At 40.7% G+C, this 57,213-nt stretch carries 61 protein-coding genes (2 of these 61 cut by a window edge); 34 read left to right on the top strand and 27 right to left on the bottom strand.

The window, feature by feature from the left end:
- Positions 1-141, bottom strand: the 5' portion of a protein-coding gene (gene sufC, locus SOI82_RS06275; protein ID WP_320666604.1) for a Fe-S cluster assembly ATPase SufC. 654 nt of this gene lie to the left of the window's left edge; the window shows 141 of its 795 coding nt (coding positions 1-141); its start codon is at positions 139-141; its stop codon lies off the left edge, out of view.
- Positions 142-204: 63 nt separating this feature from the next.
- Positions 205-1,647, bottom strand: coding sequence for a Fe-S cluster assembly protein SufB (gene sufB / locus SOI82_RS06270; RefSeq protein WP_320666603.1), 1,443 nt, complete (start codon positions 1,645-1,647; stop codon positions 205-207).
- A 442-nt stretch (positions 1,648-2,089) separates the two neighbouring features.
- On the opposite strand from sufB, the gene sufR reads away from it, so the two are divergent.
- From sufR to SOI82_RS06245, 5 genes are all read left to right on the top strand, one after another.
- Positions 2,090-2,746 carry an iron-sulfur cluster biosynthesis transcriptional regulator SufR gene (sufR, locus tag SOI82_RS06265; RefSeq protein ID WP_320666602.1) on the top strand — a complete coding sequence of 219 codons (657 nt, stop codon included), beginning with the start codon at positions 2,090-2,092 and terminating at the stop codon, positions 2,744-2,746.
- Entirely contained in the window at positions 2,736-3,110 is a 375-nt protein-coding gene (locus SOI82_RS06260; protein WP_320666601.1) for a hypothetical protein, read from the top strand. Before sufR ends, SOI82_RS06260 begins: the two co-directional genes overlap by 11 nt.
- A 285-nt stretch (positions 3,111-3,395) precedes the next feature.
- Positions 3,396-4,520, top strand: a complete 1,125-nt coding sequence (locus SOI82_RS06255) for a DUF4912 domain-containing protein (protein WP_320666600.1) — start codon at positions 3,396-3,398, stop codon at positions 4,518-4,520.
- Positions 4,521-4,772: 252 nt separating this feature from the next.
- A complete protein-coding gene (locus tag SOI82_RS06250; protein WP_320666599.1) occupies positions 4,773-6,434 on the top strand; it encodes an alpha-D-glucose phosphate-specific phosphoglucomutase in 1,662 nt (553 codons plus the stop codon).
- A 139-nt stretch (positions 6,435-6,573) separates the two neighbouring features.
- Entirely contained in the window at positions 6,574-8,778 is a 2,205-nt protein-coding gene (locus SOI82_RS06245; protein ID WP_320666598.1) for an AAA family ATPase, read from the top strand.
- 4 nt (positions 8,779-8,782) lie between these two features.
- Here SOI82_RS06245 and SOI82_RS06240 read toward each other — a convergent pair whose 3' ends face one another.
- The gene (locus tag SOI82_RS06240) at positions 8,783-9,418 is read right to left on the bottom strand and encodes a 4'-phosphopantetheinyl transferase superfamily protein (protein WP_320666597.1); all 636 of its coding nucleotides are present in this window, start codon (positions 9,416-9,418) and stop codon (positions 8,783-8,785) included.
- A gap of 32 nt (positions 9,419-9,450) precedes the next feature.
- On the opposite strand from SOI82_RS06240, the gene bcp reads away from it, so the two are divergent.
- Positions 9,451-9,918, top strand: coding sequence for a thioredoxin-dependent thiol peroxidase (gene bcp, locus SOI82_RS06235; protein WP_320668362.1), 468 nt, complete (start codon positions 9,451-9,453; stop codon positions 9,916-9,918).
- On the opposite strand, the gene SOI82_RS06230 is transcribed toward bcp, so the two are convergent.
- Together SOI82_RS06230 and SOI82_RS06225 are read right to left on the bottom strand one after the other, a co-directional pair.
- A complete protein-coding gene (locus SOI82_RS06230) occupies positions 9,893-10,657 on the bottom strand; it encodes a type III pantothenate kinase (RefSeq protein ID WP_320666596.1) in 765 nt (254 codons plus the stop codon). The genes bcp and SOI82_RS06230 overlap by 26 nt on opposite strands.
- Positions 10,615-11,400, bottom strand: a complete 786-nt coding sequence (locus tag SOI82_RS06225; RefSeq protein WP_414153490.1) for a phosphoadenylyl-sulfate reductase — start codon at positions 11,398-11,400, stop codon at positions 10,615-10,617. Before SOI82_RS06225 ends, SOI82_RS06230 begins: the two co-directional genes overlap by 43 nt.
- 72 nt (positions 11,401-11,472) lie before the next feature.
- On the opposite strand from SOI82_RS06225, the gene SOI82_RS06220 reads away from it, so the two are divergent.
- The 6 genes from SOI82_RS06220 (at position 11,473) to SOI82_RS06195 (ending at position 19,516) form a co-directional block, all read left to right on the top strand.
- Positions 11,473-12,642, top strand: a complete 1,170-nt coding sequence (locus SOI82_RS06220) for an NAD(P)/FAD-dependent oxidoreductase (protein ID WP_320666595.1) — start codon at positions 11,473-11,475, stop codon at positions 12,640-12,642.
- Positions 12,639-14,339, top strand: a complete 1,701-nt coding sequence (gene hflX / locus SOI82_RS06215; protein WP_320666594.1) for a GTPase HflX — start codon at positions 12,639-12,641, stop codon at positions 14,337-14,339. Before SOI82_RS06220 ends, hflX begins: the two co-directional genes overlap by 4 nt.
- The gene (locus SOI82_RS06210) at positions 14,332-16,152 is read left to right on the top strand and encodes an SLC13 family permease (RefSeq protein WP_320666593.1); all 1,821 of its coding nucleotides are present in this window, start codon (positions 14,332-14,334) and stop codon (positions 16,150-16,152) included. Before hflX ends, SOI82_RS06210 begins: the two co-directional genes overlap by 8 nt.
- Positions 16,153-16,239: 87 nt before the next feature.
- Positions 16,240-17,643: a TrkH family potassium uptake protein gene (locus tag SOI82_RS06205; protein ID WP_320666592.1), complete on the top strand. Its 1,404-nt coding sequence runs from the start codon at positions 16,240-16,242 to the stop codon at positions 17,641-17,643.
- Between the two features lie 23 nt (positions 17,644-17,666).
- The gene (locus SOI82_RS06200) at positions 17,667-18,371 is read left to right on the top strand and encodes a TrkA family potassium uptake protein (RefSeq protein ID WP_320666591.1); all 705 of its coding nucleotides are present in this window, start codon (positions 17,667-17,669) and stop codon (positions 18,369-18,371) included.
- 5 nt (positions 18,372-18,376) lie between these two features.
- A complete protein-coding gene (locus SOI82_RS06195) occupies positions 18,377-19,516 on the top strand; it encodes an anhydro-N-acetylmuramic acid kinase (protein ID WP_320666590.1) in 1,140 nt (379 codons plus the stop codon).
- Positions 19,517-19,556: 40 nt separating this feature from the next.
- Here SOI82_RS06195 and SOI82_RS06190 read toward each other — a convergent pair whose 3' ends face one another.
- Positions 19,557-19,856, bottom strand: coding sequence for a ribbon-helix-helix domain-containing protein (locus SOI82_RS06190; RefSeq protein ID WP_320666589.1), 300 nt, complete (start codon positions 19,854-19,856; stop codon positions 19,557-19,559).
- Positions 19,857-20,052: 196 nt separating this feature from the next.
- Between SOI82_RS06190 and SOI82_RS06185 the strand changes: the two genes are divergently transcribed.
- Both SOI82_RS06185 and SOI82_RS06180 read left to right on the top strand, forming a co-directional pair.
- Positions 20,053-20,415 (top strand): hypothetical protein, encoded by a 363-nt coding sequence (locus SOI82_RS06185; protein WP_320668360.1) that lies wholly within the window; start codon positions 20,053-20,055, stop codon positions 20,413-20,415.
- A gap of 34 nt (positions 20,416-20,449) precedes the next feature.
- A complete protein-coding gene (locus SOI82_RS06180; RefSeq protein ID WP_320666588.1) occupies positions 20,450-20,680 on the top strand; it encodes a hypothetical protein in 231 nt (76 codons plus the stop codon).
- Here SOI82_RS06180 and SOI82_RS06175 read toward each other — a convergent pair.
- Positions 20,658-20,855, bottom strand: a complete 198-nt coding sequence (locus SOI82_RS06175) for a hypothetical protein (protein WP_320666587.1) — start codon at positions 20,853-20,855, stop codon at positions 20,658-20,660. The genes SOI82_RS06180 and SOI82_RS06175 overlap by 23 nt on opposite strands.
- An 82-nt stretch (positions 20,856-20,937) precedes the next feature.
- Here SOI82_RS06175 and SOI82_RS06170 point away from each other — a divergent pair, with 82 nt between their 5' ends.
- Positions 20,938-22,662, top strand: coding sequence for an ATP-binding cassette domain-containing protein (locus SOI82_RS06170; protein ID WP_320666586.1), 1,725 nt, complete (start codon positions 20,938-20,940; stop codon positions 22,660-22,662).
- A gap of 321 nt (positions 22,663-22,983) precedes the next feature.
- Here SOI82_RS06170 and SOI82_RS06165 read toward each other — a convergent pair whose 3' ends face one another.
- Entirely contained in the window at positions 22,984-24,174 is a 1,191-nt protein-coding gene (locus SOI82_RS06165) for a trypsin-like peptidase domain-containing protein (protein WP_320666585.1), read from the bottom strand.
- Positions 24,175-24,518: 344 nt separating this feature from the next.
- Between SOI82_RS06165 and SOI82_RS06160 the strand changes: the two genes are divergently transcribed.
- The 6 genes from SOI82_RS06160 to xseB all read left to right on the top strand — a co-directional run bounded on the left by SOI82_RS06160 (position 24,519) and on the right by xseB (position 27,329).
- Positions 24,519-24,770, top strand: coding sequence for a DUF2973 domain-containing protein (locus SOI82_RS06160; protein ID WP_320666584.1), 252 nt, complete (start codon positions 24,519-24,521; stop codon positions 24,768-24,770).
- Between the two features lie 55 nt (positions 24,771-24,825).
- Positions 24,826-25,209, top strand: coding sequence for a hypothetical protein (locus SOI82_RS06155; protein ID WP_320666583.1), 384 nt, complete (start codon positions 24,826-24,828; stop codon positions 25,207-25,209).
- 203 nt (positions 25,210-25,412) lie between these two features.
- A complete protein-coding gene (locus SOI82_RS06150) occupies positions 25,413-25,559 on the top strand; it encodes a high light inducible protein (RefSeq protein WP_320666582.1) in 147 nt (48 codons plus the stop codon).
- A gap of 129 nt (positions 25,560-25,688) precedes the next feature.
- Positions 25,689-25,865, top strand: coding sequence for a hypothetical protein (locus SOI82_RS06145; RefSeq protein ID WP_320666581.1), 177 nt, complete (start codon positions 25,689-25,691; stop codon positions 25,863-25,865).
- Positions 25,855-26,997, top strand: a complete 1,143-nt coding sequence (gene xseA, locus SOI82_RS06140; RefSeq protein ID WP_320666580.1) for an exodeoxyribonuclease VII large subunit — start codon at positions 25,855-25,857, stop codon at positions 26,995-26,997. The genes SOI82_RS06145 and xseA overlap by 11 nt, the downstream gene beginning before the upstream one ends.
- An 11-nt stretch (positions 26,998-27,008) precedes the next feature.
- Positions 27,009-27,329 carry an exodeoxyribonuclease VII small subunit gene (xseB, locus tag SOI82_RS06135; RefSeq protein WP_320666579.1) on the top strand — a complete coding sequence of 107 codons (321 nt, stop codon included), beginning with the start codon at positions 27,009-27,011 and terminating at the stop codon, positions 27,327-27,329.
- 30 nt (positions 27,330-27,359) lie between these two features.
- On the opposite strand, the gene SOI82_RS06130 is transcribed toward xseB, so the two are convergent.
- From SOI82_RS06130 to SOI82_RS06105, 6 genes are all read right to left on the bottom strand, one after another.
- Positions 27,360-27,716 carry a hypothetical protein gene (locus tag SOI82_RS06130; protein WP_320666578.1) on the bottom strand — a complete coding sequence of 119 codons (357 nt, stop codon included), beginning with the start codon at positions 27,714-27,716 and terminating at the stop codon, positions 27,360-27,362.
- A 48-nt stretch (positions 27,717-27,764) separates the two neighbouring features.
- Positions 27,765-28,697 carry a YihY/virulence factor BrkB family protein gene (locus tag SOI82_RS06125; protein ID WP_320666577.1) on the bottom strand — a complete coding sequence of 311 codons (933 nt, stop codon included), beginning with the start codon at positions 28,695-28,697 and terminating at the stop codon, positions 27,765-27,767.
- 123 nt (positions 28,698-28,820) lie between these two features.
- Positions 28,821-29,663 (bottom strand): inositol monophosphatase family protein, encoded by an 843-nt coding sequence (locus SOI82_RS06120; RefSeq protein ID WP_320666576.1) that lies wholly within the window; start codon positions 29,661-29,663, stop codon positions 28,821-28,823.
- 2 nt (positions 29,664-29,665) lie between these two features.
- Complete coding sequence (locus tag SOI82_RS06115) at positions 29,666-31,357, bottom strand: TolC family protein (protein ID WP_320666575.1); 1,692 nt, start codon at positions 31,355-31,357, stop codon at positions 29,666-29,668.
- A gap of 39 nt (positions 31,358-31,396) precedes the next feature.
- The gene (locus SOI82_RS06110) at positions 31,397-32,779 is read right to left on the bottom strand and encodes a TIGR03279 family radical SAM protein (protein ID WP_320666574.1); all 1,383 of its coding nucleotides are present in this window, start codon (positions 32,777-32,779) and stop codon (positions 31,397-31,399) included.
- Positions 32,780-32,800: 21 nt separating this feature from the next.
- Positions 32,801-33,664, bottom strand: coding sequence for an undecaprenyl-diphosphate phosphatase (locus tag SOI82_RS06105; protein WP_320666573.1), 864 nt, complete (start codon positions 33,662-33,664; stop codon positions 32,801-32,803).
- 200 nt (positions 33,665-33,864) lie between these two features.
- Between SOI82_RS06105 and SOI82_RS06100 the strand changes: the two genes are divergently transcribed.
- Positions 33,865-34,569 carry a DUF3120 domain-containing protein gene (locus SOI82_RS06100; protein ID WP_320666572.1) on the top strand — a complete coding sequence of 235 codons (705 nt, stop codon included), beginning with the start codon at positions 33,865-33,867 and terminating at the stop codon, positions 34,567-34,569.
- 168 nt (positions 34,570-34,737) lie between these two features.
- Positions 34,738-36,396 carry an L-aspartate oxidase gene (gene nadB, locus SOI82_RS06095; protein ID WP_320666571.1) on the top strand — a complete coding sequence of 553 codons (1,659 nt, stop codon included), beginning with the start codon at positions 34,738-34,740 and terminating at the stop codon, positions 36,394-36,396.
- Positions 36,397-36,399: 3 nt separating this feature from the next.
- On the opposite strand, the gene SOI82_RS06090 is transcribed toward nadB, so the two are convergent.
- Entirely contained in the window at positions 36,400-37,344 is a 945-nt protein-coding gene (locus tag SOI82_RS06090) for a vitamin K epoxide reductase family protein (RefSeq protein WP_320666570.1), read from the bottom strand.
- Positions 37,345-37,453: 109 nt separating this feature from the next.
- On the opposite strand from SOI82_RS06090, the gene rimO reads away from it, so the two are divergent.
- Positions 37,454-38,872, top strand: coding sequence for a 30S ribosomal protein S12 methylthiotransferase RimO (gene rimO, locus SOI82_RS06085; protein ID WP_320666569.1), 1,419 nt, complete (start codon positions 37,454-37,456; stop codon positions 38,870-38,872).
- A gap of 302 nt (positions 38,873-39,174) precedes the next feature.
- Here the strand turns inward: rimO and SOI82_RS06080 are convergent, their stop codons facing one another.
- The 4 genes from SOI82_RS06080 to SOI82_RS06065 all read right to left on the bottom strand — a co-directional run bounded on the left by SOI82_RS06080 (position 39,175) and on the right by SOI82_RS06065 (position 42,732).
- Positions 39,175-39,579: a DUF4346 domain-containing protein gene (locus tag SOI82_RS06080; RefSeq protein WP_320666568.1), complete on the bottom strand. Its 405-nt coding sequence runs from the start codon at positions 39,577-39,579 to the stop codon at positions 39,175-39,177.
- 240 nt (positions 39,580-39,819) lie between these two features.
- Positions 39,820-41,004, bottom strand: coding sequence for a GNAT family N-acetyltransferase (locus tag SOI82_RS06075; RefSeq protein WP_320666567.1), 1,185 nt, complete (start codon positions 41,002-41,004; stop codon positions 39,820-39,822).
- A gap of 119 nt (positions 41,005-41,123) precedes the next feature.
- The gene (locus SOI82_RS06070; RefSeq protein ID WP_320666566.1) at positions 41,124-41,804 is read right to left on the bottom strand and encodes a RibD family protein; all 681 of its coding nucleotides are present in this window, start codon (positions 41,802-41,804) and stop codon (positions 41,124-41,126) included.
- Between the two features lie 7 nt (positions 41,805-41,811).
- Positions 41,812-42,732: a 6-carboxytetrahydropterin synthase gene (locus SOI82_RS06065; protein WP_320666565.1), complete on the bottom strand. Its 921-nt coding sequence runs from the start codon at positions 42,730-42,732 to the stop codon at positions 41,812-41,814.
- A 52-nt stretch (positions 42,733-42,784) separates the two neighbouring features.
- Here SOI82_RS06065 and SOI82_RS06060 point away from each other — a divergent pair, with 52 nt between their 5' ends.
- Positions 42,785-43,381: a shikimate kinase gene (locus tag SOI82_RS06060; RefSeq protein ID WP_320666564.1), complete on the top strand. Its 597-nt coding sequence runs from the start codon at positions 42,785-42,787 to the stop codon at positions 43,379-43,381.
- Here SOI82_RS06060 and SOI82_RS06055 read toward each other — a convergent pair.
- Together SOI82_RS06055 and SOI82_RS06050 are read right to left on the bottom strand one after the other, a co-directional pair.
- Positions 43,335-43,598 carry a chlororespiratory reduction protein 7 gene (locus SOI82_RS06055; RefSeq protein ID WP_320666563.1) on the bottom strand — a complete coding sequence of 88 codons (264 nt, stop codon included), beginning with the start codon at positions 43,596-43,598 and terminating at the stop codon, positions 43,335-43,337. The genes SOI82_RS06060 and SOI82_RS06055 overlap by 47 nt on opposite strands.
- 159 nt (positions 43,599-43,757) lie before the next feature.
- Positions 43,758-44,468, bottom strand: a complete 711-nt coding sequence (locus tag SOI82_RS06050) for a glutathione S-transferase family protein (RefSeq protein ID WP_320666562.1) — start codon at positions 44,466-44,468, stop codon at positions 43,758-43,760.
- A 59-nt stretch (positions 44,469-44,527) separates the two neighbouring features.
- Between SOI82_RS06050 and SOI82_RS06045 the strand changes: the two genes are divergently transcribed.
- The 4 genes from SOI82_RS06045 to SOI82_RS06030 are packed head-to-tail and all read left to right on the top strand — an operon-like array spanning position 44,528 to position 47,624.
- Positions 44,528-44,734 (top strand): DUF751 family protein, encoded by a 207-nt coding sequence (locus SOI82_RS06045; RefSeq protein ID WP_320666561.1) that lies wholly within the window; start codon positions 44,528-44,530, stop codon positions 44,732-44,734.
- A 2-nt stretch (positions 44,735-44,736) separates the two neighbouring features.
- Positions 44,737-45,135, top strand: a complete 399-nt coding sequence (rbfA, locus tag SOI82_RS06040) for a 30S ribosome-binding factor RbfA (protein WP_320666560.1) — start codon at positions 44,737-44,739, stop codon at positions 45,133-45,135.
- Positions 45,132-46,784, top strand: a complete 1,653-nt coding sequence (locus SOI82_RS06035) for a glycoside hydrolase family 3 N-terminal domain-containing protein (RefSeq protein WP_320666559.1) — start codon at positions 45,132-45,134, stop codon at positions 46,782-46,784. The genes rbfA and SOI82_RS06035 overlap by 4 nt, the downstream gene beginning before the upstream one ends.
- 39 nt (positions 46,785-46,823) lie before the next feature.
- Positions 46,824-47,624, top strand: coding sequence for a uroporphyrinogen-III synthase (locus SOI82_RS06030; protein WP_320666558.1), 801 nt, complete (start codon positions 46,824-46,826; stop codon positions 47,622-47,624).
- Between the two features lie 114 nt (positions 47,625-47,738).
- On the opposite strand, the gene SOI82_RS06025 is transcribed toward SOI82_RS06030, so the two are convergent.
- Both SOI82_RS06025 and zds read right to left on the bottom strand, forming a co-directional pair.
- On the bottom strand, positions 47,739-48,209 hold the full coding sequence (locus tag SOI82_RS06025; protein WP_320666557.1) for an SRPBCC family protein: 471 nt from the start codon (positions 48,207-48,209) through the stop codon (positions 47,739-47,741).
- 1 nt (position 48,210) lies between these two features.
- Positions 48,211-49,671: a 9,9'-di-cis-zeta-carotene desaturase gene (zds, locus tag SOI82_RS06020; RefSeq protein ID WP_320666556.1), complete on the bottom strand. Its 1,461-nt coding sequence runs from the start codon at positions 49,669-49,671 to the stop codon at positions 48,211-48,213.
- 106 nt (positions 49,672-49,777) lie between these two features.
- On the opposite strand from zds, the gene SOI82_RS06015 reads away from it, so the two are divergent.
- Genes SOI82_RS06015 through SOI82_RS06005 form a run of 3 tightly spaced genes read left to right on the top strand, consistent with a single transcriptional unit; the run spans position 49,778 to position 51,860 of the window.
- On the top strand, positions 49,778-50,170 hold the full coding sequence (locus SOI82_RS06015; protein WP_320668359.1) for an iron-sulfur cluster assembly accessory protein: 393 nt from the start codon (positions 49,778-49,780) through the stop codon (positions 50,168-50,170).
- Positions 50,171-50,230: 60 nt separating this feature from the next.
- Positions 50,231-50,650 (top strand): hypothetical protein, encoded by a 420-nt coding sequence (locus SOI82_RS06010; RefSeq protein ID WP_320666555.1) that lies wholly within the window; start codon positions 50,231-50,233, stop codon positions 50,648-50,650.
- Between the two features lies 1 nt (position 50,651).
- Positions 50,652-51,860 (top strand): lipid-A-disaccharide synthase-related protein, encoded by a 1,209-nt coding sequence (locus SOI82_RS06005; RefSeq protein ID WP_320666554.1) that lies wholly within the window; start codon positions 50,652-50,654, stop codon positions 51,858-51,860.
- A 135-nt stretch (positions 51,861-51,995) separates the two neighbouring features.
- On the opposite strand, the gene SOI82_RS06000 is transcribed toward SOI82_RS06005, so the two are convergent.
- Complete coding sequence (locus SOI82_RS06000) at positions 51,996-52,940, bottom strand: TIGR01777 family oxidoreductase (protein ID WP_320666553.1); 945 nt, start codon at positions 52,938-52,940, stop codon at positions 51,996-51,998.
- A 158-nt stretch (positions 52,941-53,098) separates the two neighbouring features.
- Here SOI82_RS06000 and ndhO point away from each other — a divergent pair, with 158 nt between their 5' ends.
- Complete coding sequence (gene ndhO / locus SOI82_RS05995) at positions 53,099-53,344, top strand: NAD(P)H-quinone oxidoreductase subunit O (RefSeq protein ID WP_320668358.1); 246 nt, start codon at positions 53,099-53,101, stop codon at positions 53,342-53,344.
- A gap of 31 nt (positions 53,345-53,375) precedes the next feature.
- On the opposite strand, the gene SOI82_RS05990 is transcribed toward ndhO, so the two are convergent.
- From SOI82_RS05990 to SOI82_RS05980, 3 genes are all read right to left on the bottom strand, one after another.
- On the bottom strand, positions 53,376-54,071 hold the full coding sequence (locus SOI82_RS05990) for a J domain-containing protein (RefSeq protein WP_320666552.1): 696 nt from the start codon (positions 54,069-54,071) through the stop codon (positions 53,376-53,378).
- A 58-nt stretch (positions 54,072-54,129) separates the two neighbouring features.
- Positions 54,130-55,065, bottom strand: a complete 936-nt coding sequence (gene cysK / locus SOI82_RS05985) for a cysteine synthase A (RefSeq protein ID WP_320666551.1) — start codon at positions 55,063-55,065, stop codon at positions 54,130-54,132.
- Between the two features lie 255 nt (positions 55,066-55,320).
- Positions 55,321-56,814, bottom strand: a complete 1,494-nt coding sequence (locus SOI82_RS05980; protein WP_320666550.1) for an iron uptake porin — start codon at positions 56,812-56,814, stop codon at positions 55,321-55,323.
- Between the two features lie 359 nt (positions 56,815-57,173).
- On the opposite strand from SOI82_RS05980, the gene SOI82_RS05975 reads away from it, so the two are divergent.
- On the top strand, positions 57,174-57,213 hold the 5' portion of the coding sequence (locus tag SOI82_RS05975; RefSeq protein WP_320666549.1) for a 4-amino-4-deoxy-L-arabinose transferase. The gene runs 1,568 nt beyond the window's last position; the window shows 40 of its 1,608 coding nt (coding positions 1-40); its start codon is at positions 57,174-57,176; the stop codon falls past the right edge of the window.

Below are 57,213 nucleotides of genomic sequence, written 5' to 3'. Positions count from 1 at the left end.
CCCGCTCCCATTTCGTCCCATTATGGCGTGAATTTCACCAGCATGAATTTTTAGGTTGACTCCTTTTAGGATTGGCTGATCTTCTACATTTGCATGCAGATCAGAAATTTCAAGAATTAGCTTGGCGTCTTTGCGTTTCACTTAAGGGGAAAAAATCTAGGAGAAATAGAACAAATGTTGAGGAATTAATTGGATCTATACAGATCAACCAACAGAACCCTCCAGCTTTAAGGCCAGAAGTTTGTCAGCTTCGGCAGCAAATTCCATGGGAAGTTGATTGAAGACATCTCTACAAAAACCGCTAACCATCATTGAAATTGCTTCTTCAAAACCAATACCTCTACTCTGTAGGTAGAACAATTGATCCTCTGAGATTCTGCATGTACTTGCCTCATGTTCAATATTGGCTAGTGGTTGTTGAGATCGAATGTATGGATACGTGTTTGCGGCCGCTTTATCGCCAATTAACATGGAATCGCATTGACTATAATTTTTCGCGCCACTAGCTTTTGGACCAATTTGAACTAATCCACGATAACTATTACTAGAGTGACCAGCACTTATTCCTTTACTCACAATAGTTGATTTAGTATTTGCACCTACATGAATCATCTTGGTTCCAGTATCGGCCTTTTGCAGATTGTTGGTTAAGGCTACAGAATAAAACTCTCCAATTGAACCTTCACCTTGAAGAATACAGCTTGGATATTTCCATGTAATTGCTGACCCTGTTTCTACTTGAGACCAACTAATTTTGCTATTTCTTCCTCTACAGTGACCTCGCTTGGTTACGAAATTATAAATTCCACCAACTCCTTTTTCATTGCCTGAGTACCAATTTTGAACTGTTGAATATTTAATGGAAGCGTTGTCCAATGTGATTAACTCCACTACGGCAGCATGTAGAGTATTTGTATCAAACATAGGCGCAGTACAGCCTTCCAAATAACTTACCGAGGAATGTTCTTCTGCAATGATTAATGTGCGCTCAAATTGACCTGTGTCGCCTGAATTTATCCTAAAATAAGAAGATAACTCCATTGGACAATTAACACCTTTAGGAATAAATACAAAAGAACCATCACTAAATACCGCTGAGTTTAGCGCTGCAAAGTAATTATCATTGCTTGGCACTACGGTTCCTATATAAGATTTAATTAAGTCTGGGTATTCATTAACTGCTTCACTGATTGAGCAAAAAATAACTCCATGCTCTGCAAGCTTTTCTTTATAAGTTGTTGCTATAGAGACACTATCAAATACAGCATCTACGGCAACATTAGATAAACGTTTTTGCTCGCTTAAGGGAATCCCTAGTTTATCGAAAGTTTCTAACAGTTTTGGATCAACTTCGTCAAGACTTGTTTTCTTCTTATTATTTTTAGGAGCAGCGTAATAAATTATCTCTTGATAATTAATAGGCTTGTACCCTAGATCTGCCCAGTTTGGCTCTTCCATTTTAAGCCAGTTCTTATATGCCTTTAGACGAAAATCAAGAAGAAATTGAGGCTCTTGCTTTTTCTTTGATATTAGGCGAATAACATTTTCATCTAACCCTTTAGATATTTTTTCTGTTTCTATATCAGTAATAAATCCATACTTATATGGTTGTGAAATGATTTCATCAACTTGGTTTGGACTTTTCATGATATTAACCAATTAAATTTCAATCGAGAGATTTTGGCGGTGTTTAGGAGCTCTAGATATAGTCTTACAATCACTATCTCCAAAGGGATGGTCATGATCGCTTTTGCTTAGTGTCAGCTTTGAAATTCGTTTCAAGGTCAGAATTTTAGGAGTGGAACATTTTTTGTGAATTAACTTCTGGCATAGACGTCTAGAAAAAGGACATCCTTGCATGAATAAACAGTATGAAGCTTGTACTGCTATCCAATACGAAACAGGTTCGTTTCGTATTGGATAGCCTAGTCCACAGCCTCTACATGCTTAGGGCTTTTAACGTTGCTTGTTTAAGATTGAGGAACAAGTTCGTATTGGTCTGTCTCATAAATCAGATGTAAATTCAGTTGGCGCCTAAGATTCAATTTATTTAGCAGGTTTTCATGGTTTTGCAGGCTCATTACATCTCATGACCGCAGAAGCCCAAAGGAGTACTCGTGAAGGCACTTTATCCTTGCTTTTGAGGCAGGGGAAAGCAAGTGCAGGCAATTTGGCTGAATGTCTAGGGATTTCTGTTCAGGCTATGCGGCGTCATCTGCGCAGCCTTGAAAGTGATGGTTTTGTGGAATTTACTGCGATTTCAGAGGGCCCTGGACGACCTTCTAATTTATGGAAACTAACAGCACAAGGAGATAATTGCTTTAAAAATGGCAATGGTAGTGAGCTATTTGCACTTGATTTATTGGCCTCAATCGAAGCCAAAACTTCTAAGGAAGGCATGACAGAAATACTCTATGAACAGGCAATAGATAGAGCAGTTAAATATCGAGATAAGATTGGCTATGGACCCTTAAAAGATCGCTTAAAGAAATTGATTGAATTACGTCAGCAAGAGGGATATTTGGCTGATTTACATTTATCTAATGATGGATCTAGCTGGTTTCTGAATGCATTTCATTGCTCTGTAAGAACTATTGCAGAACAATACCCTATTGTTTGTGATCAAGAATTACATATGATTCGCAATATTTTTCCTGATTGTGACGTTCAACGTGTGCAGTGGAGACTAGAAAGTGGTCAGTCTTGTGGATTTCAAGTGACTTCTTTGCAACCTGATGCTGAATAAAAAAATTTTGGCTGATAGTCCATTGAGTTTGGAAGAAATAAGGAAAATAGATGCAACAGATCTTCCAATGCGTGAACGCCATTATTTGCGTTTGCTTGCTCATTGTCTTGCATGCTTCAAAGCAATGGCTCATGAGTCCTCACGAGGTGCTCTTCCTTCAGAGCAGGAAAGATTGCATTGGCTTTTGGCTCAGCCAGTCTTGGTTGATGAAAGTGCTTTTGCTAATGACTTACTTGAGCAGTTTGAAGTTGCAGCTAGGATTTTGGAGCAATTAGCGAATGAATACAGGCTGTCTCCTTTGGAGCTAACACTTGATGAGTTAATTAATTCGAGTCTTCGAACTAGGCAGCATGGTCGCGATTGATTATTCCAAAATTACTTGCTACCAGTTTCAGCAAAGTGAAGGAAATTTGATTCGAGTTGCTGGTTTTCCTTCTTTCCCTGCGAGAATTTGGCTTAAAAAAGCTGATTTGCAGACTATGTGCTGAATACCCCCAGAAGCCTTTACTTCCAATCGATTAAGCCTGTTTTCTTAGATGGCCTAATCTCGTTGTGGAGTCAGTAGATGCTGACCACAGCCTCTATGAAGCAACGGAAATAAGAAATACATAAGATACTGATCCCGAACAAAAACGGAATTTTTGAAGTCGTGACCCAAGAGCAAGATTCCCTGGCACGCCAAACACTCCGTCAGCTTCGAAATAAGGCAAGTGATTTGGGAGTCCCGTTATATAGCCGCAAAAGTAAGGCTTTGCTTATTAAGCAGATAGCTGCCTATCAACGAAAACTTCAGGAGCAAGAGGAGAAAGCAGCTCAGCAATTTTGGCGGGTTCCTGATAAGTCTTCTAGAGGTAATGATTCCTCTCAATCCAAGTCAGGCATCACGACACGTGTTGTTTTTCTACCTAGAGATCCTGAATGGGCATATGTCTTTTGGGAGATATCAGACTCAGATCGCAAGAGGGCGCAATCTCATGGTGCGAGTAGATTATGCCTGCGCTTGTCCGATTTGACTGGTATTTGCGATGGCACAGCTCATCGTCAAACTCTGCAGGAAGTTCCTGTTGATAGCCATAGCACCGAGTGGTATTTACCGATTCCAATGAGTGATAGAGATTACCGAGTAGAACTTGGCTATCGTTCTGGTTCTCGTTGGATTTCTCTAGCATTTTCATCAGAGGCAAGAGTGCCTTCTCTGTATCCCAGTGACCAGATCCTTGACCAGTTTGTTCCTTTTAGTTTGGAAGCTCCTGTAATTAGTTTTGCAAATGACACTAAATCTTCTAATTCTTTATTAGCTAATGACGAAAGAGATAGAGGATTACATGAACGTCTCTATCAAACTGCTACAACCAATTTTCAAAATAGTCGAGTTGGCTCTGAGCAATTCCAAGGTTTTATGAGTGGCCAGAATCAAGGTCTTAATGATTCAGGGGTAGGTTTGTGGGCTAGTGGGCGCAATGAGTCAGGTTTAGGAGGTGTTAAACCCAGAAACAATAAGCGTTCATTTTGGCTAGTTGCTGATGCTGAACTTGTTGTTTATGGCTCCACTGACCCATCAGCAACAGTGACGATAGGAGGTGAAGTTGTTCAACTTTCAAGTTCAGGTACTTTTAGATTACAGGTTCCTTTTCGTGACGGTAATCAGGAATATTTGATTGAAGCAAAAGATTCAAGTGGACAGCAAATGAGAAATATAACTATGAAATTCGAACGAACTACCCCTGAGGATAACACTAATCCAAATGATACGAATCAAGATGAGTGGTTTTGATTCAATACCTAATTATCTATAAATAAATGTTGCGTTTATTTATAGCTATAACGCCAGTTTTAGGGGTAATTTTTTTGCCATTAATTATTCCATTCGTGATTTCTTGGTTTGGTATTGCTCCTGGAATTTTAACTGCTTTGGTTCTATCGACACTTTGGTTCATTATCATGTTGCGTACATCAGAGATGCCTCATTGAAACTTCGTATCTATTCTATTTTCTATGTATAACTACCTCTAAAAAAAATTAACTAATGCAGAGCCTAGCTTTCCCTTCGAATAACAGTGTATACAATGTGCCCATCAGCACGTCATTCACGGATCAGAAACCGGGTACTTCTGGTTTGCGAAAGAGTAGTAAACAATTTGAAGTTCCTAATTATTTGGAAAGCTTTATAGAGGCCATTTTTCAAACTCTTCCAGGAGTTGAAGGTGGAGTATTAGTGCTAGGTGGAGATGGTCGTTATGGGAATACTAGAGCTATCGATGTAATCCTTCGCATGGGAGCAGCTCATGGATTGAGTAAGGTGATCACAACTGTTGACGGGATACTTTCTACACCAGCCGCTTCCCACCTGATCAGAAAAAATAATGCAATTGGAGGCATTATTCTTTCCGCTAGTCATAATTCAGGTGGGCCAGATGGTGATTTTGGGGTAAAGGTTAATGGTGCTAATGGTGGTCCTACGCCTGAGTCGTTGACGGATAATATTTACAAATGCAGTAAGTCTTTGCAGGAATATAAGATTCTTGATCATTCTCCAATATCTCTTGATTCGATAGGAAAGTATTCGATTTCTGCCATGGAAGTAGATGTAGTTGATGGGATTGAAGACTATATATCTTTAATGCAAAAACTCTTTGATTTTGATCGAATTAAGTCTTTTATAAGTCAAGATTTTTTGATTGCTTTTGATGCACTTAATGCGGTTACAGGACCCTATGCAAAGCGTTTGCTAGAAGAACTGCTTCATGCTCCTATAGGAACTGTTAGAAATGGCGTACCGTTATCAGATTTTGGAGGTTGCCATCCTGATCCTAATCTGACTTATGCAAAAGAATTGGCGAACTTGTTGCTTAATGGAAATGAATACTCTTTTGGTGCTGCTTGTGATGGTGATGGAGACAGAAATATGATTTTGGGTAGAGGATGCTTTGTTAACCCCAGTGATAGTTTGGCAGTACTAACTGCTAATGCTAATTCTGCTCCTGCTTACGCTGGAAGTTTGGCTGGGGTAGCACGTTCAATGCCTACTAGTGCAGCTGTTGATGTAGTAGCTCAAGACTTAGGAATAAGTTGCTTTGAAACTCCAACAGGGTGGAAATTTTTCGGAAATTTGCTGGATTCTGGCCAAATCACACTATGTGGTGAGGAAAGTTTTGGAACTGGTAGTAACCATGTTCGTGAAAAAGATGGACTTTGGGCAGTTCTTTTCTGGTTGCAAATACTTTCAGATAAGCAATGCTCAGTTGCTGAGTTAATGTCATTACATTGGAAAAGATATGGACGTCATTATTATTCTCGACACGACTATGAATCAATCTCTAGTGATGTTGCTTATGAACTCTATCAACGGCTGGAGTTGAATCTTCATAAATTGATTGGCAAACCCTTTTCTAATACTGTCGTTAGTCATGCAGATAATTTTAGCTACAAGGATCCAGTCGACTCCTCGGTAACTGAGGGACAAGGGTTGAGGATACTTTTGAACGATGGCAGCAGAGTTATACTTCGACTTTCAGGAACTGGTACACAAGGAGCAACCTTGAGAGTGTATTTAGAGCGATATGTTTCACCTGATGGGAATCTTAAGCAAAACCCTCAAAATGCACTTTCTGATTTAATAAGAGAAATCGATTCTTTGGCAGAAATTACTAAACGTACAGGTATGAATAAACCAACTGTGATTACTTGATATTGAAAATTTTAGAGATAAGTGCATTGGATGGTTTGTATCTGTTAATGATGATTATTTGATAAGGCTAGTATCGATGTTTAGATTTTTTCTTTATGAATATCTATTTTAGAGAGAATAAAATGCAATTTTAATAATATTGGCAAAAGATCTTTTCAATTATCAGGGTGACCAGGTACTTCAGCGGCATGCACCCCTGGCCGAACGTTTGCGTCCTAAAAGCTTAGATGAATTTCTTGGCCAGAAAGCGATCTTGGCTGAAGGGCGTCTTTTGCGCAGAGCCATAGCGGCTGATCGAGTGGGTAATTTGCTTTTACATGGGCCGCCTGGTGTTGGTAAAACTACTTTGGCCAAAATTATTGCAGTAAATACTCGTTCTCATTTCACTATTCTCAATGCTGTGTTATCCGGAGTAAAGGAATTGCGTTATGAGATTGATGCAGCCAAGCAGAGGCTAGAACGGCATAATCTTCGTACTATTCTTTTTATTGATGAGGTTCATCGTTTTAATAGTGCTCAGCAGGATGCTCTTTTACCTTGGGTAGAGAATGGTACGGTCACCCTGATAGGTGCAACTACAGAAAATCCATATTTTGAGGTTAATAAAGCATTAGTTAGTCGCTCTAGGTTATTTCGGCTACAACATCTTGAGACAGAGGATCTTCATAAGCTAATTGAACGTGCCTTAAGAGATAGAGATCATGGGTATGGCGATCGAAAAGTCACAATTACTGATGATGCTGCAAGTCATTTAGTAGATGTAGCTAATGGGGATGCACGTAGCTTGCTTAATGCTCTTGAATTGGCAGTAGAGAGCACGCCAAAAGATTTAAAAGGATGTATTCAAATCGATTTGTCTATTGCGGAGGAATCGATTCAAGAGCGGGCAGTTCTTTATGACAAACAAGGAGATGCTCATTTCGATACGATCTCTGCTTTTATTAAATCTTTGCGAGGTTCAGATCCTGATGCTGCCTTATTTTGGTTGGCTCGGATGGTTGAAGCTGGTGAAAATCCCAGGTTTATCTTTCGTAGAATGTTGATTGCAGCAGGAGAAGATATTGGTTTAGCAGATCCTCAAGCAATTGTTGTTGTTGAAGCTTGTGCAGCGGCTTTTGAAAGAATTGGTTTACCTGAAGGGCTTTATCCATTAGCAGAGGCAGCTCTGTATTTAGCTTCCACAACAAAAAGTAATAGTGTTCTGGGCTTTTTTGAAGCTCAAAAAACAGTTCGTGCTGCCCAACGCCAGGAAGTTCCAAGCCATCTTCGCGATGCTCATAGAGATAGAGATGCTTTTGGCGATGGTTTTGGCTATCGCTATCCTCATGCGTTTGCTGAACATTGGGTAGCACAACAATATTTACCGAAAGAACTTCAGGGAGAAGTGTTTTGGAAGCCCAGCAAAGAAGGATGGGAAGGGAAACGTCGAGAAGTAATGATGGAGCGAAGAGCTGTTCAATTAGCTGTAGCTCTTGAAGTTGATGAGGAAAATTCTTTATTAGTAAGCAGTGGACCTGAGACCCCGCAGTTAGAAAGATGGTTAAAGCGTCAACTCTCTCAGGAAGGGAATCGCCTGAAGCAACTTTTAGACAGATTGTGGGCGGGAGTTATTTGGCAGCGTAATGACCGTGTTTTGGTGATTGCCCGATCGATTTTGTGGGCACTGACGCCTCTTAGAGCTGTGCCAGAAGGCGGAGTGAGTGTGTTGGGTGGTGCTGCAAAAGATTTATCTCGATTATCTGCAGAATTGAATCTTTTGGACCCAATTCAACGACCACACTTAATGGAAAGTAATTGTAAATCGCTTTACAAATTACCTAGTGATTTGCACTTTGAATGGGTTGGAGGAAGGCTGCATAGTTCTGATGTGATAGAGGAATATTTTGATGATTTTTGGGAAGCGATTACAAGAAAATGTACCCATAATACGGGTTTAAGATTGTTAGTGAGTTATCCAATGATGGGACCAGCAGAGTCTCTTCGCGCTGTTCTTAATATTAGTGAAATGACTACTTTAGAAATAGACCTCTTTAAAAAATTAATTAATTTAGAGAAAGGATGGTTGACTTCACAGCAGAATCATTCCTTTATATTTTCAAAACTAGAAATCATGGGCTGGACTTTAGAAAGAGAGGAATGGGAGGAATCTTTGAAATTGAAGCTTGATGAAGTAATTGAATTGCGTTGGTTTTCAAAGGGGAGTAAATATAGGAATTTTTTGGGTAAGGAAATAGCAGAAAATGATATAAATCTTTTGCATGAAATTATGAAAAAGTTGAAAGGATGTGAGGTCCCTCAAAATGTAATTCATCAAAGAATAATTGGAAGATTATGTATATCTTGATTGATTAAGTCTGGCTGTATTCAGTACAAATAATTGGAGGGATTTTCTGGTATCTCTTCTCAAAGGCTACTGCCATATTCCATAACCTATGCTTAATAAAGTGTACTCCCAACTTATAACCTTTAGATTGATGAGTTGCCTCATGTGAAAGTTTGCAGAAATTCCATTCTGCTATATCTGCAGAAAGTCGCCCTCTTTGCCATTTGATAGCTGCTTCTTTGATTAGCCATTGTTTGAGGACAGCAGCACGAAAACTGTTTCCATGAAGATTTTTTAGGCTTTCATTGTCTTTCGCAGAAAAATACCGCTTTGTTATTAAATCAGCTTTGAAATTTCTGTCTGCTCTTTCTATGTCTACTCCAATTCTGTATAGAGACCAACCAATAAAAAGTCCATCGCAACAATGACTGAAACTTACATTTCCCCAGCCTTCGTCAAGCACTGGAACATCTCCGGGAGGTGCATGTAAGGGAATTTTTAATGCTGGTACGTTCCATATTTGGGAAAGTGCTTCGCGAACGTAGCCTCTGGAATGTTGGTATTGCTTAGAACGCTTTGCAGGTAGTTGATAGGCCCATTCTGTTTCTGTCTTTGTGATTGGTTTTAGAGTAGCTGCCATTGGAAAGAACCAAAGCGCCATTACGCTTGGCTTACTTGCTGCAATTGTTGGTAATGACGCTACAAATTGGGGATCCTGCACCAGACTTCACTCTGCCTAACCAGGATGGTATTTCAGTAAGCCTTTCAAAGCTGAAAGGTCAAAGAGTTGTGATTTACTTTTACCCCAAAGACCAGACTCCTGGATGCACAAAGGAGGCTTGTAATTTCCGTGATTGTTGGGGACTCTTTGAGGCCAATCAAATAACAGTGCTAGGTATTAGCAAAGACAATTCTTTATCCCATCAAAAGTTTATTAGCAAATATCATCTTCCTTTTTCTCTATTAACAGATCCAGAGCCTTGCCCTGTGGCAACTTCCTATGAAAGTTATGGACTTAAAAAGTTCATGGGGCGAGAGTATATGGGCATGAAAAGACATACTTTTGTCATTGATTCAACAGGTAAAATAGAACTAATTTACTTCAAAGTGAAAGCAGCTAGTATGGCAAATCAGATTATTCAAGATTTGGATTTGGCTTAACTTCTTTTTGCAAATCCACCATCCCCTCCAGTACAAGATCAGGCTGGTGGATTACATTTGTGTTCCTTTTCTGTAGTTCTTCTATAAGTAAAGGTGAATCACCTCCACATAACCATAGGGGAATATTTTCTTCTGTTGCGTTTATTGCTTCGAGAATAGCGCCTATTAATGATTGAAGGCTTCCTCTTTGCATAGCTTCAGCTGTTGTGAAAGGAAATAATGGAATCCGAGTTAATCCTGGACCTGGATTATTCAGGTTTTTGGTTCCAACTGCCATAGCAGCTAGTTGCAGATTTAACCCAGCAATTAACTGTCCCCCTGCAAATTCACCTTTTGAAGTTATCCGAGTCAGGCTTAATACGGTTCCTGCATCAGCAACTAGTAGACCTGAAGAATTGATGCCTGTTAATTGTGTTTTTTTGAAAGCTCCCCAACCAGCTAGTGCTCTATCAATTCCCAACCAAGAAGGTAATTTTTTTAAGGGAATATCTTTGAGCTCTAGACGGTTGGCAGGATTTAATTGAATTTCTTTCGGAAGATGTCCAACTGAAGCCCATTTTATTAGTGGGGTCTCAAGAGATACGATTTTTTCTGGTTCAGGTCTTGTATGTAAGAAATGCCACCTGTCACTTCTTTCTATGGCCCAATGCCATCGACTATTCCCAATTAAAAGACAACATCTTATATCTTTTCCTGTCAAATCCCTTCTCCCATAATGCCTTGAACGTGTATTCCACATTCTTGTTTTAAACCTCCAAATCGAGTATCCCTTCCTTGTGTTTTGTTTCCTTCGGGACTACTAGAGTGCCAGTCTCCAACAGTGGAGTAACCCTTTTCAAATAGAGGATGTTGAGGTAAAGAATTTTCTTGCATATAATAAAAAATATCTTTTTGACTCAATTCGAGAAGAGGCCTTAATGAAAGGCGTTCACGAATAGGGTCTAGCAAAGTCATTGAACGACGATGTTTAGTTTGTCCACCTCTCACTCCACTAGCCCAACACTGAACGTTGTTATCTAATAAAGCTTTCTCAAGTGGCTTTACCTTACGTATAAGATGATATTTTTCTATATCATCAATTGAATTAGTCTCCCAAAGTTTTCCATATAAAGCCTCCATTCTTGCGGGTGAAATTGGACTTTGAATGACTTTTATGTTTAATTCAAACAGCTTGGTGAGTTCTTCCGCATAGCAATAAGTTTCGTTAGGCAAGTACCCTGTATCAATCCATATCACTGGTATCTCTGATCCACCTTTCATGGCGTGGAGCATATGCAGTAATACAGCTGATTGAATGCCGAAGCTTGTTGTGAGGGCAAAGTTTGAACCAAATTTCGCGTAGGCCCAGGCAAGTCTTTCCTCAGGTCGAAGACTACTTAATTGTCTCCTGGCTTCTTGAAGAGGGATATCAAGCATTCCGGAAATATCAGCTCCTTCAGTGGAGCTGGTTTCAGTAGGTTGCTGTTGGGATCCGTTAGTCATGTATCAATCATCCAATGTTTCAGCGTTTTAGAGCTTGTTTAAGCCTCCAAAATAATCTGAGGCTATCCAACTATGGCTTTTAACTCTTCAAAATTAGATCCAGTGGTTGTGGTTGGTGGTGGGTTTGCAGGCTTGAATACTGTTGTTGCTTTAAGTCAATACGAGCTTAGACCTGAGATTGTCTTGATAGACCCTCATCCAAGGTTTGTTTTTCTTCCTTTGCTTTTTGAGCTTCTAAGTGGTGAGATTCAGTATTGGGAGGTAGCCCCACCTTATAAATATTTATTAGCTGAGAGAGGCATTTCTTTTCTTCAAGAGTCTGCAGAGAAGATCGATATTAATTCAAAAGAAATTTTTACTTCTTCAGGGTTATCACTTAAATATTCGCAGCTTGTGCTGAGTACTGGATCAGTTCCTAAGGATTGCGGTATCAAAGGTTTTAGCAAATATACAATTACATTTAATTCTTTAGAAGATGTCAGTAGATTGAGAGATTTAATCAATGACATCAAGAAATCATGTCATTCCCCAAAATCTTTGGTAATTGTTGGTGCTGGATTAACTGGCGTTGAACTTTCGTGTAAGCTTGCTGATCTTTTAAAAGATTATTGTGAAATTTACTTAATTGAATTAGGTGAGAGAGTTTTATCTCAAGGAAAGTCTTTTAATCAGGAACAAGCGGAATCTGCCTTAGGAAAGCGTGCGGTGAAGGTTCATCTCAAAACTCGTGTATTAGCAATTAGTTCTGATGAAATTTTTCTTGAAAGTTTGCAGGGTGGAAAGCAGCAGAATTTTTCTTTGCCTCATAATGGTGTTGTGTGGACAGGTGGTGCTAGACCTTGTATTCCAAAACTGAATCCAGCATGCCAATTACATGAGGGCAAATTACCTGTTGATGAATGTATGCAAGTTATAGGGTTTCAGGATGTATTAGCTATAGGTGATATTGCATCTCATACACATGAACCCTGGCCAAGTAATGCTCAGGTAGCTATTCAACAAGGCAAAGCTGCTGCACAAGTTCTGATGGACATTAAAGCAGGGAAACCCCCAACAGCATTTAAGTTTTTTGATTTTGGTGAAATGCTTAGTCTCGGTGTAGGTAATGCCACGATTACAGGATTGGGATTGACTATTTCGGGACCTCTTGCATTTCAAATTCGTAGAATTACTTACTTGATGAGAATGCCAAGGTTTGACTTCGCTTTTCGATTAACAGGAGCTTGGCTTTTAGGCAATTGAAACAGGCTCATCTCACTGGAAGACTGCAAGGGTTAAGGCCTTCTCAGCAGCGTCGACTTGAGAAGCTTCTTCATCGAAGACACCCAGCAAATGAGGAGTTAGATCAATCAACTCTAGAAAAACTTGCAGAAGAGGCGTTTGACTTACAACAGCCCTTGCATATGGTTCTTGATAGTCGGGGGGTATGTCGTCTGCTTTGTGTTGGACCTTTGGATCATTCTGTTCAACTTTTCCATCATCTACCAGACTTTAGAAAACGCAAGAAAAGAGATTGGCGCTTGATTAGTTGTATTTTTACTCATCATCAAAAAGATCTTCGTCCTGGTCAACAAGATTCCATTGTTGCCCTAGACCTTGCACCTGTGTTTTGGTTGCTATTTGCTTCTAACCCAGGTCCAAGTGGATCGAGACCAGCATCAATATGGACTATTGATCGCAGTGCTCAGAAAGGCTGGCATCTTTGTGAAGAAAATAATTTATTGAATCTTTGCAAAGAACTTCCAATAAAAGGACTTCAAGAAATTAATGCTAATCAAGATAGTCGATTTATTTCTTTTGCTGATTCAAAAGAGCGCGTATTGCTTTTAACTCTTACTTGTAAAGACTTAGTTAGAAGTGAACGAGATTTGGCCGAGTTGGAGGGCTTAGTACGAAGTGCAGGAGCTTGTCCAGTTGCAGTTGCACGTCAAAAGCAAGGTGCATTTAACCCACAAACAATTTGGGGTATAGGTAAATTGCAGGAAGTTGCGTTAACTGTTCGACAAGAAGAAGCTTCTCTGGTGATTACAGATAGGGAACTTACGCCCTCTCAAGCAAGAAATTTAGAACGCTTTTTAGCTTGCCCTGTTCTGGATAGAAGTGAATTGATTCTTGACATTTTTGCTCAAAGAGCTTTGAGTGCTTCTGGTCGGCTTCAGGTTGAACTTGCACAACTTCGTTATCGGAAATCAAGGCTATTAGGAAGGGGTAAGAGCTTTTCTAGACAAGGTGGTGGTATAGGTACACGTGGACCTGGTGAAACCCAGCTAGAGAAAGATCGTCGAGCGATTGTGAGTCGTATAGAACGTTTAGGAAGAGATTTGAACCAATTAAAGAAACATCGTTCGCAATTGCGGTATAGAAGGAAGGGACTACCACGTGCAGCATTAGTTGGATATACCAATGCAGGTAAATCCTCACTTCTAAATGCTCTTTGTGGCCTGAGTGTGAAGAGTCAGGTTCTAGCTGAAAACAAACTTTTTGCGACTTTGGACCCCACTACAAGGAGGTTGATTTTGTCTAAATCGGGTGGTTCTCCCAATGAGTTATTAATAACAGACACAGTGGGATTTATTCGTGATTTACCTTCGCCGTTGATGGAGGCTTTTCGGGCAACTCTTGAGGAAACCCTCGAGGCAGATTTATTACTTCTTTTGGTAGATCTTGCAAATCCTGATTGGGAATTTCAATTGAATGCCGTGAATGAGCTGCTTGACTCACTTGGTGTCAATTCCAATCGTAAAATCATTGCTAATAAGATTGATTGTTGTGAAAGAAGTGCACTTGAAGCAATTCGCAGTATGGACCAAACAGTGATTTATGTATCAGCCACTTCTGGCGCAGGTTTGCAAGGGCTAAGGCTATGGCTTCAAGATTACTTTTGGGGAGCTTCTCCAAATTTGACCTTAGGGCAACAAGAAAATAGTAAGCATGAATGAATTAAGTGTTGTTCTTCAAAGCCCGCAAGCACTTATAACGCTTGGAGTTCTGCTGTTAGCTGTAATCCTTTTTATAAGCAATGCTTTGGTACCAGAACTTACTGGTTTGTTGAGCTTGGCGTTATTAATGGCTACAGGTGTGCTGACACCTCAAAAAGCTTTAGCGGGCTTTGGTAGCCCTGCTTTAATTACTTTGATGGGCCTGTTTGCAGTGTCAGCTGCTTTGTTTAGGAGTGGTGCATTAGATCGTCTTCGAGAATTGATAGCTTCTGAACGTATTAGAACTCCACGCCGTTTAATTGCTTTATTGGGATTAGTGGTCGCTCCAATCTCTGGGGTTGTTCCCAACACACCTGTTGTGGCTTCATTACTTCCTGTTATTGAAGCGTGGTGTATCCGTCGCAGACTCTCTCCATCAAGAGTGTTATTACCTCTTTCATTTGCAACTGTATTAGGTGGAACATTAACCCTCTTAGGGAGCTCGGTAAATCTCCTTGTAAGTGATATCAGCGAGCAATTAGGTTATGGCTCTTTGGAGTTGTTTAGCTTTACGGCAATTGGAGTTCCGATTTGGTTGGTAGGAACGGCTTACATGTTGTTAGCCCCTAAAGGGCTTTTGCCAGATCGAGGAAGAGATGATGAGCAACTTTTAGGGAGTATTGATCAAACTGGTTACTGTACTGAGGTTACGATTCCTTCTGATTCGAATTTGGTTGGACAATCGCTACACAACAGTCGACTTCAACGTCGTTTTGATGTCGATGTCCTTGAGCTTCAGAGGGGACAAGAGAGATTTCTACCTCCTTTAGCGGATCGTACGATTGAGCCTGGCGATCGATTGTTACTTCGAGTCACTCGCACAGATCTGTTGCGATTGCAGCAGGAAAATACTGTGCAATTAGCACAGAGGGACTTGAAAGATGAGTCTCAACTATTTAAACCATTCGCTAGTGGAGGACAAAAAACTGTAGAAGTCCTGCTTCCTGCAGGCTCTACATTGGCTGGCGCGAGTTTGCGTGAACTGAGATTTCGCCAACGACATAATGCAACTGTTTTAGCCTTAAGGCGTGGTCAGCAGACTGTACAAGAAAGATTAGGTCAAGCAGTTTTACGAGAAGGGGATGTGTTATTACTTCAGGCTCCTTTGGACTCTATTCGTGGGCTCCAAGCCAGCAATAACTTACTTGTGCTTGATCAACTTGAGGATGATTTACCGACATTGCGACGAAAACCAATTGCTATTGGCATAGCTTTATTAATGCTTTTAGTGCCAACAATTACGCCATTGCCTCTCGTGGCAGCTGTTCTCCTTGCCGTAATCGCAATGGTGGTAGGTGGGTGCATTCGACCAACTGAGGCTCTGCGGTCTATTCGTCTAGATGTAATCCTCTTATTGGGCTCACTTTCGAGTTTCAGTGTGGCAATACAGGACACCGGTCTAGCAGATGCCTTGGCAAGAATTCTTGAATCTTGCTTGCAAGGATTGCCAACTTATTCTTCTTTGCTCATGGTCTTTCTTGCCACAACAATATTGACTCAGGTCATTAGTAATGCAGCATCTGTAGCTCTTTTCGCACCAGTTGCAATACAGCTCTCGTCAACTATGAACTTGCCACCTACAGCTCTTCTTATTACTGTTTTATTTGGTGCAAGCCAGTCCTTTTTGACTCCTATGGGCTATCAAACAAATCTGATGGTTTTTGGGCCAGGTCGTTATCGCTTTTTTGATGTGACTAGATACGGTATAGGTTTAACTGTTTTAATGACTTTCATGATTCCTGCTTTAATTCTTTGGCAATACGGAGGCTCTTGAATTAAAAGAAATTGTGCAAGCATGCACTAGTAATGATTTTGTACTTGGAGCTTTTCGAGGTCTACGACAGTGATTGAGAATTAATCGGTGCTTTTCTCTGAAGCTATATATCGCACTCGAGGCTGGTCCAGGCGTTTGACGGTACCTCAGTTCACTGTGGTAACGGGCTTCTTAATGATTATTCTTGGCACATTTATCCTTGCTACTCCACTGTGTTCCAGTGCGAGGGTTGGTTTGTGGGAGGCTCTTTTTACGGCTACATCTGCTCTAACAGTCACTGGTTTGACCATCATTGATATTGGAGAAGACTTAACAATATTTGGTCAGATCGTTCTTGCAGGAATGCTTCTTGTAGGAGGCCTTGGGTTGATGGCTATTACTACTTTCTTGCAAGGTTTTGTTGTGAGTGGTACTGAACTCAGGTGTCGACTTGATAGAGGCAAGACTCTTGATGAATTTGGAGTTGGTGGTGTGGGTAGAACTTTTCGAGGTATTGCTTTTACTGCTGCTGTCTTAATTCTGTTAGGAGCAGTTGTTCTTTATTGCTTTGGTTTTAATGATATTTCGAATACAGGTGAAAGGATGTGGGCTTCTCTTTTTCACAGCATCTCTGCATATAACAATGCTGGCTTTGGTTTGTGGTCAGACAGTATGCAGAGATACCGGCTTAATTGGGTAGTAAATCTTGTAATAATCCTATTAATTGTTCTAGGCGGATTGGGTTGGAGAGTAACAAGTGATCTTTGGAGTAATCGCAAATTTTTCCACCGTCGCAGATTGAGTCTGCATACCCGCTTAGTTCTTCGGACATCTTTCTTTTTGTTTTGCCTTGGCACAATTGGATTGCTAATTACAGAGTCATTAGGCCAAGGAAATTATTTTGCTGATTTAAGTTGGTCAGAACGTTTTACGACCGCAATATTTGAATCAGTTAGTGCGAGGACGGCTGGTTTCTCAAATATGCCTTTGACTGTGCAAAGTGTTTCTGATTCAGGTCTATTGCTCTTAATGGCATTGATGTTTATCGGTGCTAGTCCTGGAGGAACTGGTGGGGGGATAAAAACTACAACCCTGGCTGCCCTGATGGCAGCTACGCGCTCTACCTTAAGAGGGCAGCAAGATGTTGTTATTCGCAATCGTCAAATTTCTGACAAGGTCGTCTTAAAAGCCGTTGGGATCACAGTTGCGTCATTCCTTTTTGTATTGTTGATGGCTTTGTTGCTAAGTCTTTCGAGCAACTTCGCGGTCGAGATGCCTTTTTCATTTTTAGAAATGCTGTTTACATGTATATCTGCTTTTGCAACAGTTGGATTTGACTTGGGTGTGACACAGCAACTTGGCCATTTTGGTCAAATGGTTCTTGTCGTTGGAATGTTTGTTGGGAGGCTAGGCATCTTGCTATTGCTAAGTGCTATTTGGGAAGCTTTGAATACCGATAGGCGTCAAAACCAGAATCGTATTGGTTATCCACGAGAGGATATTTATGTCTAGATTGTTTTTGTGGAGGGAGAACAATGAGTGACTGGTGGCAGTGGGCGCCAAAAAAGGGCACAGACCAGCTTGGATTTGCAGTTGTGGGTGTAGGTCGCTTTGGAAGTGCTGTCTGTAGGGAGCTTATTCGTAATGGTTCAGATGTGTTGGCTGTTGATTCTTCAGAAAGAGCTATTGATGAATTGCGTCAGCTGGAACCTTCAATTGAAGCAAGAGTAGTTGATTCAACCGATGAGGAATCCATGAGGGCAGCAGGTGTTCTTGATATGGGGACAGTTGTTGTTGGAATTAGTGAACCTATTGAAGCAAGTATTACAACTACTTTGATCGCAAAAGATACTGATGGGAGCAGGGTACAGCAGGTAATTGCTCGTGCCACTAGTGATTTGCATGAAAAAATGTTGAAAAGAGTTGGTGCTGATCGAGTTGTTTTTCCATCAAGAATGCAAGGGGAAAGATTGGGATTGGAGTTAGTGCGTCCCAATTTGATTGAACGATTAGAATTGGATGATCAAACGGGCATTGATGAGATCAAAGTTCCTGCAGTATTTGTGGGGCGCTCTTTACGTGATCTTAATTTGCGCAAAAACTATTTAGTTAATGTTCTCGCTGCAGGACCTACTAAAGGTTTGACTGTTAATCCACCTGCCTCATTTGTCTTGAAAAAAAGTCATGTTCTAGTAGTTATGGGCTCCATGCAAGACCTTCAGAAACTTCCTCAAACCTGACTCTTGTGCGTGTTCTGGGGCTTATGAGCGGCACCAGTGCAGATGGTGTAGATGCAGTATTAGCAGAGTTTGAAGGCAATCCAAAGCAGCCTAAATGGAATTTGATTAATTCTCTTTCCGTTCCTTATCCAGGGGATTTGAGACAGAGAATTGTAGATACAGGTCAGGGCTTGAAATTAAGTAGTAATGAATGGCTTGATTTGGTTGAAGCTATCACCGAGGTACATGCAGAAGCTGGTAGGGCTTGTGACCCTAAAAATCAATCTCAGATAGTTGGATGTCATGGTCAAACTGTTTGTCATCGCCCGCCGTGTCAATCAAAGCGCGGGGCCAGCATGCAGTTATTACAAGCTCCGTTACTGTCTCAGTTGCTCAATCGCTCTGTTGTTTTTGATTTTAGGGCGGCAGATCTTGCGTTAGGTGGCGAGGGTGCACCTTTGGTTCCTAATGCTGATGCTGCAATCTTTGGAGGATTATCTGGTTGGAGAGCAATACTGAATCTAGGGGGCATTTCTAACCTCACATTGATACCCCCTACAAGCGGGCCAGATCGATTTAAGGCTGTGTTGGGGTGGGATTGCGGCCCGGCTAATTCTCTTGTTGATCTTGCAGTCCAAAAAATTACTAATGGAGTACTTGCTTTTGATCAAGATGGATTAATTGCAGCTAATGGGTCTCCTCAAGAAGAAATTATTGCAAGTTGGCTGAAGGAACCATTTTTCCAAAAACCTCCACCTAAATCGACTGGCAGAGAACAATTTGGACTTGCTGACTTAGAAAGTCGATTAAAGGAAATTTCACCAATTTCCGAAGAAAATCTGATTGCTACTTTGACAGCTTTTAGTGCAGCAGTAGTGGCAAATGATCTAGATAAATTTTATTTGAAAAATAATATTCGTCCAATTCAATTGTTGGTTGCTGGTGGTGGTTGTCGAAATCCAATGATGTTGAATCAACTAATGAAGAGATGTCGCGAAGTTAGGGTGTTGACAGTCGAAGATCTTGGGATCCCTATAGAGGCTAGAGAGGCTTTGGCCTTTGCTTTGATGGCTTGGTGGCACATTTTGCATTACCCAGGAAATTCTCCAGCCGTTACTGGGGCGAAGAGGCAAGTTGTGCTTGGGGTGAGAGTGAACCCTGTATAGGGAAAAGAAAGTATTTTGCGCTTTAAAAGAAAATGTTTGACTAAGGTCTATGCAGTTTTAGTCGTCTTGGTGCTCCTCTTAAACGCCTTGATTCTTGAGCCTCAAGGGCTGATCTAAACCCTTCTGTACTTGTAATAGGCGAAGATGCATGATTTTTGGATATTGACCCTTGTTCGTAATTATTAACTCCTTCTTGAATAAGCACTTTGGCCATATTGCTGACTGTTCTCGATTCTCGTTGGGCTAAAGCAGACAGGCGATCACATAGATTTTCAGGCAAGACTACCTGAACTCTTGGAGACTTTGGCCTCCCATTTGCTGAGTTTTGTCTGGTTGCCACGACTCACTAAGAGTATTGGTTATTAATAAGTGTACAGAGGTGTGCAAGGATAGTATCCCCTACTATGATTGTTTTAGGCTTGTGATTGGCCCTTTGTGGTCATTAATTGTATGAAAGTTCATTTGTGCATGACATTTCATGAATGAAGAACAAGCATTTTGCATTCGTTGATCCAGTTAGTCAAAAGGAGTATTCAATGACTAAACCCACTCTCCCCTCTGCAACCAGCTCACAGAGATCACGCAAAGTGAATGTCAAAAGACGTTCAGGAGCATCTCAACCTTTACGTAGGCGGTCTTCAAGAAGTGTTGAAAATAGCGATGTCTTGATATCCGCGGTTATTAGTACATACCTTCTCTCCCATTTGCATCATGTTCTTCAAAATGCTGAATATGGTGCAGTCAAGGAAGGCAAAGTTTCTCAAGCTGCAAATTTTGCTCAATTGCGGAAGGTGTTGTGTATGGATGCCAGAAGCATGAAAGATGCTTCTGCAAAAGGCATTAGAGAGAGTGGCTTGGATCAGTTCGATGATGCCAGGCTTGGCTCGAAAGTTGCCTAATTGAATTAGGTTGATCCAGTTATTTGATTTTGTTATGACCAACAATGCTGCGGAGCTATATCAACGCATTAAGGCAGACCCTGAGCATACGCAGGTTTTGTTTCGTCAAGCACTTCAGGATCCTCAAGGTGCTTTGACTGCTATTTGTCAGTTAGGTGAAAGTCTTGGATTACCAGTTACTTCTGATGAGGTAAAAGCTTATTTGGAAGGAATTGACGATGGAGATACAAAGCAATGGTTAGTTAAAGCTCGTGGAGGTTTATAGATGGGTTTTGTGGTAATTCGTTTGGGCTCCTCCTTTCCTCAATTAAAGGAATTTCTTCGGTACTACGACGTCGGTCATAGCCGCCCCCACCTGCCATAGTCCAGAAAAACCAATAGCTTGGAATAGCTAAGCCTGCGGCTAAAACCAGAGCAGTAATTTGTTCCAGTCTCGCCATGGTTTGATATCGGTAGGCAATAGGTAATTAGCATTCTCAATTTATCCAATCGAGATGATTTCCCTTCGGATTTTGTGTACTAGTGCTGCGACTTGAGCGGGTTAACAAGATCTATCCCACAGGTGAAGTTCTCAAAGAGGTCACCTGGGAGGTTAAGCCTGGAGATCGCATAGGTCTTGTTGGGGTGAATGGTGCTGGCAAATCCACTCAAATGAAAATCATTGCTGGATTAGAAGATGTTACTAGTGGAAACGTTCTTCGACAGGGCGAGCCAAGAATTGCTTATTTACAGCAAGAATTTGATGTTGATTTAAAACGTACTGTTAGAGAGGAGCTCTTTCAAGCTTTTGATGAAGCAGCAAAAGTCTTAAAGAAACTTCGATCAGTTGAACAGGATATGGAGTCTCTTCGTGCTGCGGAGAGCCCTGACTATCTAGATAGTTTGATTAAGGAGCTAGGGGTACTTCAAACTCGATTTGAAGCAATTCATGGATATGAATTGGAGGCTCAAGTTGAAAAATTGTTACCTAAAATTGGATTCTCTCAGACAGAAGCCGAACAACTGGTTGGAGATTATTCAGGTGGTTGGCAGATGCGCATTGCTTTAGGAAAGATTCTTTTGCAAGATCCAGATCTTCTTTTATTAGATGAACCTACTAATCATCTTGATTTAGAAACAATCAAATGGTTAGAAAATTATCTTCTTGATCAGACATCTGCAATGGTAGTAATAAGCCATGATAGAACATTCTTAGATAAAATCTGTACACAAATAGTTTCTACTGAAAGAGGTGTTTCAAGGACTTATGCTGGAAATTATTCAGCTTACATTGAGCAAAAGAACCTAGAACAGGAAAATATTCAAGCTGCATTTGAACGCCAACAAAAAGACCTCGCTTCACAGCAAGCTTATATAGATAGATTTCGAGCCAGTGCTACCCGTAGTACTCAAGCAAAGAGTCGAGAAAAATTATTGGATAAAGTAGAAAGAGTAGAGGTTCCTATAGTTAGAGAAAATAGTCCTATTTTTAGATTTCCAACTTCTCCTCGATCTGGAGCTCAGGTAGCAATAATAGATGATCTAACGCATAGCTATGGAGATAAAATACTCTTTCTTGGGGCTAACTTAGAAGTTGAAAAAGGCGATAGAATTGCATTTATTGGGCCTAATGGATCAGGTAAATCTACATTACTGAGGTTAATTATGGGACTAGAAACTCCTGATGATGGAAAAGCTAAATTAGGAGAACATAATGTGATTGCAGGTTACTTTGAGCAAAATCAAGCAGAGGCACTGGATCTAAAAAAAATAGTAATTGATACTCTGTTTGAACAAGTTCCAAATTGGACCCAGACTCAAGTTCGCTCATTATTGGGTAGCTTTTGTCTTAGCAATGACGCTGTTTTTAAAGAGGTAGGTCAACTTAGTGGAGGTGAGAAGGCAAGACTTGCCCTTGCTTTGATGCTAATTCAGCCATGTAATTTATTGGTTCTTGATGAGCCAACTAATCACCTAGATATACCATCTAAAGAAATGCTAGAGGAAGCACTAAGAGAATATCAGGGTGCTGCCTTGATTGTTTCTCATGATAGATATTTTATTTCACAAGTTGCTAATCGTATTGTGGAAATAAGAGATGGTGAGTTAGTTCTTTATCGAGGAGATTATTCTTATTACATAGAAAAAAAAGCTGAAGAAAAGGATACTGAAGAAAGGGCATTGCGTCTTGCGGAAAGAGAAGCAAAGCGCTTATTAAAGCGAGATCGACAGCGGAAGAGAAATGCAAAAAAGACGAAAGGTAATTAATCCCAAAGAATAGTTTTTCATTAGCCCTAACACTTCATATTCGATTAAGCTGTAAGGCTTATTGCTTTAACGATTAGATCATTTCAGATGAGCTCAAAAGCCTTCACAAAGTGAATGAAAATATATTCTGCCCACAATCTGGGAATCTTTGCCAGACTCTTTCTAATATTTGTGATATAGTCGAAACATCATTGGAATAAATTACTACTTTTTCCCTTCACGATAAAGAGAGGATTAGACCTTGTCTTTATTAGTTTTATGAGATGCCCTATTGAGGATAGTACGCATGGACTAGATATGCATTTCCTTTTTAATGTTCAATCAGAAATTGCTAATACTATTCATATCTATTGGAGTAATTGCCAAATTTAGTGTTTGAATACTTCTTCGGATCTCGAACATGAGAGGACTACCTTCTCCATGTCTGTTGATAGCAGTAATTACATCTCTAGGACTATTTATTTCTTTTCCGCCTACTGAAATTATTACATCACCAACTTGTAGTCCACCAATATCGGCAGGACTACCTGGCATTACATAACGAATCATGGCTCCAGCTTCGTTAAAGTTGAAGTCATTAGAATTATTGCTAGGTAAAGAAGAGAGACTGACTCCAATCATTGGGTGACTTGCTCTGCCTTTCTCTACAAGTTGTTTTGCAATTGCTCTTGCTCGGTTGATTGGAATAGCAAACCCCAAGCCTGCTCCTGGTCCTGAACGTACTAATGTATTAATACCTATTACTTCTCCCTTTGCATTTAGCAAAGGGCCGCCTGAGTTTCCTGGATTAATAGCTGCATCAGTTTGAATTAGTTCAAAACGTTTGCCTGATATTCCCAATTGGGAAACATTGCGGTTCAGGTTGCTAATAATTCCAAGTGTGACTGTGTTCTCTAGTCCAAATGGATTACCAACTGCGATCGCCCAATCCCCTACGGTTAATTGATCAGAATTACCTAATGGGGCAGATGGCCAAGGACCTGAACCTTCGAGTTGAATAACAGCTAGATCTGTTAGAGAGTCTTGGCCTACTACCCGCCCAGGGACTCTTCGATTATCTGACATACCTATCATCAAACGATCAGTCTTTTCCACGACATGGGCATTGGTTAGAACAAACCCATCACTAGAAAAAATCACACCACTCCCTTGTCCCCTTTCAATTCGAGAACGAGGCCGCCGCATACCTTGTAAGCCAAAAAAACGTTGTAAATAAGGGTCCATCAATAACCCTGGTGGTAATGCTGAATTGCCCTGGATTACTCTGCGCTGAGTTTCTAATGTGACTACAGCAGGGCCACTGCGAGCTAGAGCTTCCGCTACAAATGATTTTTTAGTAAATGTTTCTGTTGGCTGGGCTTTTATTGGGTATGAAATTAGGGATTGCGTTATTGGAATGCAACAAATTCCAAGAGTTCCAATAAATAAGCCAATAGGCGAAAGGAGGGCTTTTTTGTTCTTTGTAATCCAGTCAGTTTTTAAGTTAAACCCTTTGCTCCATTCATTTCTCATTTCTTCTACGATAAACCATTACTCTCATTGAGCTTAGAAAGAGCTTGCCTTTTTGAAACCTACTTGTTATTTGATTCGAGGATGTCTAAATGCTTGATAACTTTGGGATTAGGTCAAAACGTTCATTTGCCTGTCGCTTAGGCGTTAGGGCTATATAAAATAATGTGACAGATAATGACTTGTTTTTTTGTTTTCCTGCTTTTTCACGCCCTTTAACTAGAGCAATTAAGGCGCACTAATGGCAGCATATAAGCAAGTCCATTAATCCTCAAAACTACTGTTGATCCCAACCATCGCTTTTTTGTTATTGACTAGCTGACATGCTGAACTTCCTTTTTATCTTTTTGTACCTTGCTGCCGTGCTATTACTGCTATGGCAAGCTTTTAGAGTGATGAGGAGGGTTTTTTGGGCTGATCAACGACTATCAAATAGCTCATTACAAAAGAGCAATTTAAAGGAAGACCGCACTGGTCGACTGACTATTCATCCAGAGCTTTTGGATCAAGATGGCAAAATTACGGATGAAGAGTTATTGACTGTGCGTTTTTCTGGAGATATTGACCCACCTAAGTCGGCAGAAACCTCTGCTGAATAAATTAGGTGCTTTGTGTCCATGGGGCACTTCATATGACTCGTAAGAGGAGTAAATCTTGGATCAAAGAACTCGTATTGTTGTTGCAGTCCTCAAGACTGTGAAGTTGCCGCCAAGGTTTCGCTTGCGACTACTTAAAGAAGATCCTGTCAGACTGGAACTAAGTTTGACCCCGTCATACGGTAAAGAACCAGTTCAAGTTGGTTTGGTTGAGTCTCTTGATTTGGTTGCGAGAAGAGATCGAGAGGGCCGGATACCTAGGGATTTACAAGGTACATGGGACTGGACAGTACGTCACGGAGACGTCAGTACAGGGGGTTGGAATCCTTTATTGAAAGAAGCTTTGCAAACGATGTTTGAAACAGGATTACCTGCAATTATCTATGAAGAGCTTACTGGGGAAGAATATTGTCCAGTAGATGGAGCAAGACATGTTCGTTGAAGTTGATAGTTAGATAGGACCTAATCTTTTTTGTCCTTCTTTTATATATTGTTGATGTATGATTTAGAAGTAAGTATAAAAAATGGCTGGCTAGAGGTTTAATTAATAAATCTGGTCGATTCAAAGACAAAATATTGAGTTCCCTGGCAATTTTGATAGAAGCTTTTTTACTTTGTTAGAATTAGTGAGAAAGATAAAATTTTATGCCTGAGACCAATCAGCCTCGTTTTGGCTTTGTGAATTTTGCAGAGACTTGGAACGGCCGCCTGGCGATGATAGGTCTTGTGATCGGATTAAGTACAGAGTTGCTCACTGGACAAGGCATTCTTGGTCAAATGGGCTTTGGATAAATTGCAGCATCAGTTTTGTTATATAAGGCTTCTTCTTCAACTTGTGAATATATTTGTTGAGAAATTTAATTAGCCATATCTATTGCTTAGATATTCAGCGAGAGTAGATTAATTATTTGGTCTATAGCCTTGCCTCGGTTTTTTGCAAACAACCGAAGAGATGGAGCCCGACTGATTAGCAGTGCTCTATTGATTTTGACAATTGCTTTTACTCAACTAAATCATTTGTGGGGACAATTATTAGGTGTTTTCAGCATGACTGTATGCATTTACTGGGCTTTGGCTTATCAGCGTCTTGACTCTTGATACTCTTCCAAATTATTCGGTTCGTGAGCTTAATGAGGCTATCGCACGATTATTAGAACGTGGTTTTGCACCTCGCTTCGTAGTCAAGGCTTTTATCTCCAAATCTCAGTTAAAGAAGGGTCATTTGTGGCTCACTCTTAGTGATGGCACATCAAGTATTTCAGCAGTGATTTGGGCCTCGCAACTTCAAAAGATTGATTTCATGCCTAATGAAGGAGATGGGGTTGTAATTGTTGGAAAATTGAACTTCTGGGCCGTTCGAGCAAGTCTTGCAGTTCAGGTGTTGGACATCCGTCCAAGTCTTTCAACAGTGCTGCGTAAGTTTGAGGTTGTGAAAGCCTTATTTTTGAAAGAAGGTTTGCTTGAGGCAGGAAGACGAAGAGTATTGCCAAAATATCCAAGATCAATAGCGATTCTTACTAGTGTGCCAAGTTCTGCACATGCGGACATGATTCGTACTGCAAAAGAACGTTGGCCTTTAACAAGATTGTTTGTGATTCCTATTCCTGTACAGGGCTCTGTTAGTAGGGAAATTCAATCTGCCTTGCATAAGGTTGCCATTTGCGCAGAAGAATTAGAAATTGAAGCGATTGTTCTTGCTCGGGGTGGTGGGAGTAGAGAAGATTTAATGGTTTTTGATGATGAAGAATTAGGGCGAACATTAGCTAGCTTCCCCTTGCCTGTTGTCACTGGCCTTGGTCATGAGGATGACTTGACTGTGGCAGATCTTGTAGCAGACCATCGGGCGGCCACCCCTACTGCTGCGATGGTTGATTTATTGCCAAGTTTTGTCATTGCACAAGAGTATTGTTTACAGAGGCGAAAACGATTAAACGATCAATTTGTTTGGCTTATAAGACGTGAACGGCAACGATTATTAGACAGAAAGAAGTTATGGAAAACTAAAGAACCTTTACTTTTAATTCAAAGGAAGAAGGAAGATCTCCAAAACAAGTCTCAATTATTAAATGCTCTTTCACCCGACCGAGTATTGATGCGTGGTTTTGCCATTGTGCGTAACCGTCTTGGAAGACCTGTTAACAGTATTCAGGAGCTTTCTAAGGGTGAAAGATTAATGATTGAACTTAGTGATGGACATGTTGCTTCAATTGTAGATAAAATTTATTTATAGCTAGCTTTACAATGAAACAAAATAACTCATCTTATCAAAGCGCTTCTAACTTTAGCAATCAAATATATGATAATTCAATTGAATCATCTTCACTTACGAGCAAAATTCAGAAATGGAATAATGAGATTAGCTTGTTATCTTATGAGGAATCATTAATAGAGCTAGATAGACTTTTAGAGTGTTTGCAGGATGATAGAGTACCTGTGGAAGACCTGCAAAAATTTTATTTAAAAGGTAAAATGTATCTCGAGCATTGTGAGAATTTGTTGAAAGATGTTGAGCAAGAAGTTGTGGAATTGAAAGCAGAAAACATGAAGGAGTATTTGGAATAATCATGACTTACTTGAAAAATAAATAACTATTTAATTTGTATTGTCGGCATCTTGTGCTGTTATATCTATAGTTGCTGAACTCGCAGGGATAGAGTTGTCTACGCTAAATATTTTTTTATTACCTTGATTTCCTTTAGATAATTCTTCTCCACATGCAGGGCAAAGTATTGAATCTTTAATTATGCTTGCACCACAAAACTCGCACTGTATAAGTTTTGATTGAAGGAAACGCCAGCCAAGCCAACCAGCGCCAGTTAGTAATAGTGGGAGTGCTAATAAAGTAAGTATTAACCCACCTGCCAGATCTAGTAAGAATCTTCCAGCTGTAGAGGGCAATAGTATTAAAACTATAAGAGCAAACCAGAGCAAAGGAGGCAGCCTGGTCATCTCGACACTGAATAAATTATTGCGTTTGAATTTAGTCTAGTGCATACATTAAGGATAATAGGAATTCAATGGAAGGCGCTTGCGAGGCGTACTGGCTAGAACAACGCTCCAACATTGTCCAAAATAAATAATTACACCTATCATCCATACCCAAAGTGTTAATACTAAAACTCCACCAATAAATCCATATGCTTGAAAACGTGCGCCTAATGAAAGAATACTTCGACTTACAGTTAAATTCAGGATAGTTAACAAAGTTCCAATCATGAATGCGCCTGGTACTAGAGGTTTAATAGGAACTCTTCTACTTGGAAGTAATGCCTGTAGCAATAAGGCCATTATTGAGAGCCCCATTAAGGGAATAATAAATTGACCAACTTGTATGACTGGAAAACTTGATAATGACTTTGCAAGCAAAGGAACTGTTCTGCTTAAGTCTTCTAATACAGCTCCAGGGATCATTCGAACATTTGCACTGATTTGATCAATCACAACTAGTATTCCTACTAGAAGTACAACAACAAAAGCTTCTATTCTGCTGCGAATAAACTTTAAGGCTTGCACTTGGAATGTTGTTGGGAATTTTTGCGGAGGTAAAACATCATCCCAAAGTCGATCGGTACCTCTTTGTAAAGTTAGGTAAGCATTCCCAGCAGTAACCATAAGGAACATTGCGCCAAGTATTCCCGCACCAAAACCTTGATTGACTAGTTTGACTAAGGTTGTATCGACTAGCCCAACTACTGACGGAGGAAGAATTTGGGCTGCAAAATTTATGATTTGTTGGTCAAGTCCATTTTGCCTACCTAGAAACCAGGAGGCTACTGAAAGAGATATTAATAAAATTGGGAAGAAGGATTGAAGCGTGTAATAAGCAAATGCTGCACTTAGGTCAACACAATCACAATGTGCCCAACGTTCATAGGCACGCCACAAACTTGTAAGAAGAAACCGTGCTTTACGTCTTAAACGAAATCCCACTTTGCTATTACCTAAACAAGACTATTTATAACGCTTGCGACACCTATTGACTTCTTTACATTAAGAAGATGTTTGTTTTTACAGTTTTTTAATTATTAAAGGATTTTCGACTAACTAGATTGCCTACTTAATGTTGTCTTGAATATCAATCCAGCTATGCATTAAAACTTCTGCCCAGGGCAACAGCTTCTCTAGTTCAGTGGAAGAGCTAGCTGTAAGAAGTGGAAAATTTACTTTAGTTAAGTCTTGACCAGCCTTAAGTTCTGATGGATCAATATCTAACCATTTAATAGAACAATCTAGCTCTGAAAGAATCAGCCAGGCAGATGCAAGATCCCAGATCTTAGGTGTGGCTTCTAACGCTGCGATTGTTTGCCCTATGGCAACACCAACCATGTTTAAACTTGAAACTCCTAATAGACGAATTTTGCCTGGGAAAGGTTTATCTGGCCGTCTTTGGAGAATTCGAATAGAACGACTGCAAAGAGAAACACAAGCACTATTTGAAGTAAGCCTACTTTTTTTTGTTAGTTTCTTGCCGTTTAGCCAAACTCCCTGACCACGGATTGCAAGGATTCGTTTTTTAAGGGCAGGTAAATCTAAAAAAGCTGTATCTGGCTTTCCATTTGCAAAACGTGCTATTGATATTGCCCAATAAGGTATTCCAGCGGAAAAATTTGTCGTGCCATCCAGTGGGTCAACCACCCAATATGCATTTGAATCTGGAACTTTTTTGGAACCTTCTTCACTTAGGACTCCTTCTTTTGGGGAAATTTCGCCAAGATTTTTGACAATAGTTGAGTCACTCCATCGATCACAGCTTGTTATTAGTGTGCCATCATCTTTTATATCAGATGTGATATTTCCAAAATCTTCAAGTTGTCTCTTTGCAACTAGATCTAGTAGCTCATTGACCTTGCTAATCTGTAGCTTAGTTAGACTATTTGGCAAAGTTGAGAAGTTCATCCCTATTTACTCGAATTTGATTTTGGGCAGGCTTTTATTACTGGAAATGGATCAATTGGGATATTACTAGGGTCACTGTCTTCAACAATATTAGACATTATCTTAGGAGAGGTACATGCTTGTACATGTTCAACTCCTGTACTTCTCTGAAGTTTTGCAATACTTGTATTATAAGCAGTTATTGCTTCTGTGTACTCAACTTCGGCTTGTGTGAGATCCCGTTGGTTATTTACTACTTCTCGTTGAGTAGTGATACCTGACTGAAACCTTAAACGCGCTAATCTTAAAGATTCTCTAGCTGCTATAACTTCCCGAGTGCTACTCATAATATCTTTACTTGCTGTTCTTAATTTAATAAAACTTTGTTCAATTTCTTGGCGTATGTTATTTCTTTTCTCAGCAAACTTTGCTTCTGAAACTTTTACTATTTCTTTGTTGTAATTGTATCTTGACTGTGCGTTTAAACCATCGAAAACTCGCCATGTTGCCTTTAATCCAACAGTATTACTGCTTGCGGAACCATCGCTGTTAATAGAAGATAATTTACCTTCAGTATAGGAGTTGTTAAAAGTATTAAAAATACTTAACTTGGGCTGAACACTTGCTAGGGCTGCATTTGCGTTACTGTTATTTATTGATATATCAAGCCTAATATTTTCTAGCTCTTCTCGAAAGGAGTAAGCAGAGATGATGCTTTCTTCAAGAGAAGATTCCCATACACCGATTATCTCTGGAGGTGTTGCTGCCACGGGGATAATCGATAAAGGCAAGTTGAGTATTATCGCCAATGAGCTGCGGTTAATACTTTGCTCCCCTAGATTATTAGTGAGAAGCCTATTATCGCGGGCCAGCTGAGTTTCTGCTTCTAGCACTTCTAGTCTTGTGCCTAGTCCTGAGTCGAAGCGAGCTTTTGCATCACTAAGACTTAGTTGTGAGGCTCTGACGGATTCCTTTCCTATTCGAACACCTGCATCTGATTTTTGTAGTAAGAAATAAGCATTTAATGCTTCTAATTTTAAGTCTCTTAACTCGATTAAATAAGACGCTTTTGCTTTTTCATAAGTATCCTTAGCTGCATTAATTTCTGGTGCTCTAGATGGATCGATCAGATTCCAATTGATGTCTACTGAAAGGCTTGTTTTCCATTGGTCACTGCTGGTGTTAGGTCGAGCATCGTTGTAATTGTTACCATCTAAGTATTGTGGAGTAGCTCCTAAATCTATAGTTGGATACCAAGTTGAAATGGATTGTTTAAGATTATATTTTTGTTGCTCTATTTGCCTTCTATAAACTTCTAGCTTTGGGTTATTTGCTTCCACTAATTTTTCAAGATCTGTTATTTCTAAAGGATATAGATTTCTTTTCTCTATTTCTGATGTTTTTCTAGGTAGGGAGAGATTGTCTGGAGAAGTCAGATTAAATAAAAGATCAGAAGGTAAAACCGTCTTTGACTTGGTAAGAGGCTTTCTGCTATTCGTAGCTTTAATATTGGGAAGCCTTTTATTTGTATCAGCCTTTTTTAATGGCCAATTAGAATTTAAAAAGGTTGTGGAATTGAGACTCTTCCCGTAAAAAGGATGCTCAACAGTCTTCTTGACAAATGAAGTGGATTGAGATTGAGCAGCTTTGATCGAATTAGTTCCTTGAAGTAGCACGCAGACTACAAATACGATTTTTGCAGTATTCCCTCGCACTGGAATTGAGAAACTTATATGAGTTTAGAGAACTTTGTCTCAATCTTCTATTGCTGCAGCCACGATGTCATCTGCTCCATGCACAATTCTGATTGGTACTTGAAGTGTTTCACAAAGTTCTTTTAAGGACATGTCATCTAGGAAAACATCCTCACCGTGTTTCAGCATTACAGATGGTAGTAATAGCTGCTCTCCAAGATCTTTGTTTTTTAATCCCTCGATGAGGTCTGCGCCTGTTAGTAAACCTGTGACCACTTGATCTTGGCCCCAATATGCGCTTGGGAGACCAAATATGTGCAGTGTCAAACCTTCCACTTCATTAAGTTTGTTCGAAGCAGCAATTAATGCTTTTTCTACAAGTCGGCCCACAACCCAACTACATTTTTTTGGCTTTTGAATCTTGCTTGGAAGGTTCGCAGTAGCAATATCCATATTTTCTAAAAATGCTCTGATGCTCCCTACACCATTTTCTTGTTGAGGCAGATCTTCGTAAGCACTACGGGCTGGGAGAGGTTTTTGAGCAATTAGATACCATTCATCGGAAAGCCAGGCAAAATTTGATCCAATAGTTTTTTTGAATTTTTTTTGTAGTAGCTCTACTTGAGCGATAACTTGGCGAGCACATTTCGTGTCGATAGGAATTAATCCATCATTTTGTGGACGAAAACGTGTTAACCCAACTGGCACTATGGCTGTTGAAAGAACAACAGGCCAATCACCTTTGGCATGGATCGCAAGATCTTGCAGTGTGTTATCTAAGGCTTTGCCATCATTAAGACCAGGGCAAATTACTACTTGTGCATGTATTTGTAGGTTACGTTGGGCAAACCAATCTAGCTGTTGCATAAGCAGCCCTGCTCGGGAATTGTGCAGTAATTGCGCCCTTAGTTCAGGTTGGGTTGCATGAACAGATACATATAGAGGAGATAGACGTTGTGATTCAATTCTTTTCCAATCTGAGTCTTTGAGATTAGTAAGTGTGAGGTATGAACCATACAGGAAACTAAGCCTATAGTCATCATCTTTTAGGTAGAGACTGTCACGATGCCCTGGAGGTTGTTGATCAATAAAGCAAAATGGACATTGATTATTGCATTGACGTAATCCATCAAATAATGCTTCAGTAAAAGTTAAGCCAAGACTGTCATCAGCCTCTTTTTCAAGATCAACATAGTGGATAGTTCCTGCAGAATCCATTATTTCAAGGTGTAGTTCTTCTTCAACAGTCAGAAATCGATAATCGATAAGGTCCCGCGGCCTCACACCGTTAATTTTTAGAAGTTGATCACCTGGTTCAAATCCTAATTCTTCTCCGATTGAACCAGGTGCAATTGATTTCACCACAGCAGGCTTTGGAAAGCTAGCTGTAGACTCCTTTTTTAGTTCTGACACCGCAACATCGACGGAAGATTTATTCCACACAATTGCATAGTTTAATTTACCTCAGCTTGATCTTATTACCCACCATCTCAACAGCAAGGTTATGCCAAATATCAATCTATAGATAACAAATATCCAAGTGCTATTTTTTTGAAGGTATTTTAGAAGCCAGTCAATTACAATCCATGAGACAACTGTTGCTGAAGAGATACCAATAATTAGAGGAAGAAACTCATTAGTTAATTGGATAGCATGAAATGTATTTTTTAGTTCTGCTGCACCCGCCAAACTAATAGCAGGGATACCAATTAAAAAGGAAAATCTTGCAGCATCTTCTCGCTTCCAACCATGTAGTAAAGCAGTTGTTAATGTGATGCCAGAACGAGAAACACCCGGGATGATGGAAAATATTTGGCCAATACCAATGACTAATCCATCTTGGCCAGATATCTTTTCTAGCTGTTTGCTTTGATCCCCTAGTTTTTCCGCTATAGCAAGCAAAAATGCCATGAAAATAGAAATTAAGGCAATAAAAGGGATGCTGCGGAACAAAGAATTTTCAAAGTCACTCCAGAAAAGCTTTATTGACATTCCTGTCAAAAGAATCGGAAGAGTCCCAGTGCAAATTGCAATTCCTAAGCGTGCTTTTTTTTCTCTCCATTGGTCATTTGTGCAAGCCAAGCTAATGCCCTTGAGTACCTCCTTAAGATCATTCCTGAAGTAAGTGATGACCGCCAATATGCTTCCTAATTGGATTACTGCCGTGATAGAGAGCCCTGGATCTGTCCAACCCAACATCATTGGGACAACTTTAAGGTGGGCAGTACTGCTGATAGGTAAAAATTCAGTTAGTCCCTGTACCATGCCAAGTATCAAATATTTAAAGCAAGCCTCAAGCAGCTCATTGTTATTTGCGATTTCAGGCATTTAATCTCTTTACCACATCAGCAAGCTATTGCAGACCATCAAATACTTTCAAAAGTCCATTAGAGCGTGATGGTCTTCTAAGGTTTATTGAATTAGTTCCAAATGGAGGGGGTGTGCCTTATTAGTTCATTCAGAAAAGTGTCCTCCATCAAAACAACCTTTTTCCTTAAGCAACTCTGATCAACTCTCTCCCAATCAAAGTGCCTTCAGAATTTTCAGAAGGTTATCTAACCAATCCTAGGACTTTGCAATTTTGGGCAAGTGCTTTGGTTGTGCTTCCAGTTTTCTTGCAGGCTCCATGGGTGCATTTTCATCCAATTTCAGCTTGCTTGTTTACTTTTGTACTTTTAGGTTGTGGATTTATACTTTCACGCTTTGGAGGTGAAAAATGGGCTAGGGCCGCTTCACTTTTGGTTGGTGTTAGTGGAAGCTGGTTAGGAGGTTGTTTGTTTTGGGGCTGGTTGCGTGAATATCCTGTAATGCATCTGCCGGTAGAAGCAATAGCTTTACCTTTGGCTTTTGTCGGCCTTGAGACGCGATGGCGAATTGGAGCAAGTTTTTATTTGTCTTGCTTACTTGGAGCTGCTTTTACTGATCTCATGATGTTGTTCACAGGAGTAATGCATTCTTGGCCAGATGTTGTAAAAGCTTCTTTGTTAGATGCTCCTCAGTTACTTCATGAAACAGCTGAGCAGCTTTTTAAACCTCAATCAATTCTCCTGTTATTAATTGCTGGAGTGGTTATAGTTCTGATCGCAAATCTGATGAAAGAGAGGGCACTGATACATTTACCTTCAGGAAGTGCATGGCTAGTTGCTAGCGCAGCCTTGATGACAACTCTTTGGGTTGATGGCCTCTTTTTTTTAACAGCACTTATCCATCCAACGTTTAGTGGATTGATTTAGAAAGTGTAGGTAAAGACGTTGATCTAAATCTAGTGGGAATTGCTCAGTGAACTTGTAGATTCAATCCATTCTTGGTCAATGCAATTAAAAGCGTTTTCCTTCTAAACAATCTCAATTAGCAATCTTGCGTTTTTACGGACTGCTTATAGATTTATGAGGTCTCCTTTTATGCAAACTAGCTCAATCCCTGGAGGCCCTTGGGATGTAGTTGTCATAGGAGCAGGAGCCGCAGGCTTGATGTCATGCCTTGAGTTGCCTGCTCATTTGAAGGTTTTGCTGCTGAATAGGAATACCAGTAGACATTCTTCGAGTCGGTGGGCACAGGGTGGAATGGCGGCAGTGACTCGTGCTGAGGATAGTTTTCAAAGTCATGCGGAAGACACTATGAAGGCAGGGGCAGGCTTGTGCGATGGAGATGCAGTAAGAATGTTTGTTGAGGAAGCACCTCAATGTATTCAAAGGCTTGAAAAGATCGGGATGGATTTTGATCGTGATTGCGATCAGTTAGCTACAACTCTTGAGGCTGCCCATAGTTTTAGGCGTGTTCTTCATGTGCAGGATCGCACTGGAAGAGCTCTTGTTGAGGTGCTTGAAGAGCAAGTTGATCAACGTCCAAACCTTGTCCATCGTCGAGGCGTGCGAGTTACTCAGTTATGGGTTGAGTCCAACGCTTGTCTTGGTGTTCAAATTCTGGACGGCCCTTTTCTGCGTTGGATTTCAGCCAGGGCAGTTGTTCTGGCTAGTGGCGGAGGGGGGCACTTATTCTCTAATACGACTAACCCTGCACAAGCATGTGGAGAAGGACTTGCTTTGGCCTGGCGTGCTGGTGCGTTGATTGAAGATCTGGAATTTGTTCAGTTTCACCCCACTGCCTTGCATTTAGATAATGGCCCATGCTTTTTAATTTCAGAGGCATTGCGCGGTGAGGGTGCGGTCCTTGTGGACAAATGGGGACAAAGTCCTGTTGCGCACTTGGATGGTGCCGACCTTGCCCCTAGAGATCAAGTTAGTAGAGCACTTGTTCAAGCTATGGAAAGACAAATGGTTAATCATATGGAACTGGATATCAAGTCAATTCCTCCTTCTCAGGTCGAGGCTCATTTCCCTTCAATTCTTCAGCGTTGCAAAGAATTAGGTTTAGACCCCCTAAAAAATCTAATTCCAGTGGCTCCTGCTGCTCACTACTGGATGGGAGGAGTTGCGACTAATTTGCGTGCAGAAACAACACTTAAAGGACTTTTTGCGGTTGGAGAGATTGCTTCTAGTGGCTTGCATGGAGCAAATAGACTTGCAAGTAATTCATTAATGGAATGCCTCGTTTTCGCGAGGAAAATGTCAACTATTGAATTAACGGATAATGCCCTGACTAGTAGGAACTTACAAGAAACCTCTTCTATTGATTGTTCATTACGTTTATCTGGCATAGAAACAGCAGAGTCTTTATCTAAATCAATTCAAGATTTGCGCCAACTTTGTTGGCAAGAAGTTGGCGTTAATCGTTCATTGAAAGGTATGCAAAAGGGTTTGAACTCAATTCGTAAGGCTGCCGACCAATTAGTTAAACAACCATTACTTCAGTTGATGCATAAACAAGCCAAAAATTTATCTATTCGTTTTGATGAAACTTCCCGTAGAGACATTAACTTGCTGTTGGATTTAAGTAATCGCCAACTCACAAGTTCATTATTGTTTGAGGCTTGTATTTTTCGTTGTGAAAGTAGGGGAGGACATTTTAGAACTGATTCCCCTAAATCATTACCTTATTGGAAATGCCACTCTCAGCAAAAGTGTGGTCAAGCTATTTCCACTAGACCAGTTAAGGACTGAAGATTAAAAATTCCTTGTGCCTGGATAGCCGCTTAAATCAGCTAAGTCTTGTAGTTGTTGAATTCCTGAATAAAGCTTTCCATTTATTTCCCAAGAAGGGTAGCCAGTAATTCCTTTCGCTTCACAAAGAGAACGCTGACTATTTTTCCCATCTTCTGCACATTCGACGATTTTTAATTCTGATACTGCTTCCTTCCCAAACATTTCTTTTTGCTCATGACAATGAGGACACCAATAAGCACTGTATTGAACTATTCCAGAAGCTTTTAGATGCTTTGCTAGCGAAATTGAATCTGGAGTGCTTTGGGTTTTAACAGCAGGAGAAATACCAACTTCAAGACTGTTGACGAGTGGTGATTGTTTTGGATCGGCAGCTGAAGCCCAAATCAATCCACCTAATAGAACAGCAATTCCAAGGATAAATCCACGAAACAGAAGTTCTCCAAAATCATCCCAACCGCCCCCTATTAGAGTTAATCCAAAAATAGTTATGGAAATAAATGCTGATACAAAGCAGAAGAAACAAAAGGCTTTGATCTTGAAGATCATTAACCAAATAAGAATGAGGCTGAAAACTGCCATAACGCAGGCAGTTAAAAACAAGCCCCACCATGTTTTTCTTGAGAGATCTGCTTTATTTTCTGTAAGGCCTGGCAATAGAGGCACTATTGCCATTAAAAGTATGGCCAGGTAACTAAACAAACCAAATAATGACAAGGGAATTTCAAAACCATTCCCAAGTAAGACTGAGCCCCATGGGCTATTTAAAACTTTGTCGCAACCTTCGGCTCCTCCAGGACAAGAAAGGGATCCAATCCAGCCCCATCTGTTAAAAGTGATTGAACCAGTATCAATAACGCCAATGGTTGCCAGAATCGCCATAGTGATTCTGGGCCATTTCAATCCCTGGTCTTGGCGTCTGCGACTTTTAAGGCGTGTTGTGCCCATGTCCTAGTTAGAGATTTCTTAATTCTGACAGTTTTGGGAAGGCAGCGCTTACCTATATTTTTAATCAAAGCAATTTTTTTGTGCGCCACAAATTTGATTCTCTTTTTCTATGACAACTCCTGACTCTCGGCCTAGCCTTCCGAGAAATCAAACTGCATTAAATCAACGAAAACCTTCCGTAGCTTTTGCACATTTAGGTTGCGAAAAAAATCGGGTTGATACCGAGCACATGCTGGGCTTGATATCAGAAGCGGGATATGGGGTAAGTGCTAATACAAAGGATGCGGCTGTTGTGGTCGTCAACACATGTAGCTTTATCCAAGAAGCTAGAGAGGAATCAATTCGCACTCTTGTTGATTTTGCAGATCAAGGCAAACAATTAATTATTGCTGGCTGTCTAGCTCAACATTTTCAAGAAGAACTTTTGCAATCGCTCCCAGAAGCTAAGGCAATTGTTGGAACAGGTGACTATCAACATATTGTTGACGTACTGCAAAGAGTTGAGTTAGGTGAAATAGTCAATCAAGTGAGTCAGACGCCAACCTTTGTTGGTGACGAGCATCTGCCACGTTTTCGTACTACAGGTCAAGCAGTTGCATATTTAAAGGTTGCTGAAGGATGCGATTATCGTTGTTCGTTTTGCATTATTCCCAAACTTCGTGGAAACCAAAGAAGTCGTTCAATAGAGTCAATCGTTGCAGAAGCTCATCAACTGGCTTATCAGGGAGTAAAGGAATTGATTTTGATAAGTCAGATCACTACTAACTACGGAATAGATTTGTACGGCGAGCCTTCTCTTGCCAAGCTTTTAAGAGCACTGGGAGAAGTAGATATCCCTTGGATACGTATTCATTATGCCTACCCTACGGGACTGACTTCGGATGTCTTGGCTGCTTATCAAGAAGTACCCAATGTATTGCCATACCTTGATCTACCTTTGCAGCATAGTCACCCCGATTTGTTGAAGGCTATGAATCGTCCTTGGCAAATGGATGTGAATTCTTTGCTGCTTGATCAAATTCGTGACCAGTTGCCTGATGCAGTTTTGAGAACCACGTTGATTGTTGGCTTCCCTGGTGAAACGGAGGCTCACTTTGATCACCTTGCTGGTTTTGTAGGGGAGCAATGTTTTGATCATGTCGGTGTTTTTACTTTTTCTGCTGAAGAAGGGACAAAAGCTGCCACTCTTTCTGCTCAAGTTTCTCCTCAAGTTGCACAAGCACGTAAAGATAAAATAATGACTATTCAGCAACCCATCGCTGAAGCAAAGAATCGCAGTTGGGTAGGTCGGACAGTGGATATTTTGGTTGAAAAGGTTAATTCACAATCTGGACAAATGATTGGACGTTGTAGTCGCTTTGCACCTGAAGTGGATGGAGAAGTTTTTTTACAGCCTGGAGTAGGTGAATTTAATGTAAAAGAGGGAATGATGCTTACTGCTTTGATTACTGGTGCTGATGTTTATGACTTAACTGGACATTTAGTGGGTGTAGAAGAAATGGTTAATGCGGCTCGTGATCAAAACTAATTAAAGAAATTGATCTAAAAAATTAATTTGTATTTTTTCCTGACTATTCCTTTTGGTGATCAGGAGGGCTCCCACATGCTATTTAGCTCGAAAACTTCTTGTGATTTGTTTTTCGATTAATTCAAAAAAAACTAATTTCAGCTTAGATTAATTTAATGGTTTTGAGGATTTTATTTATGGTAAAAGCAGCGACGAGGCCACTGAGAACAATTCCTAGGTAAAAAACGATTCCCATTGAAAAAAAATATATACTTATCTATTACATCAGATGACTCGCTCAAAAGGTCCTTAAAACCCCCTTCTTAATCCTGAATGTATTGCTTTGTATTTAGAAGACATCCTTCAGCTTTTTGGAGTTCTCTGCCAAGATATAGGGCATGGTCTAATTTGCTTACTAAGTATGGGCCAACACCTTCTGTAAGGTGTATGCCAATCTCTTTGGCACTTTTTCCTCTAAACGTCTTACTTGGCATTCTTTTTCTCTCTCCTTTACAGTCAAGGGGCTTTCCTGTTTCGGGATCAATTGCTCTGCCGAGATCGTCGATATCGTTTGAGTAATGTTCGACCACAATCTCTTTAGAGGCGTGATCTAACTTGATTATAAAATAACCACTTGGGTCAAGGGAGATGAGTCGATGTGATAATTTTTCGTCCAGTATCTGAATTCGATCAACAGCCTCTTGAAGTGTGATTTGCTTTGAGGCCATTGATTCAGTTTAGAGTGTCATGCATTCAATTAGTATAAGTATTGGCTCCATAGTCTTAATACATCTTTTATAATAGTTATAGGCAAAATATTTTCTATTGCAAAGCATAGATATTTAAATACAAACTATTGTCTTGGTGATTTGTGCCTTTATTGTGACTTAGATCTACTATTTTGGATCGGCTATAAAACTTCTATAGGTTTTCTGCAATGATGATAATTGATTTTGTTAATTATGAATTTAATTTTTAGCTGATAGTGTTGGGGCATCAATTCTAAATGGTAATTCATTATTTTGAGATTCGATTTCTAGTGCCATGATCTTATTGACTTTTTTTAGCCAGGGTCTAATCAAAGTATCCATTCTTTTATCATACCAACGATGTAAACTTATATTTTCTTGTGCAATGAAGCCTCTTCTTCGCTTGTGACTTCCACCTGCCCCTGGATCAAAGTGGGTTATACCTTGCTTTAAAGCCCAGCTAATTGGTGAGTAGTAACATACCTCAAAGTGTAGGCAATCAATTTCTTTCTTACTCCCCCAGTATCTCCCCCATAACATGTTTCTATCTTTAATGCATAAGGACATAGCGATTGGATCTTTTGAATCATGTTGATGTGCATTGAACAGTACAAGGTAATTTTTTAGGCCTGGAGTTGAGAGTTCTTCAAAAAAATTTTTTGAAAGATATTTGCTACCCCAAGCTCCCCATCTGGCACAATGTTGCTCATAAAAGTTATGCATAAGTTCCATAATTGGCTTATTGATTTGATCCCCAGTAATGACTTCAACCTTTACTCCAGCATTTTCAACAGCTTTTCTTTCTCTTTTTATATTCCGTCTTTGATTTGAATTAAATTTTTTCAGATATTCAGAAAAGCTCTTGCTCCCTTCTGCGAGCCAAAGACTCTTCTGGTTGACCCATCTAGCACAATTTGTAGCTTCGGCTAATTCTCTCCATGCTGAATCTACATAAAGAAAATTGCAGCTATTGATTCCATTGCTAATAGCAAATCTATCGATTGTCTCCATCATTAGATTTGTTAGTTCTTGAGTATTTTCATTTTGGGCGTAAAAAAAACGATAGCCTTCTACAGGACTTAATGGGCTCATTCCTATTAATTTTGGGTAATAGTTGAGGCTTAGTTCCTCAGCTAACCTTGCAAAGACTTGATCAAAAACAAATTCTCCATAGCTGTGTGCTTTGAGATATAGAGGGGCAACTGCAATAGGGGTTTCTTCACGCCACAACACTAAATGTAATGGTTGCCAACCCTGCCGAGCACAAATACTGTTAGATGTTTCTAGTGCACTAAGCCATTTCCATCGAAAGAATGGATTAATGTGATTGCCCACAAGATCTTCCCAATGATGCTCTGGGATTTCATTGAGAGATTGGTGCCAACGAGCTATGAGGTTGGCCATTGAAGGGCAGCTTTAAGAGCTAATAGCAATAAAATAACTACCCAAAGTATTTAAGTGTGTTCAAAAGACTAAGTTGAACAATTTTGTTGGATCATTCAGATTGAACATACTTGATTGATTTAATGGGAAGAACGATTGCGTATGTATTGGACTAGTAATTCATTGCCCTCGAGTGATTTATTGCCTTTGAGATACCAAGCATTATCTGCCGCAAGGCGTAATGGGAGATTATTTAAATCATTAGGTACCCAATTGAAGTTTCCTCCAATGATCTTTGGCGTCATGGTGAGTTGTAACTCGTCTACCGCATCAGCTTGCAATAAAGAACCAACTAGTTGTGCACCACCAAGTAGAACTAAACGCGACAATCCTGCATAGGCAAGTTCAGCAAGTGTTTCTGACCAGTTGGGTTGCAGAAGGAATTCACGCTCATATCTTCCAGACTCTGCACTCTGCTGGGGAAGATGGCTTGTATTAACCAGCCATCGTTCGATTGGCTGCTGAAAAAAAGGCCAGCTATAACAAAATTTTTTTTGGCTACTTACTACAACAGCAACCGGTTGAGGAGATCGCCCTTCGGATTGTCGTTTTTTCAGTAAATCATCATTATGTATTAGGCATGTTTGGCAATGACAACGTAGAGTTCCTCCTCCGATAAGTGTTCCGTCAGACCAAGCAAGAGCTTCTTCTAATACTCGAATATCTCCCTTCCCGCCCAGGTGGGCTTTGCCTCCATGAGGTAGAGCAATGCGTCCATCAAGGCTAATAGCTAATACAAGTCTGACCCAAGGAGTTTTCAAATGTTTTTTAATTCATTGCGACTGCCTCCAAATTGTCTGAAATTGAATCTAATTGGGTCGTTTCTGCATAAACCTCAGCTGCATTATTAGGACTTTCCTGTAAACGTATTTTGTGCAGGCTTGCTCCAATCGCTTTTATAGGTTGCTTAAGACGATCAGAAATGTGAAGAGCAATATTCTCTGCTGTGGGAACGCAAGTAGAAAAATAAGGGATGTCTAGATTGAGGTTTGTGTGGTCAAAAGGTTCCACTACTAAATCCTCTACTAAACATTGCAGAGCCGATAAGTCACAAACCATACCTGTCCGCTTATCAATGGAGCCCCGGACGGTGACATCCACCAGATAGTTATGTCCATGTCCATTTGGTCTGGCACATTTCCCGTAGATTTTTTCGTTTTCTTCTTGGCTAAGCTCCTTTCTTGCTAATCGGTGGGCAGCTGCGAAATGGGTTCGAATAGTTAAGTAGGCTTCCATAGAATTTCCTAGATAGTCTGCCCAAAGGCGAGGGTGTTCATAAAGGCGAAGAGCTACAAGTGGCAAATGTTGCTCTAGTCGGTTCCAAATGATTCTTACTAAAGCTTCAGTTGTTGGTAAGCAACCTTCGGCTTTAGTGAGATCAAACTCTGGCCAAACATCATTTAGGAAGCGAAAATTAAGTTGATCAGTAACCTCATCACTGATGGATCGTTTCACATTTGAGAGGTTCAGCACCATGCCATCTGCATCGAGTTCACCTGACATTGAGACGATCAATTCATAATTGTGCCCATGTCCAGGAGCTAGTGAACATGCACCAAAGTAAGCAGCGTTGTCATCCGCTGAAAATTCTGGAAGCCAATAACGGTGGCTAGAACTGAAGCATGCACGTCGGGTGATAACACAGTTTCGGCCTTGACCATGCTGAGCCTTGATGGAGGTTTCAGTCATATCAGGGACTGGCTTGCCTCCATCTTAATTGTCTTTAATAGCTTCTGTTTCTATGTCTGATTCTTCTACCTCTTCTCTCGTTAAGGAAAGGTTATGTGGTTGCAATCTTTACCTTGTAGGAATGATGGGGGCTGGTAAGACTTCTTCAGGACCGTATGTGGCTGAAGCACTTGGTTATGGTTTTGTTGATTCGGACAAAGTAATCGAGGAGGTTTGTCACGAATCTATTTCACTCATATTCGAAAATGAGGGTGAAAAAGGTTTTCGGACTATTGAAAAAGAGGTGTTGAAAGCTATTGGTCAACGACACTCATTAGTTGTTGCTACTGGCGGAGGTTTGGTCACAGAACCAGAAAACTGGGGGGTGTTACATCAAGGGATTGTCATTTGGTTGGACCCTGGACGAGAAAGGCTGTTTTCCAGATTAGAAGCGGACCCTGGCGAAAGACCTTTGCTAAAGCACACAAATTCTCGTACTGCTTTATATGGGCTTGTTGATGAACGAGAAAAATTTTATTTAGAAGCTGATCTGCATTTGAAGGTCGCTGATGAATCTCCTCAACAAGTTGCAAAACAAATCTTGCAAGACTTGCTAGCAATGCTTAATGGGCCGGAGGCTCCAAACGCACCGCAAACCACTGCAAGATGAAGCCAGGCTTGATTTCTAGATCACATGCCGTATCAATTAAACGCTGAGCTGCAGCAGCTATTGAAGTTTGGCTTTGAAGATCTTCGGGGAGTTGATCTAAGTTCTCTAGCCAATGCATTAACCAGGCATGAGTTTCTTTTGCATTAAGGAATTTTTCTGGTTGACCTGGTTCCAACACTACGTAGTCATCACAAGCTCGAATGAGAGGGTCTGACATGAAAAGTTTGCTCCTATTACTATTTGTTTGTTCATTCTGGAATCAAATCAGCAAGTTGATTCCTCAGAGTTGCTGAATGAGGTGAATTTAACTCCTCCAGACATTGGTGGAGAAGAATGGCAAGCTATTTATCAAGGCCCAGGCGACAACTTTAGATCTTTAGCCATTAAGACAAATCATTTCTAATGCATCCCGCCAATTAAAAAGAGCTTGAAATTGTGGATGATCACTAAAACCAGGACAACCTTTTCCTGCTAGCGGCTCACCGGCAGATTTGGGAAATCGGAGTAGGGACAATTGTGCTGCCACAGCAATATCAGCCAAGCTCATTTGATCACCAACAAGCCAATGAGAGCTTTCTATGAGTTTAGAAATTTTTTCAATGCTTTTTAGGAGCTCCTGCGTTTCATTGTCATTTAGAAGCTTTGTGCTAACTCTCACAAATTCGGCGGGTAAACCTTTTACTAATTCTTTAATAGGCCTTGGGAGTTCTTCGGGTATGAGAGAAATGCGTAATTCAGGGTTTAATGCCGCAGCATTCAGTAGAGTTTTACTAACACCTTTTGCAAGGGTTGTGTCGGCCCAATCTTCAATGAGGTGCACTTGTGTTTCTTGCTGAGGGTTATCTGGTATTAATTTTGGTTTTGGATGCTCAGCTTCTAAATGTCTAATAATCGCGCTGGAATCATGTATAACTTTATCTCCATCAATCAGTACCGGAACTTTTCTTTGACCAGATTTGCGGAAGACCCCTAGTTGGTCTTTGCCAGGTGCAATGTCAACAACTCTGTAACTAAGCTTCTTTGCACCCAAAACCATCCTTACCTTTAGACAGAAAGCTGAATGACGAAATTGATTTAGTTCCAACATTTACCGTCTTACTCAAAGACAGGCAGAGTAGCCATTAATCTTTTCAACTAGCTAATGCAATGGGTGAATTTTTCTCGAATGTGCTTAGGTATCCCAAATACCTTATAACCATTGTTCTTGGTGTTTTTGCGGCATCTCTTGATCCATTAGTTCGGCGCAGTAGTAATCCCATAACAGCGATTTCACTTATTGGGGCATTGATTAGTGGTTTGCTAACTCTTACTTATATTTTGCGAGCAATGGTTTTCCCCGTCCCAATTAGTTAGTTATGACACATGGACGCCGAGTTGAAAGAGTGGCTGCACTCATTCGCCGTGAAATTAGTCAGTTATTAATAAATGGCATCCGAGATGAAAGAGTGCATCTAGGTATGGTCACAATTACAAAGGTAGAGGTCTCAGGAGATTTGCAGCACTGCAAAATTTTTGTGAGTATCTATGGCGAAGAAAGTCAGAAGAACCTTGTTATGACTGGTTTGAATGATGCCAGTGGTTTCCTGAGAGGGGAATTAGGAAGAAATTTGCAGTTAAGAAGGGCTCCAGAAATTGTTTTTTACTTAGACCAAGGAATAGAAAAGGGAACTTCGGTACTAAATCTTTTGGAACGTTTGAAGAAAGAAAGAAATGGCAGAAAAGAAGTGGTTTCTGATCAGAGTTTGGAGTCTTGATTGATTTGAACCAAAGTGATTTAAGTCAACTTGTACCTGAATTATTGGTCATACGTGCCAGTGGACACCTTTTTGATTCTCAACGTCAATACCCTGAATGGGAATTGAAAAACAGTGACCTTAAAAGGCTTTTGAGTAGAGGCGTTGGAGGAGTGATTCTTGTTGGCGGGAGCGTTTCTGAATTAAAGCAACGCTCTAAAATCTTGCGAAGTTGGGCAGCAAAACCACTTTTTTTATGTGCTGATGTTGAGGAAGGCTTAGGTCAACGTTTTATAGGTGGTTCATTGTTGGTGCCCCCTTTGGGGATTGCACAAATACATCGTAAATATCCTGAAAAGGCTTTATTGCTTGCAGAAAAATATGGGATTTGTACTGGTTTTCAGGCTCGGGTTTGCGGGCTTAATTGGGTACTTGCTCCAGTATGCGATATCAATAACAACCCTAATAACCCTGTGATCAATATGAGGGCTTGGGGTGAGGATCCTTTTACGGTGTCAGCTCTCACAATTGCGTTTCAAAGAGGCCTTTCTTCGCAAGGAGTTTTGACATGTGCAAAACATTTTCCTGGGCATGGGGACACCTCTGTTGATTCCCACTTGGAATTACCAGTTCTTGACCATGATTTAAATAGGCTTCAGGAAATAGAACTTTTGCCTTTTAAGGAAGTTGTTGCCTCTGGAGTCGACAGTGTGATGTCTGCCCATGTTTTGTTGCGACAAATTGATCCGAATTACCCAGCGACCCTTTCTCCAATTGTTCTTAATTGTTTGCGCGAAGAAATTGGTTTTGATGGACTGTTGGTTACCGATGCTTTGGTGATGGAGGCCATCAAAAAGAGTTATGGCGGGGGAGAAGCTGCTGTGATGGCATTCAAAGCAGGAGCTGATTTGTTGATGATGCCAGAGAATCCTGATGAGGCTATTGACGCGATCTGCCAAGCCTTGCTTTCTGGAAGAATTCCAATGGAAAGACTTCAACAATCTTTGCAGAGACGCAAACAAGCATTAGCAAAAGTTGATTCTTTGAGATCGACATTGCCCACATATAAAGCTAAAGACGATTTATTTGAAGTAGAGCGTGCGGAGGACCAACTTTTTGCTGAAGAATTGATTAGCCTTTCAATAAAAGTTCGAAATCAGGAGAAAAAGGATTTAGGAGTTAGTCAAGGTGGTATTAATTTGTTGCGAGTAGATGGAGTTCTACCTTGCTCATTTTTGACGCAAACGTCACCAGCAATTTCGGTGCCTCAGGAAGCAGGCTATAGAACAGTACTTTGCCATCAGTTGGGGGTTAACCCTTGGCAAGATGATCTCAATGAACCTTTGGCTTTGGATAGATTTGGCAATGGTTCTTTTTTTCTCCAGCTTTTTTTGAGAGGCAACCCATTTCGTGGTGATTTAAATAACAGGGAACCTTGGGTAGCTGCAGTTCGTCAACTGGAACAACATAATCGGCTCTCTGGAATAGTTATTTATGGCAGCCCTTATTTATGGGATGAACTTATTAGAAATCTTGATTCTTCCATACCCGCTGCTTATAGCCCTGCGCAGATGCAACAAGCTCAAGGTATGGTCCTTGCTTCCTTGTTTCAACCCGTCAACTCCAATAAAGACTTGCCACCTCAAAAAATATCTGACTTTACGGACTGACCTATATATTCTGCATCTTGGATTGGATGAGGTTTAGTTATGAGTTGCGAGCTTGATATGCCTTTAATTGGAAAGACAATAGTAATGACTCGTGCTCAAGATCAGCAGAGTGAAGCTCATCGACTATTTCAGGGAATAGGGGCCAGAGTTTTAGATTTGCCCGCACTGGTCATTGGACCGCCTGACCGATGGGAACCTCTTGATGATGCATTAAATGAGCTAAATAGTTTTCATTGGATTTTATTTTCGAGTAGTAATGGTGTACAAGCAGTACAGCGAAGGTTGCAGAAGCTTCGAAGCAACTTGATGAGTAAACCAAATACTTTAAAAATCGCTGCTGTTGGAAGAAAAACTTCGCTTTGCCTAGAAAAGCTTGGCGTTATCCCAGATTTTGTTCCACCAAAGTTTGTAGCTGATAGCCTTATTGAGAATTTCCCAGTTTCTGGAATAGGACTCAGGATTCTTATCCCAAGAGTTCAATCAGGAGGTCGAACAATCTTGGCAGATGCTTTTGCGCAAGCAGGTGCGGAGGTTGTTGAAGTTGCAGCATATGAATCCTGTTGTCCAAAACATATGCCAGAGGTAACTGCAAATGCATTTAAGCAAAAAGCAGTTGATGCCATTGTGTTTACTAGTGGAAAAACAGTTCGGCATACCGCTCAGTTGATGATGCAACGGTTTGGAGTTGATTGGCAACAAAACTTTTGTGGAGTGAAATTGATTTCAATAGGTCCTCAAACCAGTCGTAGTTGTCAGAATCATTTCCAGCGGGTTGATCAAGAGGCAGACCCTCATGACCTTGATGGCGTTCTCAAGGCATGTATTTCCGCATTGAGATGATCTATTTGGCTTTAGTTAATAGCAGATAAAAAACATTGCCTATTAATAATTAAAAAGATGAAATAAGGATTTTTATATATGTTTTTATCTTCTTCTTAGAAATAATTAATTTTTTTATTTACTATTAATTGCTCCATAACCACTTTCAACAAGATCTTTAAATCTATCTAGATTGCCTTGTAGTTCATTGGTAACCATGCCGCCTAGAATATTAGCTTCCATAATTGGCGCTAATATTCTAGGTAACTCATAAGTAACTGATAGCTTAACAATAGTTCGACTCTCCTCTTCTGGATAGAATCGAACAGAACCCTTGGTAGGTAATCCCCCAATTGATTCCCATTGAAGCTTTTGTGCTTCAATACGTTCGTTGATTTTTGCTTGCCATTTAAAGCGAAATCCATTCGCAGCTAATGTCCATTCAGTTAGGTCGGGGAGTGTTTTTGTTGGGGCATCAATTGTTTTTACTGATTCAATCCAACTCATCCATAGAGGCATTGCATCTAGGTCAGACCATACCCTCCATACCTGGGCAACAGGTGCTTGGATATCGCAAGTGACAGTGTGATCCAGCCAGCGTCCCATGTCAGATAACAGATGAATTTGTTGAAGGCTCAGCTGATTTGCTAAGCATTTTTGCAGCCGCCAGATGACCACTCATAGTTGCACCTTCCATAGAGTCGATGTAGTCCTGACGTGTGTAACTGCCTGCTAAAAAGAAATTTATGATAGGAGTGGATTGATCAGGTCTGTATGGTTCCATGCCTGGTTCTTCTCGATAAAGAGAATGAGATAGTTTGACTACATTGCTCCAAATAAGTTTTAAAGAACGAGAAGATGGGAAAAGTGATTTCACTTGGGCATCAGTATGCTCAACAATTTTTTCAACGGATTTTGTAATCCATGGATCTCCTGGGGTCAGTACACATTGCAACAAAGATCCAAGGCCTTCGATGCGATAGTCCACAGGACTGCTTAGAGCTAAGTCTGTAAAACAACTGAAGTCTGCATCAGCGGTATATAACAAATTGTCTAATCCAGTTGGGTTTTCAAGATTCATCATCGCTGCAGTGTCATTCATTTCCGTGACCCACCCGTCATATCTCAATTGAACAGTTGCTACTGGTACTGCTTTTAGCTTGTTGATTCCTTCGAACTGAGGGAAACGGCGCCAAGCTTTCGGGATCATTCTTTGAATTCCAGGTACATCGCATGCTGCAAGATATTGATCAGCTTCAATTTCCATATTTCCATTAGGCGTGCTGAGTTCTAAGCCAGTTACACGAGGTGAATCACCATCTTCAAAATGAATTTCACGTACACGATGGCGTAAATGTAGTTGGCCCCCTTTCTCAAGTATGTAATCCAAAATTGGCTTGGTAAGCCATCGATGAGGGGAGCCTTTTAGTAAATTTAGTTTGGACGCTTCAGTCTTTGAAGCAAACATCATGAAGATCGTGAGCATGCAGCGAGCTGAAATTGCCTCACAGTCGATAAAACCTAATGCATAAGCAATTGGATTCCACATTCGTTTGATGCTGTTTATGCTGCCACCATGGTTAAGAAACCACTCTTGAAAACTGATTGAATCCAGTGCTCTGATTGTTTTCATTGCTCCCTCGTAATCAACAAGCCCTCTGACTATTGGGCTTGTTCCTAAAGCCAGTGCATTCTGCAATTTGTCAATCCAGTCCAGCTGAGGAGTTGTGAAAAAAGCTTTCAGCCCGTTGAAAGGAGCACCAAGTGCAAAACGAAAATCTAATGATCGTAGGTCTCCGCCGTGATTTACAAATAAATGAGTGTGATCTTTTGGAAGTAGATTGTTTATTGCACCAACTTTTCGCATTAATGCAAAAAGATTGGAGTAATTGAAGAAGAAAACATGTAGACCCATTTCAATATGGTTTCCTTCTGGATCTTCCCAGCTGGCTACCTTGCCTCCTATGAAAGGTCTTGCTTCATAGAGATCAACTTTGTGACCTGCATCGACAAGGTCTATAGCCGCAGTTAATCCTGCAAGCCCAGCTCCAACTATTGCAACTTGCACCCTTTTTCAGAAAAGAACTTCCTAACTCTAGGAATATGACGTACAGAGTTCCTGAAGATAAAATTCAATATCCCTTCATAAAGTGTCTGAAAGCATACGAATAACTATGAGTATTCCAAATATCCAAAAAGATACGCATACTGCCGTAGACGGCAAGGGCATTGTGATTACTCAGACTGCCATGCAGCAACTAACTCGCCTTTGCCGAGAGCAGGGTGACGGTAAGTTACTCAGAGTTGGTGTGCGATCTGGTGGATGTAGTGGTATGAGTTACACCATGGACTTTGTCCTTACTTCAGACATTAGAAAGGATGATGAGGTTTATGACTACACCTCTCCTGATGGTGCTGAGTTCAAAGTTGTTTGCGATCCTAAAAGCCTTCTTTATATTTATGGGATGCAATTGGACTTCAGCACGGATCTAATTGGTGGGGGGTTTAATTTCAGCAATCCCAACGCGACTCAAACTTGTGGGTGTGGAAGCTCTTTTGCTGTATGAACTACCGAAAACTTTTCAAATGAGGCAGCTCAAAGATTCTTTTCAGTTCTTATTAACCTAATGGAGTCCACCGAAGAAAGCCTTTTTGATCAGGCGATGGCTAGATATGAGTCTGGAACAGATGCTATTGAATTGATCAAGGATTTTGAGGCGATTACCTCAACAGCTCCAAATCAGTCGGCAGGTTGGACTTGTCTGGCTTGGCTTCAATTGCTTTGCAATCAGAACGAGGAAGCACTTCGATCGGCTCGAAGAGCCGTCAAGCTAAATAGACAAGATCCTCAATCTAGAATCAATCTTTGCTTGGCATTATTAGAGACGAAGTCGAAGGGGGTTCGAGATCATATTGAGTTCCTCCAAAGAGTTTTAGTAGCTGTTCCAGACCTTGAAAAAGAACTAAAAAACTCAATAGAAGATGGTTTCACAAGAAAGCCTGATTGGCAGTCTTTGAAAAAAATCAAGAATTGGCTGGAGCTTTGATTTGGCTAGAATCCTTCTTCTGAGCAATGGTCATGGAGAAGATCTTTCTGGAGCTCTTATAGGGAAAGCTCTTAACCAATTTGATCATGAAGTTGATGCTTTCCCGTTAGTTGGTCATGGAAAATCATATTTAACAACAGGTATCAGAGTTCTGGGAAAGACAAAGGAATTCAGCACTGGTGGATTGGGTTATACAACTTTATCTGGGCGAATCACTGAAATTGTGCAGGGCCAATTGGTTTACCTTTTGGGACGCCTGTTCAATTTGCTTGCTGTTTGCAGTAATTATGATCTTTTGGTGGTCATTGGAGATGTTGTTCCCGTCATTGCAGCTTGGCTAACAAGATTACCAGTGGTTACTTATTTGGTTGCTTATTCTAGTCACTATGAAGGCAAGTTAAAACTTCCTTGGCTTTGTGCGAGTTGCTTATCCAGTAAAAGATTCCTAGGCATTTATACAAGGGATCAACTTACTTCTGATGATTTAACAATACAGCTCTTGAGAAATGTTTACTTTCTGGGAAATCCTTTTATGGATTCTGTTTTAACAAATAAATCAGACTTACCAAATGTTATGTATCGCTTGGGTATCTTGCCCGGGAGTCGAAGGCCGGAATTAGATGAAAACCTTCTTTTAATTCTTAGTGTTGTGGAACTCTTCTCTGAAGCAAGGTTATCAAGTTCAGAGATAAGTTTTGATTTGGCTTTAGTAACTTCATTAGGAGATGAAGAACTTAAGCATTTGGCTTCTTCTAAGGGTTGGGAGCTAATAGGTTCTTCTCAAGGGTCCAACCCTTCGCAACTAGTGAGAAACAATTGCAATATTAATATTCATCGTAATTCATTTGCAAAAGTATTGCAGTGCAGCGATGTTTTGCTTTCTATGGCTGGTACTGCAACTGAGCAAGCGGTAGGTCTTGGTAAGCCAGTTGTACAACTAGTAGGCTATGGACCACAATTTACTGATTGCTTTGCTGATGCCCAGAGGCGATTACTAGGCACTACGATATTTTGTGGTCCTGGTAATGCAGGCGAAGAAGTTAACTTTAGGAGTACATATAAGTTGATTTTGGATTTACTTGAAAGAAGTAAATATGATTCCTCCTTAAAAAAAGAGTGTAAGAAGCAAGCTAAAAGAAGATTAGGGGAGGGAGGAGGATCGAAACGTATCGCGAATGCAATAACAAAATTACTTGTTGAATATTATTAATTGCCCTCTTGGGTACTTTTTGTAAAAAGCTTTTGTTGTTCGTTCTGGCTAGTTGATTGTAGTACTTTTGAGAGCTAATAATTATTGGCACTGAGAGGAGCTGGCTTTAGTTTTAATTAAGATTGCAACTTATATTTATTGATCTTTAACGGGGTTAATTATTGCGGCAAGTGCTTGATCAAGTTTGGCGTATTGAAATTTAAAACCAATTTGATTTAGTCGGATTGATTCAACTTGTTGTCCTTCAAGTACTACTCGTGCTCCATCACCTAACAACAGTTTTAGAAGAGCTCCAGGCACTGGCAAAAGACTTGGTCGTCCAAGGCTTTTTCCTAGAACAGCAGCAAACTTGCTCATCGATACAGCTGATGGGGAAACAGCGTTAATTACTCCAGACCAAGATTTGTTTGTTAAAGCTTGTTGGATCATTTGACAGAGATCAGTGCGATGGATCCAACTCATCCATTGATCTCCATCTCCAATCGGGCCTCCCAAGCCAGCTTTGAAGACAGGAAGCATTTTCTTTAGAGCGCCTCCATCTGGACCAAGAACAATTCCTATTCGGAATATTATTAGTCTTGATGATCGTGGTTTTTTGTTTGCTGTAGCTTCCCATTCGTTGCAAAGCTTGGCCAAGAAATCGTTGCCATTAATGCTGTTTTCGTTGAATAGAGCATCTTGGCTTGTACCGTAATAGCCCACAGCGGATGCATTTATCAGCACTCGAGGAGGTCTTCTAAGTTGCCCCAAAGCATTTACCAATCCGTTTGTTGTATTTAGGCGACTATTTTTTATTTCTTGACAATGAGTGGCTGTCCAACGCTTCTCAGCGATTGGCTCCCCTGCAAGATTAATTACACCATCTGCTTTATTAAGTGCAGTCCAAAGTTCACCTTGTTCCCAGTTAATTAATTCTGCTGGATTTTGTTGCAACCAAATTAATTGATGAGATGAAAGGTTTTGATCAAAACCTTTCTGATCTTTTCTACTTACTAAGGTGACATGGTGCCCAGCGCTTAAGAGCTGAGGGACTAATTCACGACCTATAAATCCTGTGCAGCCAATCAGTAGCAGACGCATTTATCAAGTAGTGTCTTGATTGGAGATTAAGGCGATTTCAGCTTCTTTGACTCAGCCTTAATGGAAAATGTCTTGAAGGCTAGGGTTAAAACATCTTATGAGCTGAAACACCTTTCTTCATGACAGGCTTTAACCTTAAGGAGTATGAAATTTCTCTTATGGTTGAGGAAATTGGTTCTTCTAACTCTTCAAGAAGTTTTAGAAAAGGTGCTTTGGTAAAAGTGAACCGCCTGGCATATCAAAATAGCCTTGAGTCAAAAGCCAGTGACCCATTGTTGCCAGACTACATTTTGGAAGGCCCTGGAGAGCTTTTATCCATTAAAGGTGATTATGGTCAAGTGCGTTGGAGAAGGCCTGTTCCAGATGTTTGGCTAAGAATCGACCAATTAGAAGCCTGGTCCTGATTCAGAGATTGCAAAGGTTAAGACGAAATAATCATGAATTGATATTGAATCTTCTGCGCTCTGTTTGAAGTCCTGAGCGTCTTTTTTTTGCTTCTCTCAACATCTCATGTCCATCATGGAGATAGCTATCGACATAGCCCATTGTGTATCGTTCAAGTTCATTTAAAGCATCTTGCACTTGAGACAGACAGTGATAAAGGCTTAAACCAAAGCTTTGTGCTGGAATAGGGGTTGGTCTTGATTGAAATATCTGCTCAACTTTTTCAAGCTTTTTTTGACTTTGCTCTAGATAGCGGCAAAACTCTTGCATGAGGGCGTCGTCATATGGATCAGCTGCAAGATCGCGCAGTTTTGATGAAAAGGGATTTATTACTTGCCCGAGTAATCGATCTATAGGGGTATAGACCTCATTCAACCATTTGCTTAGTGCATCTTTAGCTGCAGCTGATTGCCCTTGGACATTTTGGGCTGCAGTGCTTGCACGAGCATTTCTTATTTCTCGTTCTTGAGCTTCTTGATTAAGGGAGGTGAAAGCTTGTTTGTCATAGGCAAGACGGTTTTCTTGATCTCCTAGAACCTCCCAAGCAGCATTGAGCTTAAGAATAATTTGTTGATCTCCTCCTGTATCGGGGTGATGTTGTTTAACTAAATTCCTATAGGCTGCTTTAATTTCTGCTGAACTAGCGCTTGGGCTAATGCCTAGGGTTTGATAATGATCTATGGACATATAAGCCGGTTGAAATTAGCGGGTTTCCATTTCTCCATTGAGATGTTGAGTTAGTGATCTAGATGCCACTGAACATGGAGGTAGAGAGATAACGTTCACCAAAGCTTGGAAGGATCACAACAAGTCGCTTTCCTTGCATGTCTTCACGGGCTCCAATCTTGAGGGCAGCGGCAACGGCTGCACCACTGCTGACACCACTCAGTAAACCTTCTTCTTTGGCTAATCGTCTACCAATTTCCATGGCTTCATCGTCACTGATTGGAAGAATTTCATCTATTAATGATTTGTCTAGAACACTGGGGATAAATCCAGCACCAATGCCTTGAATACGATGGGGGCCTGCTTGGCCTCCGGAAAGCACAGGACTGGATGCAGGTTCTACAGCAATTACAACAAGATTTGGATTTTTTTTCTTTAAGACTCTTGCACATCCAGTGATAGTTCCACCTGTCCCAACTCCTGCAATGAGGCAATCAAGTTTCTCCTCACAATCTTTCCAAATTTCTTGTGCTGTTGTGGCTTCATGAACTTGTGGGTTTGAAGGATTGTCAAATTGCTGAAGTAGATAGGAATTGGGAGTAGAAGTTACTAATTCTTTAGCTAAATCAATAGCACCTTGGATTCCTTCCTCTCCTGGAGTGAGTTGTAGTTCTGCTCCATATGCGCGGAGCATGGATCTTCTTTCCTGACTCATTGTGTCAGGCATGGTGAGTATTAGCCTGTACCCCTTTGCTGCCGCAACCATTGCCAGAGCTATGCCTGTGTTGCCGCTTGTAGGTTCTATTAGAACAGTTTGACCCGGTTGAATAGTTCCTTCTTCCTCTGCAGCTTGAACCATTGCCCCAGCTATTCGATCTTTAACGGATGCTGTCGGATTGAAGCTTTCTAATTTGGCTAACAACTCTGCACGGCAATTAAATGCTTTTGGTAAACGGCTTAGCTTCACTAAGGGCGTTTGACCTACTAGTGCAGTTATGTCAGAGGCAATGGTCATGGATGATGGCTAAAAATGACCATGAGGCCATCTAAATAAACACAGGACTAGTCAACAAATCTATATTGTTTGCAGAGTCATGAGTTGTCTTTTTTTGTTCCTGGGTGATTGTTTATTCGAAATAATTTTCAGTTGGATGAAATCGGCAAACTTCTATATGAATTTTTAGGGATGGTACTGGTATTGCCATAAAAAAAACACCCACCGAAGTGGTGGGTGTTCATGCAAGTTGAGTTCTGAGAACGAACTACTTGATCAGAAGGTGAAGGTTGTTTTAACCAAAGCACCAGTTACATCATCATTGCGCTCGCTATCTCTTTGAATGACAAAGATTGCAGGAGTAACAGTGATGTTGTCGCTAACAGCCATTTGGTAGAAGACTTCCCATGCTAATGGATCGTCATAACCAGTGTCATCTCTATGACCTTCAGCAGTTCCAAGACCTAAGCCGAGGTTGTTGCCGTCAGTGAAGGCATCATTCCACAAGAAACCAAGGCTCCATGTGGTTGAGTCTTCTATTCTGTTGGCTGCGCTGTCAGTTGGGTCTTCATTGTCGACACTCTTCCAGCCATAGCCAGCACTGATGGATGAAGGAACCCACTCATTTTCGTTGTCTAGACGGTAGACACCACTGAGTCCCCATGCACTGTAATCACCCTCGTCGATGCTGTCATTCCAGTTTCCGTTGTCGTCGGAAGTGTATGCAGCTGCGACAGTGAAGTTGTCCTCTACCCAAGCAAGCTGGGTTGTGACGGTGTCAGCACCTTGGGCAGTTAACACACCACCAGCTGTAGCTTCTTGAGAAGAAGCGTTATCGGCGTTTTCTGATACAAACAGAGTACTTGCTACCAAGTTGTCGTTTGTCCAGGTCACACCAGCACCAGCACCCAAAGCTAGGTTGTAAGTGTCGTTAGCACCTGCATAGGTCAATACGTCTAGTACTGAATCACTTGGGTAATCACTGGGCCAAACACCAAGCATGTCGTCTTGGCGAACCCTGGCACCAATAGTTGCCGTCCAATCATCAGCAATTGGGAACTGGTAGTAACTACGATCTATTTGCAGTGCATCAGCAGTAGAAGAAGCACTTTCTAGTGCGGCGACTCCATTAGCACCAAAAGGATCTGCGGCTGTAGTATTGCCAACACGAATCCTGTTTACGAACAAATCGTCACCATTGAAGCTGCTTTCTAGGGCAATCTTCGTGTCGTAATTAAAGACGACCGCTTCGTGTTGCTCAGGACTGTTTGCTGTTCCTGCTGTGCCGTGGTGACTACCTGTACCACGATTGGTGCCAATGCCACCAATCACGAATGTTGTTGAGCCTGAAAGCTTAGTTGTAGTAGAGAAAACACCGGCTTCAATGCCGTCCATGTCATTCTCTAGTACGTCTAAGCGGCCTCTGATAACAGCAAGCTCAGCACCGAACTCGTCAATTAGTGACTGCTCCTCTTCGTTTACCTGAGCAACATTGCCAAGGCACTTGTTCAGAAGGGCAGCTGCTTCATAACGAGTCATGCTGCTGTTTGGATTTGCAGCTGCACAACCATGACGCTGGCGAAGATTGTTTAAAGCCTGGAAGGCCCAATCGCTTGGATGTACGTCAGAAAAGTTAGAGATGCTCTCTACTTGACCTGGGTTGGAGTATTCAGAGACTCCATTGACATTGAGCTCTGCAGCGGTTGCTGCTACAGGAGCCATTAGCCCCAATGCAGCAGGTGCCACCAGCAGTTGCTGGAAAAGTTTCATTGATTCCTCACGCAAGAAAACGCTAAAAAGCGTATCCAATTTTTAATCAAAAATGATCATTTGATACCTAGCAATGTGACAGATAAACTAATGACCGATTAAGAAATTGGATTTATAAGGTAATGGCTTTGTCCTTTCAAATTGGTAGCGGGACTAACAAAATAAGTTTTTTGCTAAATTCTTTTTTCGATATCTATTAGCTTTATAAGGAATCATTTTTTTGCTTTCGAGCTTCATTTGCAAGCCTTGGATGAGCTGTATCAAGTTAAAAGTCAGTAATGCGCTTTATTAAATAAGGTTTATTTTAGAAGTTTGGAAGCAAAGAAAATGTATGGACTTTTCTCTTGAATAAGGATCTCTTGTCTATTTCTAAAGCCCCTTACGTGGGGTTGTTTGTAA

The sequence above is a fragment of the Prochlorococcus sp. MIT 1307 genome, from assembly GCF_034092395.1.
Lineage (GTDB): Bacteria > Cyanobacteriota > Cyanobacteriia > PCC-6307 > Cyanobiaceae > AG-363-K07.
The sequence above is the reverse complement of the archived record's forward strand: the minus strand, read 5'-3'. Positions and strand labels throughout refer to the sequence as shown.

Excerpts from the sequence above, each read along its gene's own strand:
- SOI82_RS06025 (WP_320666557.1), bottom strand. The coding sequence starts at position 48,209 with ATGGGACGCTGGCTGGATCACACTGTCACTTGCGATATCCAAGCACCT.
- SOI82_RS06120 (WP_320666576.1), bottom strand. The coding sequence starts at position 29,663 with ATGAACTTCTCAACTTTGCCAAATAGTCTAACTAAGCTACAGATTAGC.
- sufB (WP_320666603.1), bottom strand. The coding sequence starts at position 1,647 with ATGAAAAGTCCAAACCAAGTTGATGAAATCATTTCACAACCATATAAG.
- cysK (WP_320666551.1), bottom strand. The coding sequence starts at position 55,065 with ATGACCATTGCCTCTGACATAACTGCACTAGTAGGTCAAACGCCCTTA.
- SOI82_RS06185 (WP_320668360.1), top strand. The coding sequence starts at position 20,053 with ATGACTAAACCCACTCTCCCCTCTGCAACCAGCTCACAGAGATCACGC.
- SOI82_RS06055 (WP_320666563.1), bottom strand. The coding sequence starts at position 43,598 with ATGTCAGACCCTCTCATTCGAGCTTGTGATGACTACGTAGTGTTGGAA.
- SOI82_RS06015 (WP_320668359.1), top strand. The coding sequence starts at position 49,778 with ATGAGTATTCCAAATATCCAAAAAGATACGCATACTGCCGTAGACGGC.
- SOI82_RS06065 (WP_320666565.1), bottom strand. The coding sequence starts at position 42,732 with ATGACTGAAACCTCCATCAAGGCTCAGCATGGTCAAGGCCGAAACTGT.
- SOI82_RS06240 (WP_320666597.1), bottom strand. The coding sequence starts at position 9,418 with ATGGCGCTTTGGTTCTTTCCAATGGCAGCTACTCTAAAACCAATCACA.
- SOI82_RS06010 (WP_320666555.1), top strand. The coding sequence starts at position 50,231 with ATGGAGTCCACCGAAGAAAGCCTTTTTGATCAGGCGATGGCTAGATAT.
- SOI82_RS06220 (WP_320666595.1), top strand. The coding sequence starts at position 11,473 with ATGGCTTTTAACTCTTCAAAATTAGATCCAGTGGTTGTGGTTGGTGGT.
- SOI82_RS05990 (WP_320666552.1), bottom strand. The coding sequence starts at position 54,071 with ATGTCCATAGATCATTATCAAACCCTAGGCATTAGCCCAAGCGCTAGT.
- SOI82_RS05980 (WP_320666550.1), bottom strand. The coding sequence starts at position 56,814 with ATGAAACTTTTCCAGCAACTGCTGGTGGCACCTGCTGCATTGGGGCTA.
- SOI82_RS06180 (WP_320666588.1), top strand. The coding sequence starts at position 20,450 with ATGACCAACAATGCTGCGGAGCTATATCAACGCATTAAGGCAGACCCT.
- SOI82_RS06030 (WP_320666558.1), top strand. The coding sequence starts at position 46,824 with ATGAGTTGCGAGCTTGATATGCCTTTAATTGGAAAGACAATAGTAATG.
- SOI82_RS06230 (WP_320666596.1), bottom strand. The coding sequence starts at position 10,657 with ATGTGGAATACACGTTCAAGGCATTATGGGAGAAGGGATTTGACAGGA.
- SOI82_RS06090 (WP_320666570.1), bottom strand. The coding sequence starts at position 37,344 with ATGGGCACAACACGCCTTAAAAGTCGCAGACGCCAAGACCAGGGATTG.
- ndhO (WP_320668358.1), top strand. The coding sequence starts at position 53,099 with ATGGTTGAGGAAATTGGTTCTTCTAACTCTTCAAGAAGTTTTAGAAAA.
- nadB (WP_320666571.1), top strand. The coding sequence starts at position 34,738 with ATGCAAACTAGCTCAATCCCTGGAGGCCCTTGGGATGTAGTTGTCATA.
- SOI82_RS06060 (WP_320666564.1), top strand. The coding sequence starts at position 42,785 with ATGTCTGATTCTTCTACCTCTTCTCTCGTTAAGGAAAGGTTATGTGGT.
- SOI82_RS06150 (WP_320666582.1), top strand. The coding sequence starts at position 25,413 with ATGCCTGAGACCAATCAGCCTCGTTTTGGCTTTGTGAATTTTGCAGAG.
- SOI82_RS06225 (WP_414153490.1), bottom strand. The coding sequence starts at position 11,400 with ATGACTAACGGATCCCAACAGCAACCTACTGAAACCAGCTCCACTGAA.
- SOI82_RS06105 (WP_320666573.1), bottom strand. The coding sequence starts at position 33,664 with ATGCCTGAAATCGCAAATAACAATGAGCTGCTTGAGGCTTGCTTTAAA.
- SOI82_RS06050 (WP_320666562.1), bottom strand. The coding sequence starts at position 44,468 with ATGTTGGAACTAAATCAATTTCGTCATTCAGCTTTCTGTCTAAAGGTA.
- bcp (WP_320668362.1), top strand. The coding sequence starts at position 9,451 with ATGACGCTACAAATTGGGGATCCTGCACCAGACTTCACTCTGCCTAAC.
- SOI82_RS06080 (WP_320666568.1), bottom strand. The coding sequence starts at position 39,579 with ATGGCCTCAAAGCAAATCACACTTCAAGAGGCTGTTGATCGAATTCAG.
- SOI82_RS06075 (WP_320666567.1), bottom strand. The coding sequence starts at position 41,004 with ATGGCCAACCTCATAGCTCGTTGGCACCAATCTCTCAATGAAATCCCA.
- SOI82_RS06000 (WP_320666553.1), bottom strand. The coding sequence starts at position 52,940 with ATGCGTCTGCTACTGATTGGCTGCACAGGATTTATAGGTCGTGAATTA.
- rimO (WP_320666569.1), top strand. The coding sequence starts at position 37,454 with ATGACAACTCCTGACTCTCGGCCTAGCCTTCCGAGAAATCAAACTGCA.
- SOI82_RS06165 (WP_320666585.1), bottom strand. The coding sequence starts at position 24,174 with ATGAGAAATGAATGGAGCAAAGGGTTTAACTTAAAAACTGACTGGATT.
- SOI82_RS06210 (WP_320666593.1), top strand. The coding sequence starts at position 14,332 with ATGAATGAATTAAGTGTTGTTCTTCAAAGCCCGCAAGCACTTATAACG.
- SOI82_RS06045 (WP_320666561.1), top strand. The coding sequence starts at position 44,528 with ATGGGTGAATTTTTCTCGAATGTGCTTAGGTATCCCAAATACCTTATA.
- SOI82_RS06175 (WP_320666587.1), bottom strand. The coding sequence starts at position 20,855 with ATGGCGAGACTGGAACAAATTACTGCTCTGGTTTTAGCCGCAGGCTTA.
- SOI82_RS06130 (WP_320666578.1), bottom strand. The coding sequence starts at position 27,716 with ATGACCAGGCTGCCTCCTTTGCTCTGGTTTGCTCTTATAGTTTTAATA.
- SOI82_RS06260 (WP_320666601.1), top strand. The coding sequence starts at position 2,736 with ATGCTGAATAAAAAAATTTTGGCTGATAGTCCATTGAGTTTGGAAGAA.
- SOI82_RS06250 (WP_320666599.1), top strand. The coding sequence starts at position 4,773 with ATGCAGAGCCTAGCTTTCCCTTCGAATAACAGTGTATACAATGTGCCC.
- sufR (WP_320666602.1), top strand. The coding sequence starts at position 2,090 with ATGACCGCAGAAGCCCAAAGGAGTACTCGTGAAGGCACTTTATCCTTG.
- xseB (WP_320666579.1), top strand. The coding sequence starts at position 27,009 with ATGAAACAAAATAACTCATCTTATCAAAGCGCTTCTAACTTTAGCAAT.
- SOI82_RS06200 (WP_320666591.1), top strand. The coding sequence starts at position 17,667 with ATGAGTGACTGGTGGCAGTGGGCGCCAAAAAAGGGCACAGACCAGCTT.
- rbfA (WP_320666560.1), top strand. The coding sequence starts at position 44,737 with ATGACACATGGACGCCGAGTTGAAAGAGTGGCTGCACTCATTCGCCGT.